General features: G+C 67.1%; 50 protein-coding genes (2 of these 50 running past the window's edge). 23 read left to right on the forward strand and 27 right to left on the reverse strand.

Features of this window, described 5'->3' with window-relative positions; all coding sequences use genetic code 11:
* The 6 genes from ACFPOB_RS28195 to ACFPOB_RS28220 form a co-directional block, all read right to left on the reverse strand.
* Nucleotides 1–780, reverse strand: the 5' portion of a protein-coding gene (locus ACFPOB_RS28195; protein ID WP_291673793.1) for a branched-chain amino acid ABC transporter permease. It extends 99 nt beyond the left edge of the window; only the first 780 of its 879 coding nucleotides appear in the window; its start codon is at nucleotides 778–780; its stop codon lies off the left edge, out of view.
* Between the two features lie 111 nt (nucleotides 781–891).
* Complete coding sequence (locus ACFPOB_RS28200; protein WP_377801577.1) at nucleotides 892–2,028, reverse strand: ABC transporter substrate-binding protein; 1,137 nt, start codon at nucleotides 2,026–2,028, stop codon at nucleotides 892–894.
* A gap of 64 nt (nucleotides 2,029–2,092) precedes the next feature.
* Nucleotides 2,093–2,977: a shikimate dehydrogenase gene (locus tag ACFPOB_RS28205; RefSeq protein WP_377801578.1), complete on the reverse strand. Its 885-nt coding sequence runs from the start codon at nucleotides 2,975–2,977 to the stop codon at nucleotides 2,093–2,095.
* Nucleotides 2,978–3,093: 116 nt separating this feature from the next.
* Nucleotides 3,094–4,008, reverse strand: a complete 915-nt coding sequence (locus ACFPOB_RS28210) for a LysR family transcriptional regulator (protein ID WP_377801579.1) — start codon at nucleotides 4,006–4,008, stop codon at nucleotides 3,094–3,096.
* Nucleotides 4,009–4,083: 75 nt separating this feature from the next.
* A complete protein-coding gene (locus ACFPOB_RS28215; RefSeq protein WP_377801580.1) occupies nucleotides 4,084–5,067 on the reverse strand; it encodes a zinc-dependent alcohol dehydrogenase family protein in 984 nt (327 codons plus the stop codon).
* Nucleotides 5,068–5,267: 200 nt separating this feature from the next.
* On the reverse strand, nucleotides 5,268–5,570 hold the full coding sequence (locus tag ACFPOB_RS28220; protein WP_377801581.1) for an ArsR/SmtB family transcription factor: 303 nt from the start codon (nucleotides 5,568–5,570) through the stop codon (nucleotides 5,268–5,270).
* 135 nt (nucleotides 5,571–5,705) lie between these two features.
* Here ACFPOB_RS28220 and ACFPOB_RS28225 point away from each other — a divergent pair, with 135 nt between their 5' ends.
* Both ACFPOB_RS28225 and ACFPOB_RS28230 read left to right on the forward strand, forming a co-directional pair.
* On the forward strand, nucleotides 5,706–6,161 hold the full coding sequence (locus tag ACFPOB_RS28225) for a hypothetical protein (RefSeq protein ID WP_377801582.1): 456 nt from the start codon (nucleotides 5,706–5,708) through the stop codon (nucleotides 6,159–6,161).
* Nucleotides 6,162–6,171: 10 nt separating this feature from the next.
* Nucleotides 6,172–7,404, forward strand: coding sequence for an HlyD family secretion protein (locus ACFPOB_RS28230; RefSeq protein WP_377801583.1), 1,233 nt, complete (start codon nucleotides 6,172–6,174; stop codon nucleotides 7,402–7,404).
* Here ACFPOB_RS28230 and ACFPOB_RS28235 read toward each other — a convergent pair.
* The 4 genes from ACFPOB_RS28235 to ACFPOB_RS28250 all read right to left on the reverse strand — a co-directional run bounded on the left by ACFPOB_RS28235 (nucleotide 7,391) and on the right by ACFPOB_RS28250 (nucleotide 11,918).
* Nucleotides 7,391–7,675, reverse strand: coding sequence for a hypothetical protein (locus ACFPOB_RS28235; protein WP_377801584.1), 285 nt, complete (start codon nucleotides 7,673–7,675; stop codon nucleotides 7,391–7,393). The two genes, ACFPOB_RS28230 and ACFPOB_RS28235, sit on opposite strands and share 14 nt — an antisense overlap.
* A 53-nt stretch (nucleotides 7,676–7,728) precedes the next feature.
* Entirely contained in the window at nucleotides 7,729–9,321 is a 1,593-nt protein-coding gene (locus ACFPOB_RS28240) for a bifunctional aspartate transaminase/aspartate 4-decarboxylase (protein WP_377801585.1), read from the reverse strand.
* Between the two features lie 17 nt (nucleotides 9,322–9,338).
* On the reverse strand, nucleotides 9,339–11,024 hold the full coding sequence (gene aspT / locus ACFPOB_RS28245) for an aspartate-alanine antiporter (protein WP_377801586.1): 1,686 nt from the start codon (nucleotides 11,022–11,024) through the stop codon (nucleotides 9,339–9,341).
* Nucleotides 11,025–11,231: 207 nt separating this feature from the next.
* A complete protein-coding gene (locus ACFPOB_RS28250; RefSeq protein WP_377801587.1) occupies nucleotides 11,232–11,918 on the reverse strand; it encodes a GntR family transcriptional regulator in 687 nt (228 codons plus the stop codon).
* Between the two features lie 243 nt (nucleotides 11,919–12,161).
* On the opposite strand from ACFPOB_RS28250, the gene ACFPOB_RS28255 reads away from it, so the two are divergent.
* The 5 genes from ACFPOB_RS28255 (at nucleotide 12,162) to ACFPOB_RS28275 (ending at nucleotide 17,436) form a co-directional block, all read left to right on the forward strand.
* Nucleotides 12,162–13,196, forward strand: a complete 1,035-nt coding sequence (locus tag ACFPOB_RS28255; protein ID WP_377801588.1) for a 4-hydroxythreonine-4-phosphate dehydrogenase PdxA — start codon at nucleotides 12,162–12,164, stop codon at nucleotides 13,194–13,196.
* Nucleotides 13,197–13,265: 69 nt separating this feature from the next.
* A complete protein-coding gene (locus tag ACFPOB_RS28260) occupies nucleotides 13,266–14,261 on the forward strand; it encodes a Bug family tripartite tricarboxylate transporter substrate binding protein (protein ID WP_377801589.1) in 996 nt (331 codons plus the stop codon).
* 147 nt (nucleotides 14,262–14,408) lie between these two features.
* A complete protein-coding gene (locus tag ACFPOB_RS28265; protein WP_377801590.1) occupies nucleotides 14,409–14,897 on the forward strand; it encodes a tripartite tricarboxylate transporter TctB family protein in 489 nt (162 codons plus the stop codon).
* Nucleotides 14,898–14,919: 22 nt separating this feature from the next.
* Nucleotides 14,920–16,437, forward strand: coding sequence for a tripartite tricarboxylate transporter permease (locus ACFPOB_RS28270; protein ID WP_377801591.1), 1,518 nt, complete (start codon nucleotides 14,920–14,922; stop codon nucleotides 16,435–16,437).
* Nucleotides 16,438–16,518: 81 nt separating this feature from the next.
* On the forward strand, nucleotides 16,519–17,436 hold the full coding sequence (locus ACFPOB_RS28275) for a dihydrodipicolinate synthase family protein (protein ID WP_377801592.1): 918 nt from the start codon (nucleotides 16,519–16,521) through the stop codon (nucleotides 17,434–17,436).
* Nucleotides 17,437–17,481: 45 nt separating this feature from the next.
* On the opposite strand, the gene ACFPOB_RS28280 is transcribed toward ACFPOB_RS28275, so the two are convergent.
* Nucleotides 17,482–17,616, reverse strand: coding sequence for a hypothetical protein (locus tag ACFPOB_RS28280; RefSeq protein ID WP_377801593.1), 135 nt, complete (start codon nucleotides 17,614–17,616; stop codon nucleotides 17,482–17,484).
* 185 nt (nucleotides 17,617–17,801) lie between these two features.
* Here ACFPOB_RS28280 and ACFPOB_RS28285 point away from each other — a divergent pair, with 185 nt between their 5' ends.
* Nucleotides 17,802–19,037 carry an MFS transporter gene (locus ACFPOB_RS28285; protein WP_377801594.1) on the forward strand — a complete coding sequence of 412 codons (1,236 nt, stop codon included), beginning with the start codon at nucleotides 17,802–17,804 and terminating at the stop codon, nucleotides 19,035–19,037.
* An 87-nt stretch (nucleotides 19,038–19,124) separates the two neighbouring features.
* Nucleotides 19,125–20,111, forward strand: coding sequence for an acrylyl-CoA reductase (NADPH) (gene acuI, locus ACFPOB_RS28290; protein ID WP_377801595.1), 987 nt, complete (start codon nucleotides 19,125–19,127; stop codon nucleotides 20,109–20,111).
* A 3-nt stretch (nucleotides 20,112–20,114) separates the two neighbouring features.
* Here the strand turns inward: acuI and ACFPOB_RS28295 are convergent, their stop codons facing one another.
* Nucleotides 20,115–21,023, reverse strand: a complete 909-nt coding sequence (locus tag ACFPOB_RS28295; RefSeq protein WP_377801596.1) for a LysR family transcriptional regulator — start codon at nucleotides 21,021–21,023, stop codon at nucleotides 20,115–20,117.
* 81 nt (nucleotides 21,024–21,104) lie between these two features.
* The gene (locus ACFPOB_RS28300; RefSeq protein ID WP_377801597.1) at nucleotides 21,105–22,079 is read right to left on the reverse strand and encodes an L-threonylcarbamoyladenylate synthase; all 975 of its coding nucleotides are present in this window, start codon (nucleotides 22,077–22,079) and stop codon (nucleotides 21,105–21,107) included.
* Nucleotides 22,080–22,246: 167 nt separating this feature from the next.
* Between ACFPOB_RS28300 and ACFPOB_RS28305 the strand changes: the two genes are divergently transcribed.
* The 3 genes from ACFPOB_RS28305 to ACFPOB_RS28315 are packed head-to-tail and all read left to right on the forward strand — an operon-like array spanning nucleotide 22,247 to nucleotide 25,745.
* Nucleotides 22,247–24,022 (forward strand): acyl-CoA dehydrogenase, encoded by a 1,776-nt coding sequence (locus tag ACFPOB_RS28305; RefSeq protein ID WP_377801598.1) that lies wholly within the window; start codon nucleotides 22,247–22,249, stop codon nucleotides 24,020–24,022.
* Nucleotides 24,019–24,870, forward strand: coding sequence for an SDR family NAD(P)-dependent oxidoreductase (locus ACFPOB_RS28310; protein ID WP_377801599.1), 852 nt, complete (start codon nucleotides 24,019–24,021; stop codon nucleotides 24,868–24,870). The genes ACFPOB_RS28305 and ACFPOB_RS28310 overlap by 4 nt, the downstream gene beginning before the upstream one ends.
* Before the next feature lie 14 nt (nucleotides 24,871–24,884).
* Nucleotides 24,885–25,745, forward strand: coding sequence for an SDR family oxidoreductase (locus tag ACFPOB_RS28315; protein ID WP_377801600.1), 861 nt, complete (start codon nucleotides 24,885–24,887; stop codon nucleotides 25,743–25,745).
* Between the two features lie 114 nt (nucleotides 25,746–25,859).
* Here the strand turns inward: ACFPOB_RS28315 and ACFPOB_RS28320 are convergent, their stop codons facing one another.
* The gene (locus ACFPOB_RS28320; protein WP_377801601.1) at nucleotides 25,860–28,355 is read right to left on the reverse strand and encodes a methyl-accepting chemotaxis protein; all 2,496 of its coding nucleotides are present in this window, start codon (nucleotides 28,353–28,355) and stop codon (nucleotides 25,860–25,862) included.
* A 218-nt stretch (nucleotides 28,356–28,573) separates the two neighbouring features.
* On the opposite strand from ACFPOB_RS28320, the gene ACFPOB_RS28325 reads away from it, so the two are divergent.
* The 3 genes from ACFPOB_RS28325 (at nucleotide 28,574) to ACFPOB_RS28335 (ending at nucleotide 32,936) form a co-directional block, all read left to right on the forward strand.
* On the forward strand, nucleotides 28,574–29,563 hold the full coding sequence (locus ACFPOB_RS28325; protein WP_377801602.1) for a magnesium transporter CorA family protein: 990 nt from the start codon (nucleotides 28,574–28,576) through the stop codon (nucleotides 29,561–29,563).
* Nucleotides 29,564–29,601: 38 nt separating this feature from the next.
* Nucleotides 29,602–31,380, forward strand: coding sequence for an SLC13 family permease (locus tag ACFPOB_RS28330; RefSeq protein ID WP_377801603.1), 1,779 nt, complete (start codon nucleotides 29,602–29,604; stop codon nucleotides 31,378–31,380).
* Nucleotides 31,381–31,568: 188 nt separating this feature from the next.
* Nucleotides 31,569–32,936 carry a dicarboxylate/amino acid:cation symporter gene (locus tag ACFPOB_RS28335; RefSeq protein WP_377801604.1) on the forward strand — a complete coding sequence of 456 codons (1,368 nt, stop codon included), beginning with the start codon at nucleotides 31,569–31,571 and terminating at the stop codon, nucleotides 32,934–32,936.
* A gap of 10 nt (nucleotides 32,937–32,946) precedes the next feature.
* Here the strand turns inward: ACFPOB_RS28335 and ACFPOB_RS28340 are convergent, their stop codons facing one another.
* Nucleotides 32,947–33,351, reverse strand: coding sequence for an MOSC domain-containing protein (locus ACFPOB_RS28340; RefSeq protein ID WP_377801605.1), 405 nt, complete (start codon nucleotides 33,349–33,351; stop codon nucleotides 32,947–32,949).
* A 107-nt stretch (nucleotides 33,352–33,458) separates the two neighbouring features.
* Nucleotides 33,459–34,502 carry a cysteine synthase A gene (locus ACFPOB_RS28345; protein WP_377801606.1) on the reverse strand — a complete coding sequence of 348 codons (1,044 nt, stop codon included), beginning with the start codon at nucleotides 34,500–34,502 and terminating at the stop codon, nucleotides 33,459–33,461.
* Between the two features lie 79 nt (nucleotides 34,503–34,581).
* Between ACFPOB_RS28345 and ACFPOB_RS28350 the strand changes: the two genes are divergently transcribed.
* Both ACFPOB_RS28350 and ACFPOB_RS28355 read left to right on the forward strand, forming a co-directional pair.
* Nucleotides 34,582–35,838, forward strand: coding sequence for a class I SAM-dependent RNA methyltransferase (locus ACFPOB_RS28350; RefSeq protein ID WP_377801607.1), 1,257 nt, complete (start codon nucleotides 34,582–34,584; stop codon nucleotides 35,836–35,838).
* Nucleotides 35,839–35,856: 18 nt separating this feature from the next.
* Entirely contained in the window at nucleotides 35,857–37,263 is a 1,407-nt protein-coding gene (locus ACFPOB_RS28355; protein WP_377801608.1) for an FAD-binding oxidoreductase, read from the forward strand.
* Here ACFPOB_RS28355 and ACFPOB_RS28360 read toward each other — a convergent pair.
* The 3 genes from ACFPOB_RS28360 to ACFPOB_RS28370 form a co-directional block, all read right to left on the reverse strand.
* Nucleotides 37,241–38,422: an AGE family epimerase/isomerase gene (locus ACFPOB_RS28360; RefSeq protein ID WP_377801609.1), complete on the reverse strand. Its 1,182-nt coding sequence runs from the start codon at nucleotides 38,420–38,422 to the stop codon at nucleotides 37,241–37,243. The genes ACFPOB_RS28355 and ACFPOB_RS28360 overlap by 23 nt on opposite strands.
* A gap of 52 nt (nucleotides 38,423–38,474) precedes the next feature.
* On the reverse strand, nucleotides 38,475–40,082 hold the full coding sequence (locus tag ACFPOB_RS28365; protein ID WP_377801610.1) for a gamma-glutamyltransferase family protein: 1,608 nt from the start codon (nucleotides 40,080–40,082) through the stop codon (nucleotides 38,475–38,477).
* A 62-nt stretch (nucleotides 40,083–40,144) separates the two neighbouring features.
* A complete protein-coding gene (locus ACFPOB_RS28370; RefSeq protein WP_377801611.1) occupies nucleotides 40,145–40,903 on the reverse strand; it encodes an SOS response-associated peptidase in 759 nt (252 codons plus the stop codon).
* Between the two features lie 88 nt (nucleotides 40,904–40,991).
* On the opposite strand from ACFPOB_RS28370, the gene ACFPOB_RS28375 reads away from it, so the two are divergent.
* On the forward strand, nucleotides 40,992–41,477 hold the full coding sequence (locus tag ACFPOB_RS28375) for a hypothetical protein (protein ID WP_377801612.1): 486 nt from the start codon (nucleotides 40,992–40,994) through the stop codon (nucleotides 41,475–41,477).
* On the opposite strand, the gene ACFPOB_RS28380 is transcribed toward ACFPOB_RS28375, so the two are convergent.
* Nucleotides 41,474–42,220, reverse strand: a complete 747-nt coding sequence (locus ACFPOB_RS28380) for a TlyA family RNA methyltransferase (RefSeq protein WP_377801613.1) — start codon at nucleotides 42,218–42,220, stop codon at nucleotides 41,474–41,476. The two genes, ACFPOB_RS28375 and ACFPOB_RS28380, sit on opposite strands and share 4 nt — an antisense overlap.
* Before the next feature lie 199 nt (nucleotides 42,221–42,419).
* On the reverse strand, nucleotides 42,420–44,330 hold the full coding sequence (gene dxs, locus ACFPOB_RS28385; protein WP_377801614.1) for a 1-deoxy-D-xylulose-5-phosphate synthase: 1,911 nt from the start codon (nucleotides 44,328–44,330) through the stop codon (nucleotides 42,420–42,422).
* Nucleotides 44,331–44,513: 183 nt separating this feature from the next.
* Between dxs and ACFPOB_RS28390 the strand changes: the two genes are divergently transcribed.
* The gene (locus ACFPOB_RS28390) at nucleotides 44,514–45,743 is read left to right on the forward strand and encodes an MFS transporter (RefSeq protein ID WP_377801615.1); all 1,230 of its coding nucleotides are present in this window, start codon (nucleotides 44,514–44,516) and stop codon (nucleotides 45,741–45,743) included.
* 10 nt (nucleotides 45,744–45,753) lie between these two features.
* On the opposite strand, the gene ACFPOB_RS28395 is transcribed toward ACFPOB_RS28390, so the two are convergent.
* Both ACFPOB_RS28395 and ACFPOB_RS28400 read right to left on the reverse strand, forming a co-directional pair.
* A complete protein-coding gene (locus ACFPOB_RS28395; protein WP_377801616.1) occupies nucleotides 45,754–46,698 on the reverse strand; it encodes a DMT family transporter in 945 nt (314 codons plus the stop codon).
* Nucleotides 46,699–46,708: 10 nt separating this feature from the next.
* Nucleotides 46,709–47,629, reverse strand: a complete 921-nt coding sequence (locus tag ACFPOB_RS28400; protein ID WP_152017135.1) for a pirin family protein — start codon at nucleotides 47,627–47,629, stop codon at nucleotides 46,709–46,711.
* Nucleotides 47,630–47,740: 111 nt separating this feature from the next.
* Between ACFPOB_RS28400 and ACFPOB_RS28405 the strand changes: the two genes are divergently transcribed.
* Both ACFPOB_RS28405 and ACFPOB_RS28410 read left to right on the forward strand, forming a co-directional pair.
* On the forward strand, nucleotides 47,741–48,409 hold the full coding sequence (locus ACFPOB_RS28405; RefSeq protein WP_377801617.1) for a GntR family transcriptional regulator: 669 nt from the start codon (nucleotides 47,741–47,743) through the stop codon (nucleotides 48,407–48,409).
* A gap of 164 nt (nucleotides 48,410–48,573) precedes the next feature.
* A complete protein-coding gene (locus ACFPOB_RS28410; RefSeq protein WP_377801618.1) occupies nucleotides 48,574–49,164 on the forward strand; it encodes a biotin transporter BioY in 591 nt (196 codons plus the stop codon).
* Between the two features lie 154 nt (nucleotides 49,165–49,318).
* Here ACFPOB_RS28410 and ACFPOB_RS28415 read toward each other — a convergent pair whose 3' ends face one another.
* A complete protein-coding gene (locus tag ACFPOB_RS28415) occupies nucleotides 49,319–49,576 on the reverse strand; it encodes an exodeoxyribonuclease VII small subunit (protein ID WP_377801619.1) in 258 nt (85 codons plus the stop codon).
* Between the two features lie 221 nt (nucleotides 49,577–49,797).
* Entirely contained in the window at nucleotides 49,798–50,262 is a 465-nt protein-coding gene (locus ACFPOB_RS28420) for an Lrp/AsnC family transcriptional regulator (protein ID WP_171019692.1), read from the reverse strand.
* A 281-nt stretch (nucleotides 50,263–50,543) separates the two neighbouring features.
* Between ACFPOB_RS28420 and ACFPOB_RS28425 the strand changes: the two genes are divergently transcribed.
* Entirely contained in the window at nucleotides 50,544–51,104 is a 561-nt protein-coding gene (locus ACFPOB_RS28425; protein ID WP_377801620.1) for a thioesterase family protein, read from the forward strand.
* A gap of 120 nt (nucleotides 51,105–51,224) precedes the next feature.
* Here the strand turns inward: ACFPOB_RS28425 and ACFPOB_RS28430 are convergent, their stop codons facing one another.
* Together ACFPOB_RS28430 and ACFPOB_RS28435 are read right to left on the reverse strand one after the other, a co-directional pair.
* Nucleotides 51,225–54,803: a PAS domain-containing hybrid sensor histidine kinase/response regulator gene (locus ACFPOB_RS28430; RefSeq protein ID WP_377801621.1), complete on the reverse strand. Its 3,579-nt coding sequence runs from the start codon at nucleotides 54,801–54,803 to the stop codon at nucleotides 51,225–51,227.
* Nucleotides 54,804–54,881: 78 nt separating this feature from the next.
* A complete protein-coding gene (locus ACFPOB_RS28435; protein WP_377801622.1) occupies nucleotides 54,882–55,238 on the reverse strand; it encodes a winged helix-turn-helix transcriptional regulator in 357 nt (118 codons plus the stop codon).
* Between the two features lie 96 nt (nucleotides 55,239–55,334).
* Between ACFPOB_RS28435 and ACFPOB_RS28440 the strand changes: the two genes are divergently transcribed.
* Nucleotides 55,335–55,507 carry the 5' portion of a zinc-binding alcohol dehydrogenase family protein gene (locus ACFPOB_RS28440; protein WP_377801623.1) on the forward strand. It continues 841 nt past the right edge of the window, so 173 of the gene's 1,014 nt are visible here — the first part of the coding sequence; its start codon is at nucleotides 55,335–55,337; its stop codon lies off the right edge, out of view.

Consider the following 55,507-nt stretch of genomic DNA (forward strand, 5'->3'; position numbering starts at 1 on the left):
CGAGATGTAGGCGGCGGCCATGCTGTCGACGATGCCGACGATCAGCCCGCCGACGAGGGCGCCGCGGACCTGGTTGAAGCCGCCGACGATCGCCGCGATGAAGGCGAACAGGCCGATCACCTCGCCATTGGAGAACTTCGCCAGGTAGATCGGCGAGATCAGCACCGAGGCGACGACGGCGAGCGCCGCATTGATCACGAAGGTGAGCAGCACCATGCGCTCGACCGGGATGCCGAGGATGCGCGCCACCGTCGGGTTCTGCGCGGTCGCCTGCATCTGCCGGCCGAGGCGGGTGCCGCCGACGAACCATTGCAGCAGCCCGATCACGGCAAAAGCGACGGCGATGATCGCGACATGCTGCAGCGAGATCGCCGCGCCGAAGACCGAGATCGTCTCGGTCGGCACGAAGGATGGGAATTTCTGCGCCTCGGCCGAGAAGCCGTCCTTGGCGCCCTCCTTCATGATGATGGACAGCGCCATGGTGGCGATGGCGAGTGGCAATACGCCATGCCGGATCATCGGATCGACCACCGCGAGCTTGAAGCCGACGCCGAAGATCAGGATGAAGGCGGCGATGCCGATCAGGGCGCCCAGCCAGACCGGCGCGCCGAACAGCTTGATCGCGAGCAGCACCAGCACCGCCGGCAGCATGACGAACTCGCCCTGGGCGAAGTTGATCGTCTGCGAGGTCTGCCAGACCAAAGTGAAGCCGATCGCGGCGAGGGCATAGATCGCGCCCGTGGCGATGCCGGCGATGAGATAGGCGAGGAATTCGGCCATGGCGCTGTCTCGCTCGGTTCGGTGAGCGTCATGGTCGGGCCTGACCCGACCATCTCTGGACGATGAGATTCTCGGGTCGGCGCATTGCGCCGCCCGAGAATGACGCGCCTGTTACGGGTTGATCTTCGGCAGCGTTGCCGTGATCACCTGCTTGCCGTCCTTGACCTCGGCGAGGAAGCTCTCGCGGTCGAGGTCGCCGTTCTTCTCGATCGTGGTCTCGATCAGGATGCCCGGCTCGTCAGAGGTCTTGATCGTCGCGCCGCGCAGCGTATCGGCGACGCCCTTCTTGTCGAACTTCTTCTGCTTCTCGGTCGCCCACTTCACCATATGGACGGCCATGTAGCCCTTCAGGCCGTTATGGTCGGAGGCGTAGTTGTACTTGGCTTGGAACTTCTTGCCGAATTCCTGGAAGGCCGGGATCGGCGCGTCGATCGAGAGGCCGACATGGCCCTTGACGCCGTTGGCGGCATCGCCCGCGAGCTCGATCACCTTGGCGCCGAGCAGGGTGGTCTCTCCGACCATCGGCTTGGTGATGCCCTGCTGCTTGGCGGCGCGCAGGAAACGGGCGCTCTCCTCCTCGTTCAGGTACACGAAGATCGCGTCGGCATTGGCGTTCTTCACCTTGATCGCGTCGGCGGCGAAGTCGGCCTGGCCCTGCTCGGTCGAGACGTCGACCGCGAGCTTGATGCCAGCCTTCTCCAGCTCGGGGATGATCGCGTCGCGGCCGCCCTTGCCGAAGTCGTTGTTGACCCAGACCACGGCGACGGAGCCGGCCTTGATCGTGTCCTTCAGGTACTTGGCGATCTTCGGCATCGCCGCGCTCTGGCTGAGCGAGGTCCGGAACAAGTACTGGTTGCCCTGCTTGGTCAGGCCGGCCGCCTCGCCGCCGACGAGCTGCGCGATCTCGGCGCGCTGGGCGATCTGCATGGACGCACCGATCGGGCCGGAGAAGACCGGGCCGAGCACGGCATAGGTGCCCTCGTCGATGGCGCGCTGTACGGCGGCGCGGGTGTTCCCGGGGTTGGTCTGGGTGTCGTAGTGGACGATCTCGATCTGCTTGCCGAGGATGCCGCCCTTGGCGTTGATGTCGGCGACGGCGAGGTCGATGCCGTTCTTCCAGTTGGTGCCGGCGGTCGCGCCCGCGCCCGAGAGTTCGACGACGTCGACCAGCTTGACCTTGTCCTGCGCCAGGGCCGGCAGGCTGGCGGCCATGCCGAGCGCGGCAGCGATGATCCAGTGCTTCTTCATCTTCGTTTCCTCCACTCGTCCTCAGTTTCTTGATCCCCGCCCGGTGCTGTCCGGGTCGTCTTGCTCAGGCGGCGTGCCCGGCTTTTTCGCGCGCCGCCAGCACAGCGTCGAAGGCTGCACCTATCACTGTTTCCGAAGCCTCGAGCCCGGTGAACAGCCGAAAGGCGTCGACGCCCTGATGGATCGCGAGCTCGCGCCCGGTCATAACCGTCGCACCGGCCTTCTGCGCCGCTTTCAGCAGCGGCGTATAGAGCGGGTGATAGACCGCGTCCGCTACCCATTGCGACGCTTTGATCGCCCCCGCTTCGATCGGGATGCCGCGATCCGGCAGCATGCCGATCGGGGTGCCGTTGACGATGCCGGCAGCGCCTTCGGCAGCCGCTTCGGCGCTGGCAGCGATCGTGGTCTCGGCGCGCGCATCCAACGCTGCGGCAAGGGCTTCGGCCTTGTTGCGATCCGTGTCGTAAAGTCTGAGCCGGGTGACGCCGCAGCCGGCGAGCGCGAAGGCGATCGCCTTGCCGACGCCGCCGGCGCCGATGATTGCGACCGGCTTATCGTCATCCTGCCGGCCGAGCCGGCGATAGGCCGTGGCGAAGCCCGAGGCATCGGTGTTGTGGCCGATCAGCCTGCCATCGTTGACGACGACAGTGTTGACAGCACCCATCGCCGCCGCCTGCTCGGACAGCCCGTCGAGCAGCGGCACGACCGCTTCCTTGTAGGGGAAGGTGACATTGATGCCGGAGAAGCCGAGCCGGCGGATACCGTCGAGCATGGCGGCGAGATCGTCGCGGCCGGCGCCGGCGACCTCGATCAGATGGTAGTGCGCCTCGATACCGGCTGCCCGCGCCGCCGCTTCCTGTGCCGCCGGCGTCGCCGAATGTGCGATCGGCGAGCCGATCAGCCCGAGCAGCACCCGCTTGCTTTTTCTGGCGGTGACGACGATCGACATTCCGGTCCCTTCGGGCGCCCGTCTTGGCAGGCTTCCTCAATCGCTCCGACATAAACCGATTTGAACTGCTAACGCGATAACCAATTTGTCGCGAATACCTAACCCGATGTTATCTTTCAGGGCGAACTTGCCAGCCTTGGTTCGACCACTGCGTTCATTTCCTCGCGGAGCAGCTTCACGAAGGTCTCGGCATAAAGCGAGAGTGCCTTGTCGTTCTTCATCGCGACATAGGTCTGGAAATGGGTCGGCTCCTCGATCGGGATCGTGGCGATGCCTTGCATCGAGCCGTGCGCGACAGTGAACTGGTCGATGATGGCGATGCCGAGCCCGGCCCGGACCAGCGAGCAGACGGTGGTGCCGAAGCGCGCCTTGATCGCCATGTCGTAGCGCAGGTTCTGGCGCTGGAAGATCTCGCTCATGATCCGGCCATAGGGGTCGTTCGGATCGATGCCGATCAGCGGATGCTGGACGATCTCGCGGGCCGAGATGCTGCTATAGCCGGCGAGCGGATGGCCTTGCGGGACGATGCAGAGCAGCTCGCCGATGGCCAATGGCATGAAATCCAACCCGGGATGGTCGAGCTTGTAGCTCATCGCCACGATCTCGCCCTTGCCGAGCAGGAGATAGTCGAGCGCCTCCTCGATCTTGAGGATGTTGATGTCGATGCGCAGGTCGGGATGCTTGCGCCTGAGGCGTTCGATCGCGCGCGGCACCATGACATGGCAGATGCTCGGCACCGAGCCGAGCTTGAACTCCACATCGCCGCCGCGCTCGATCCGCGCCAGCATCGCGTGGAGGTCGTCGACTTTGCGGTAGACCCCGTTGATCTGCTCGAAAATGTCCTTGGCCTCTGGCGTCGGGACGTAGCGGCCGTGCCGGCGCTCGAACAGCTTGAGCCGGAGCGACCGCTCGGTGTGCTTCATCAGGCGGCTGATACCCGGCGCCGAGACGTTGAGCAGCTTGGCCGCGCCGGCGATCGTGCCGGTGATCATGATCGCCCGGATCACCTCGATCTGGCGCAGCGTCAGCATGGATGGCGTTTCCCCGCTCCGCTTGTCCGACAATAAGCGGAAGCGAGGTCGACGGGACTGTCAAGCCGCCGCTTGTTAGGCTAGCCCGGCAATGTCGATGACGACCTTGCCCCGCAGGCCGCGAGCAGAACCGTTTTCCAGTAGCTCATGTGCTTGCGTGATCTGGTCGAACGGCAGCGTTGCCCCGACCACAGCCTTGATCAGCCCGCGCTCGACCAGGGCTTTCATCCCATCGAGCTTGGCGCGGTCCTGGCGGGTGAACAGGAAATGATAGCTCGCATTGCGGCCCCAGGCTTCGAGCAGGTTCTGCGGCCGGGCGATGTCGACGATCGAGACGACGCGACCTTGCGGGGCCAGTGCGAACGGAGCGCGGGACAGGGCATCGCCGCCGATCGTATCGAGCAGCACGTCGACGCCCCGCCCGTCGGTCAGGCTCAGGGCCGCATCGACATAGTCCTCCTGCGTATGGTCGATCGCAGCGTCGGCGCCGAGCGCCGAGACGAAGGCATGATGGCGGGCCCGCGCCGTGGTCAGTACTCTCGCACCGATCGCTTTCGCCAGCTGAATGGCAACCGAACCGACGCCGCCTGCGCCGGCATGGATTAGGACGGTCTCGCCGACGAGAAGCCGGGCACGCGTGACGAAGGCCTCCCAGACCGTACCGCCCGCGAGGGTGAGGCTTGCCGCCTCGTGATGGCTGAGATTGGCCGGCTTGCGGCCGATGATCTCGGCATCTGCCACGTGATAATCGGCGTAGGATCCTTGTCCGCCGAAGATCTTCGGCGTGTACCAGACCTCGTCGCCGGGCTTGAATTCATCGACTTCGGCGCCCGTCGCATCGACGATTCCTGAGACGTCATGACCGATGATCGCAGGCAAGGGCAGCAGGGCGGCATAGTCGCCGCGCCGCATCTGAAGGTCGAGCGGGTTCAGCGCCGTGGCGTGGATGCGCACGCGCACTTGCCGGGCGCCAGGCTGGGGCAGCGGCACGTCCCTCATCTCGAAAACATCCGGTCCGCCGAAGCGCGGCAGGACAGCGGCCTTCATCGTTTGCGTCATGATCTTTCCTTTCGAGAAATCGCGAAATTCCGATTTATGAGCGGAGTTTGATTGCAGGGCATGGCCCGGAAGATGGCTCTTCCTGCGATCCGGCGGCGGCTGCGGCGGCGGCCCGGTCTCACGATCAACGGTGGCCTGCTTTCGCGACAGCGCAATTGAATCGAGAAACCGCGATATTCAGATTTCCGTGGGCAAATGAACTAGAGCTTGGTCCGCATCGTCTCCGCCAGCTTGCTGATCCCGTCTTCATCGCGCTTGTAGTAGGTCCATTGGCCGCGCCGTTTCATCGTGACCAGCCCGGCCTTGTGCAGGATTCCGAGATAGTCCGAGGTGGTCGACTGCGACAGGCCTATGCCTTCCTGAATACTGCTGACGCAGACCCCGTCGAGTTCGATGTCGCCTTCATCCTGCGGCGGAAAATGCCTGGCGGGTTCTTTGAGGCCCGTTAGAATTCTCAGCCGTACCGGGTTGGCAAGTGCCTTGAAGGCGATCAGCGGATCCATGATTTAGAAATATCGCGGTTTTCCGATTTGTCAAGTCTGGCGGATCGGATGTTGTGCCGTCCCTCGACGTCATTGACTCCCGTATGGTTTGTCAGTCACCTGACCCAGTGTCGCTGATCGATCCGGGGGGATGGCATGGCGGAACAACTTCATCCCGCGGCGCCGCATCATCTGCCGCCATTCATAACCGATCCGGGTGGCACGGACTATCTGATGGTCGCCACCGCGATCATCCTGCTCGGCGCCGTGCTCGGCGTCGGCCTTCTCTTCCTGCGCCTGCACACCTTGCCTGAACGAATCGCGCACAAGTCTCACAAGCTCCAGTTCGAGATCGTCGCCGTGCTCGGGCTGCTCGCCCTGTTCACCCATGTGCATCTCTTCTGGGTCATCGGCCTGTTCCTAGCCCTCATCGACGTCCCCGATTTCTCCGGCATGTTCAGCCGCATGGCCGGCTCGCTCGAGAAGATCGCCGGCATCGCGCCCGGCCGTGGCGGTGATGCGGCCTCCGACGTCGAGCATGGAATTGCGCCGCCGGCGGAAGAACCCGCGCCCAGGCCGGCCGCAGCAGCCGTGCCGACCGGCCAGCACTGAGGGGTAAGCGATGCTCGAACTTCTCGTCTGCGCGCTTTTCACCATCGTCCCGGACTACCTCTACCGCCGCTACGGTCAGGGCAGGCGACTGGGCAAGGAGATCACGCTCTATTCGGTCTGGTTCGAACTGCGCTGGGGCATCGTCACCTGCGTGATGCTGACGGTTGGGCTGATCACGGTGATCTTCTACAACCACCCATCGACGACATCGGCCACGGTGTTCTTCCGCAGCGTCCCGATCATCTCCGAGATCAACGGCCGGGTCGCGCAGGTCCATGTCGGCGTCAGCGGCAAGGTCGCGCAGGGGGAGCCGATCTTCACGCTCGACAGCACCAGCCAGCAAGCGGCGGTCGAAACGGCGCGACGCAAGCTCGCTGAGGTCGAGGCCGCATTGGTGGTCGCGAAGGCCGATATCCTGTCCTTCGATGGCAAGATCCAGGAGGCCAGGAGCTCGCTGCAGCAGGCATTGGACGAACTGCAGACCAAGCGCGAATTGAGGCGGCGCAACGACGACATCGTCGCCCTTCGTGAGATCGAGAAGCTCGAGAACCTGACCGCGGGGCGCGAGGCAGCACTTGCGGCCACCACGGCATCGCAGGCGGCGGCCCAGACGAAGATCTCGACCTTGCTGCCGGCCGAGCGCGCCAGTGCCGCGGCCGCGATCGCGCAGGCCGAGGTCGAACTCGCCAAGACCGTGGTCCGGGCCGGCTTCAACGGCCATATCGAGCAGTTCACGTTGCGGCCCGGCGACATCGTCAATCCGTTCATGCGCCCGGCTGGCGTGCTCATCCCGGAGGAAGCCGGCCGTGGGCGGCTGCAGGCCGGCTTCGGCCAGATCGAGGCGCAGGTGATGAAGGTCGGCATGGTCGCCGAGGTCACCTGCATCTCGAAGCCGTGGACGGTCATCCCGATGGTGGTGACCGGCGTGCAGGACTTCATTGCCGCTGGCCAGGTCCGCAGTGGCGACCAGCTGATCGATGCCCAGCAGGTGGTGCGACCGGGCACGATCCTGACCTATATGGAGCCGCTCTACTCGGGCGGGCTCGACGGCGTCACGCCGGGCTCGAGCTGCATCGCCAACGCCTACAGCAACAACCACGACATCATCGCCGACAAAAACACCGGCACGCTGCGACGCATCGCGCTGCACGCGGTCGACGCGACCGGAGTGGTCCATGCCATGCTGTTGCGCATCCAGGCGCTGGTGCTGCCGATCAGGACGCTGGTCTTCAGCGGCCACTGAGGCTGGCCGGCCGCTTCCTTAGCCCGGTTCGAGGCTGCTCCTGCCGGGTCGCCGCCATACCCATTTCCCGGTACGCCTCGACATTCGCTGCGCCGCTGCGCATGGCCGCACCCATGCGGCCGTCATGCATCATGCCGTAGTTCTCGAGCTGTGCGTCGTGGATGCAGCCGTCCATCCGGTTGCAGGCGGCCGCCGGGCTGGCCGGCAGGCTCGCTGACAAGGCAATGATGGCCGACGCGCCGAGCGCGCCAGCGGTGATCCGAGGGATCATCGGCGTTCTCCATGGTCGTCGGGCGGGGCCTGTGCGAGGCGCGTCGGACCGCCTTACTTCTTGCCCTTCTTGTATTGGGCGTAGAACTGGTCGGCCATGCTGCGCAGGGCCCGGCCGATATTGGCGTACTCGTACTCGTTGAGGTTGGCGAGCGAGGCGCGGCCGGCCGGCTGCTTGGTGCCGAAGCCGCGCCCCGGCAGCAGCACGATGCCGGTCTCGTCGGCGATCCGGAACAGGAAGTCGCCGGCGGCCGAGCGCTTGAGCACCCAGGCGGCGAACTCCTCGCCATAGAGCTTGCGCGCGATCTCCTCGAGATCGAGCAGGGTGTAGTAGTCGACGGCGTTCGGGTCGCTGTCCTGCTCGATTCCGAGCTCGCGATAGAGCGCGGCCTCGCGCCGGCGGATCAGCTTCTTCAATTCGCTCTTGTAGCTGTCGCTTTCGTCCATCAGCGCGAACAGCGAGAACAGCACCATCTGGACCTGCTGCGGCGTCGAGAGGCCGGCGGTGTGGTTGAGCGCCACCGCCCGGCTGTCGGCAACGATGCGGTCGATGAAACGCAGCGACCTGACATCCGGCAGCAGCGAGCCATAGCGATGGTCGAGGCCCTTCTTGGCCTTCTCGGGCAGGGCGTCTAGGGCGTTGTCGAAGACGTTCTGCTTGTGCGTGGCGATGACGCCGAGGCGCCAGCCGGTCGCCCCGAAATATTTCGAGAACGAGTAGACCAGCATCGTGTTCTGCGGGCAGGTCGCGAACAGCGAGCGGAACTCGTCGGCGAAGGTGCCGTAGACGTCGTCGGTCAGGATGAACAGGTCCGGCCGGTGCTCCCTGACGATCGCGGCGACGCGGTCGAGGCTGCGATCGTCCATCTTGACCGAGGGCGGATTGCTCGGATTGACGCAGAAGAAGATCTTGATCGCCGGGTCCTTGAGCTTGTCGAGCTCTTCGTCCGGGAACTGCCAGCCTTTCGCCGGATCGGCGTTGATCGCGACCTCTTCGAGTCCGTATTCGTCGAGCTCGGGGATCTCGATATAGGGCGTGAACACCGGCAGGCCGATCGCGACCTTGTCGCCGCGATTGAGCAGGCCGTTCTGCTTCATCGTGTTGAAGATGTAGGCCATCGCCGCAGTGCCGCCTTCGACAGCGAAGAGGTCGATGCTGCCTGCTGGCAGGAAGCCACCGATCATCTCCTTGACGATGTACTGTTTGACGATCTCCTCGCTGATCCTGAGCATCCGCGGCGGCACCGGATAATTGCTGCCGAGGATGCCCTCGACCATCTCGTGCAGGAAATCCGACGGGGGCAAGCCGAGCTGGTCGCGGACATAGCTCAGCGCCCGGCCGAGGAAGACGACGCCCGGCTGGTCGCGATGCTCGGCGGTGAAGCGCTCGAACCTGCCCTCGATGCCCTCGATCTTCGGGAGGCCGCCAACGCCGTTCTCCATATAGGAATAGGAGAGCTCGGCCTCGGCCACGGCGAAGAGGCCGAGACGGAAGAAGGCACGGCGCGGCAGGGTGGCGAGGAAGTTCGGATTGCCCCGACCGGCATTGAGCATCAGCCGGTTCGCCTTGCCGGAGGCCAGCTTGATCAGTTCGTCCTTGAGTTCGAACGGGCTGAGCTTGGCGTACTTCGAATAATCGGTGGCCATGGCAAACTCCGATCGGTTCAGGCGAAGGCGACGACGAGCGGTCCGAGCAGGGTCAGGAAGACGTTGGCGAGGGCGTAGGTGATGGCGAAGGGGGTGGTCGGGATCGAATTTCCGGCCTTGTCGAGCACTTCGCCGAAAGCCGGGTTGGCGCTACGCGAGCCCGACAGCGCGCCGGCGAAGACGGCGGTGTTGTCGTAGCGCAGGACATAGCGGCCGAAGACCATGGTGATCAGAAGCGGCAGCAGCGTCACCACGACCCCGATCAGGAAGATCGACAGGCCCTTGTCGGCGATCGTGCTGACGGCCTGGAGGCCCGATTGCAGGCCGACCACGGCGACGAAGCCGGCGAGGCCGAGATCACGCAGCAGTGTCGAGGCCGCCGTCGGCATGTTGCCGAGCGTCATGTTGCGGCTGCGATACCAGCCGAAGGCGAGGCCCGAGAGCAGGGCACCACCGCCGCTGCCCAGTGTCAGCGGGATGTCGCCGAGCCGGACCACGACGAGGCCGATCAGGAGGCCGACGACCAGGCCGAAGCCGTGGAAGACGAAATCGGTCTTGTCGCTCGGGATGATGACGCTGCCGACCTGCCGTGCCACCCGCTGCACGTCCTCGGCGGTGCCGTAGAGCGTGGCGACATCGCCAGGCTCGATCACCGTCGCATCTTCGAGCGGCAGCGCGCTGCCGGCCCGCTTGACCGCGATCACATAGACGCCGTGGCGCAGATCGGCGGCGGTCGAGGCGCGGATCTCGGCAACGCTGCGCTTGACGAAGTCGGCCGCCGTGACCGCGACATCACGCGTCATGACGACGACATCCATGCCTTCCGACGATTCGAGTTCCGGGCCGAGCTGCTGCGAGAGCCCGACCACGCCGGAACGGCGCCCGACCAGGAGGATGATGTCGCCGGCCTGGAGCTTGAGCGACGGCTCGGTCCCGATCAGCGCACCGCCGCGCTTGATGCGTTCGATGCTGATCGGCCGGGCGCTGGCGCCCTCGATCTCGGCGACGCTGCGGCCGGCCGCGGCCTCGATGCGGTAGATGCGCCCGACCAGATCAGGCGCTGCCGCGTACTCGCCGACGCCGTAGCTGCGCGCCCCTGCGAGCATTTCTGCCTCGGCCTTGATCGCATCGTCGCGGATGCTGCGCCGCATGAACCAGGGCAGGATGTTGACGCAGACGATGATCGCGCCGAACGAGCCGAAGATGTAGGTCACCGCATAGCCGATCGCGACATTGGCCTGCAGGCGCTGGGTCTCGTCGGCGGCGAGGCCGAGCTTGCCGATCGCGGCGCCGGCCGTGCCGATGATCGCCGACTGGGTCAGCCCGCCCGCTGCGATCCCGGCGGCGAGTCCCTTGTCGAGCCCGAACATGCGCGCCAGCACGACGACGGTGATGAGACCGCTGACCGCCAGGACCGTCGCCATCGCGATTTCGCGCAGCGATTGGCGCCCGAGAGAGCGGAAGAATTGCGGGCCGCTCTCATAGCCGACAGCATAGATGAACAGCGCGAAGAGGACGGATTTGATGCCGTTGTCGATGGAGACGCCGACCTGGCTGATGATCACCGCAACCAGCAGCGAACCGGCGACGCCGCCGAGCTGGAACTTGCCGAACTGGAATTTGCCGATCCAGTAGCCGATGGCCAGCGACAGGAAGAGGGCGATCTCCGGCGATTGGGCAAATAGAGTGTGCAGCCAGGACATGTGGGATTCCCCGACATCGAAGTCTTCGGAAACCAACTCATCTGCTTGCTGTTATTGACTTAAATTATAATCGTTTTGATTGCGCTGAGATATATTAAGCAACTATCGCGGGCGGTGTCCAGAGCGCTTATCTCTGGCCCGGGCGCACAAGGCTGCAGCAGGTGCGCGCTCCGGCCGATCGGTCCGGTGTTTCGCAAGCCGACCGGTTCAGAGCACGTCGCGCACGCGCACCAGCGTCGAATCCATGTGCTTGCCGATGATGGCCGCCAGCGCCTCGCCGTCGCGCTTCAGCAGCGCCACGATCATCTCCTCGTGCTCGGCCACGGCGCCGGCCCATTTCTCCGGGCCCTCATTGCCGATGAAGCGCAGCCGCTTGATCCTGGCCTGCAAGGTGCCGTGCATCTCGACCAGCACGCCGTTGCCTGAGGCGGCGACGATCGCGCTGTGGATCGCCTGGTTGAGCTTGAAGTAGTCGAGCCGGTTGCGGATCCGGTAGAGCTCCATCATCTCGTCATGCATCGCCCTGATCGCGGCGATCGCCTCGTCGCTCGCCTGCGCGCAGGTCATCCGGCCGCCGAGCTGCTCCAGCGTCTTCAGCACTTCGAGGATCTGCAGCAGATCTTGCGCCGAGAACTTGCGGACGATTGCGCCCTTGGCCGGCTGGATCTCGACCAGCCCCTCGCTCGCCAGCGTCTTGATCGCCTCGCGCAAGGGAGTACGCGAGACGCCGAGTTGCGCGCCGACCGCACCTTCGTTGATGCGCTGACCGGGGGTGAGCCGGCCTTCGATGATCATGTCGCGTAGCCGCTCCAGCACCTCTTCGTGCAAAGTGCGCCGCGTAATGCGCGGATAGAGTTCTTGCGCTTCGCTCGCCATGCCGGCCTCGTTCGTCATCGCGGCTCTCCTTTGTCTTTCTGTACGGCATGGCGCTTTCGCGCTGTCAACGCGAGTGGCCCCGCTCCGGCTGCGACCTCTCGAGCGGGTGCGGCTAGACCTGTGGACAGGCGAAGTCGGTAGAGGACTCACGGCAGGGTAGTGCAGTTCTGTTATGCTGCATACAGCATACTTGCCTTCGCGCCGGTGGCCATGATAGGCCAAAGCCAAGCAGCCGGCTGCGGCCGGTCCCGGGAGGACGACATGGACATCAAGGCGCAGGCTTCCCTGCCGGTGATCGCGGTTGCGATGGGCGATCCCTCCGGCATCAGCCCTGAACTCACCGCTCGTATCCTGGCCGAACCCGATCTGAGCAAGGCTGCCCGCTATATCGTCTTCGGCGATTATCGTCTGTTCCAGCTTGGCGCCGACGATGCCGGCCTCAGTCTCGATCTCCACGTCATTAGGGAGAGCGATGCGATTCCGGCCGATGCCGGTAAGCCGGTCTTCGTCGACCTGAAGAACCACGATCCGGCCGATCTCCAGCGCGGCAAGGCGACTCTCGCCGGCGGCAAGGCCGCGACCGACAATTTCCGCCGCGCGCTGCGCCTCGCCGCCTCTGGCCAGGCCGATGCGGTGTTCTTCACCCCCTTCAACAAGGCGGCGATGCGCTTCGCCTATCCCGGCTATGACGACGAGATCCGTTTCGTGCGCGACGCGATCGATTTCGAGGGGCCGGCCAGCGAATTCAACGTATTGGAGAAGCTCTGGAACGCCCGCGTCACCTCGCACATCCCGCTTTCCGAGGTGGCGCAGAACATCACGCAGGAGCGCATCCTGCGGGCGCTCGACCTCGCCGAGAAGAATCTGCGCGCCGCCGGTTTCAACCCGCCGCGCATAGCGGTGGCCGGCATCAATCCCCACGCCGGTGACGGCGGCAATTTCGGCCGCGACGAGATCGAGACGATCGAGCCGGCGGTGAAGGCGGCCAAGGCCAAGGGCTACGTGGTGGAGGGGCCGTTCCCGTCCGACACGGTGTTCCTGCGCGCCAAGAACGGCGATTTCGACGCCGTGCTGACCATGTATCACGACCAGGGCCAGATCGCGATGAAGCTGATGGGCTTCGATCGCGGCGTCACCCTGATCGGCGGCTTCCCATTCCCGATCTGCACCCCGGCTCATGGCACGGCATACGAGATCGCCGGCAAAGGCATCGCCAATCTCGGCGCCACCCGCGCGGCGCTGTCGCTCGCGATCAAGATGGCGAGCGAGGGCAAGGCGGCGCGCAAGGCCGCCTGACGCAGATTTCCCGGCGCAGCGGCCGAGAAGAGCCGCGCCAGTTCCAACGATCATCCAGGGAGAAACAGCATGAAACGTTTCTGTATTGCGGCCAGCGCCGCGCTCGCTTCCGTCATCGCCGCGGTGGTTCCGGCCGCGGCCTGGCAGCCGACCAAGCCGATCGAATTCGTGGTGACCTCGGGCCCCGGCGGCGGCACCGACAATTTCGCCCGCATCGTCCAGTCGATCATCACCAAGCACAAGCTGATCGAGCAGCCGGTCGTCGTGCTCAACAAGGGCGGCGGCAGCGGCGCCGAGGGCTACATTTACGGCAAGGGCGCCAAGGGTGATGCCCACAAGGTCGTCTTCGGCACCAACAACGCCTATCTGCTGCCCTATGTCGCCAAGCTCGGCTACAAGCTCTCCGACCTGACGCCGGTCTCGGCGCTGGCGCTCGACGAGTTCCTGATCTGGGTCAAGGGCGATGCGCCCTATGCCGACGCCAAGGCCTATATCGAGGCGGCCAAGGCCAAGCCCGGCAGCCTCAAGATGGCCGGCAGCCAGTCCAAGGACACCGACCAGACCCTGACTGCGATGATCCAGGAGGCGACCGGCGCCAAGTGGATTTACGTTCCCTTCCAGGGCGGCGGCGCGGCTGCGACCCAGCTTGCCGGCGGCCATGTCGATTCCAACACCAACAACCCGAACGAGAACATCGGACAGTGGAAGGCCGGTCAGGTGAAGCCGCTCTGCGTCTTCTCGCCGGTGCGCCTTGCCAAGAGCGAGCCGATCCATGACGGCAAGGGCTGGGGCGACATCCCGACCTGCAAGGAGGCCGGCCTGCCGCTCGAATCCTTCCAGATGCCGCGCACCGTCTGGCTGCCGGCCGAGGTCCCGGCCGACGCCGTCGCCTTCTATGCCGACGTGATGGAGAAGGTCAGCAAGACGCCGGAATGGGCCGAGTTCATCGCGCGCACCGCGCAGACCGCCCGGTTTATGAAGGGCAAGGAGTTCACCGACTTCGTCGCCAAGGACGAGGCCGCCAACGCCAAGGTCTTCAAGAACGAAGGCTGGGTCGTCCAGTAACCGCAGAGTCATCCCGGACAAGCCGCGTCAGCGGCGCCGATCCGGGACCCATTCCTGAACCGTTCCGGAATGGGTCCCGGGTCTCCCTTCGGTCGCCCGGGACGACTTCGTCAGGTTGGGCGGCTGACGTTTGCAGGAGGAAAGCCGATGATCAGCCGTTTCCAGGCCGAGATCGCGACAGCTTTGGCGACGCTCGCCTTCGGCCTCGTCATCGTGGGCGGCGCCCGCGAGTTCGGCATCGGCTGGGACTCCTCCGGCCCGCAGCCCGGCGCGTTCCCGTTCTATTGCGGCCTGCTGATCGCGCTCGCCAGCGCCGGCACGATAGCAACCACGGTCGGCCGGCGCATGGGCGGCTCGGCGGCGCTCGCTGGCATCTTCCTCGACAGGGAGCAGGGCAAGCGCGTCCTCTCCTTCTTCCTGCCGATGCTCGCATTCGTCATCCTGACCGTCACGCTCGGCATGTACGTCGCGATGCTGCTCTACCTCGTCTTCGCGATGCGCTTCCAGGGCCGCTTTGGCTGGCTGCCCTCGCTTGCGACGGCTTTCGGCACCGCCGCCTTCTTCTATCTCGGCCTCGAGAAATTCGCCCAGGTCGGCCTGCTCAAAGGGCCGATCGAGGCGATGCTCGGTCTCTGAATCCGCGAGCCGGACGGTTTCCATGGAAAACTTCGCCTCGCTTCTCCACGGCTTCCAGGTCGCGCTGACGACCCATCACGTCGCATTGATGATGGCCGGCGTGCTGCTCGGCATCTTGGTCGGCGTGCTGCCGGGCCTGGGCGCGCCCAACGGCGTCTCGCTGATGCTGCCGCTGACCTTCTCGATGGACCCGGTCTCGGCGATCATCCTCCTGACCTCGCTTTATTGGGGCGCGCTCTTCGGCGGCTCGACCACTTCGATCCTCTTCAATATCCCCGGCGAACCATCCTCGGTGGCCACCACCTTCGACGGCCACCCGATGGCCAAGCAGGGCAGGGCGACCGAAGCGCTCTCATTCGCCTTCCTCTCGGCCGGCATCGGCGCCATGGCAGGCGTCATCCTGATCACGCTGCTCTCGGGCTGGGTCGCGCGCTTTGCGCTGAAATTCTCTTCGCCGGAGTATTTCGCGGTCTACTTCATGACCTTCGCCAGCTTTGTCGGCCTTGGCGGCGCCTCGCCGCTGAAGACGATCGTCTCGATGGCGATGGGCTTCGCCTTCGCCTCGATCGGCATGGACTCGGTCTCGGGCAATATCCGCCTGACCTATGAGTTCGACGTGTTGCTCGCCGGCGTCAGCTTCCTGATCGCGGTGATCGGGCTGTTCGGCCTCGGCGAACTGCTGCAGACCATGGAGGAGGGGCTGCGCTTCGAGGGCGTCAAGGCCAAGGTCAGCCCACGCGACGTGCTCGCCACTGCGCTGAAGCTGCCGCGCTACTGGCTGGCGCTCCTGCGCTCCAGCATCATCGGCATCTGGATGGGCATCACGCCTGGCGGCCCGACCGCGGCCTCCTTCATGAGCTATGCGATGGCCAAGCGCTCCTCGCGCAATCCGGAGAAGTTCGGCAAGGGCGAGCCCGAGGGCGTGATCTCGCCCGAGACCGCCGACCATGCCGCCGGCTCCTCGGCGATGCTGCCGATGCTGGCGCTCGGCATTCCCGGCTCCGCGACCGCCGCGGTGATGATGGGCGGCCTGATGATCTGGGGGCTCAATCCCGGCCCGATGCTCTTCGTCGAGCGGCCCGATTTCGTCTGGGGCCTGATCGCCTCGATGTATCTCGGCAACGTCGTCGCCGTCATCGTCGTGCTCGCGACCGTGCCGCTCTTCGCCTCGATCCTGCGCATCCCCTTCTCGATCATCGGCCCGGTGATCGTCGTGGTCTGCTTCATCGGCGCCTACACTGTCGGCAACAAGCAGTTTGACATCTGGCTGGCGCTCGCTTTCGGCATCGTCGGCTATCTCTTCAAGAAGCTCGACTATCCGATCGCGCCGCTCGTGCTCGCCATGGTCATCGGCGACAAGGCGGAGGACGCCTTCCGCCAGTCGATGATCTTCAGCCAGGGCTCGCTCTCGATCTTCTGGTCGAACCCGCTGGTCGCGAGCCTGATGGCGATCGCTCTTGCGCTCCTGCTCTTCCCGCTGATCGGCTCGACAAGGCGCGGCATCCGCAAGCTGGTGACGGCGCGCGCGGCCAAGGCATAGTCTCTATGAGGGCGCCGCCGATCTCGAATCGTGACCACTGCCGGCTTGGCCGGTTTCCAGAAAGCAGCGAGAAAGCAAGCCATGAGCGAACCCTATAAGGGCATCATCCCGATCGCGCCGACGATCTTTCATGAGAACGGCGACGTCGATCATGAGGGCAATCGCCGGGTGATGGACCTGATGGTCGACCAGGGCGTCGACGGCATCTGCATCCTCGCCAATTTCTCCGAGCAGTTCCTTTTGACCGACGCCGAGCGCGACGAGGTCATGCGGCTCTCGATCGAGCAGGTCGCCGGCCGGGTGCCGGTCTGCGTCACCACCTCGCATTTCTCGACCCGCATCGCTGCGCAGCGCGCCAAGGCCGCGGCCGATGCCGGCGCCAAGATGCTGATGATGATGCCGCCCTATCATGGCGCACTGCTCAAGGCCGACGAGCAGGGCATGATCGAGCATTTCAAGATCGTGGCGGATACAGCGGGAATCCCGATCATCCTCCAGGACGCGCCGCTTTCGGGCGTGACCATGACCGTGCCCTTCATGATCAGGCTCAACAAGGCGGTGCCGCTCGTTCGCTATTTCAAGATCGAGGTTCCCGGCACGGCGGGCAAGCTGCGAGCGCTGATCGAGGCGGGTGGCGACGCCATCGTCGGCCCGTTCGACGGCGAGGAGGCGATCACGCTAATGGCCGATCTCGACGCGGGCGCCACCGGCACGATGACCTCGGCGATGATCCCCGATCTGATCAAGCCGATCCTCGCCGCCCATGCCGCCGGTGACCGCAAGCAGGCGGCGGCGCTCTATGCCCGCGTGCTGCCGATCATCAACTATGAGAACCGGCAATGCGGCCTGCGCTCGGCCAAAGCGGTGATGAAGGCTGGCGGCGTGATCAAGTCGGACGCCGTCCGCCATCCGCTGACGCCGCTGCATCCGCAGACGCGTGAAGGTCTGCTCGAGCTCGCGCGCGAACTCGATCCACTGGCGCTGCGCTGGGGCAAGTAAGCCCAGCGGCTCGCGCTGCCCGCGGTCAAAAGCGGGCAGCGATCGTCAATAGGCGCCGATGCCGCCGGAGGGCGGCGGCATGTTGCCTCTGCGATCCTTGGTGATGAACTCGGGCGTCACCAGCAGCATCCGGGCGAGCCAGGAGGAGTAGGCGGACAGCAACTGCACGACGGCACGCATAGCTAGCCTCCACATTTGCGAAGGCGATCCTAGCAGAAAAACACCTTGTTTGCCGGCGACATCCGATGAATTTGGTGCGTGGCGATCATGCAATCCTGTGATGCGCCAAGTAACGAAATCGCGTTGGCATGCTCGGGCTGCACGCCCTATCGTGCAGACACACGTTTGTCGCTCCGGAGCCCGTCATGACCGCAACCGCTCGGCGCGGCTACGCGCCGGAGATCATCGTCGCCGCCGGCTGCCTGATCGCGCTGATCAGCTTCGGGCCGCGCGCCAGCGCCGGCCTGTTCCAGATCCCGATGACCTCCCAGTTCGGCTGGGGCCGCGACATCTTCAGCCTCGCGCTGGCGATCCAGAACCTGCTCTGGGGCTTGGGCGCGCCTTTCGCCGGCGCCCTCGCCGACCGGTTCGGCATGGTGCGGGTGCTCTGCATCGGCGCGCTGCTCTATGCCGCCGGCCTCGTGATGATGGCCTATGCCTCGACGCCGATGCAGCTGCATCTCGGCGCCGGCGTGCTGATCGGCTTCGGGCTCTCGGCCTGCTCCTTCAACCTGATCCTCGCCGCCTTCGGCAAGCTGCTGCCCGAGCAATGGCGCCCGCTCGCCTTCGGCGCCGGCACCGCCGCCGGTTCCTTCGGCCAGTTCCTGTTCCCGCCGATCGGCAACATCCTGATCGAGACGCTCGGCTGGCAGCAGGCGCTGATCGTCTTCGCCTTCACCTTGCTGCCGGTGATACCGCTCTCGGTGATGCTGGCGACGCGCGGCACCAGCCAGCCGGCGGCTGCGCCCGGCGCGGTCGCGGCGCCGAACCAGAGCATCTCGCAGGCTCTGGCCGAGGCCTTCAGGCACCGCTCCTATGTCCTGCTCGTGCTGGGGTTCTTCACCTGCGGCTTCCAGCTCGCCTTCATCACCGTGCATATGCCGGCCTATCTCAAGGATACCGGCCTGCCGGCCTGGGTCGGCGGCTGGACGCTGGCCGCGATCGGCCTCGCCAATGCGGTCGGCTCTCTCGGCTCGGGCTGGCTGACGGCGCGCATGCCCAAGCGCCATCTGCTCGCCTGGATCTATTTCGGTCGCGCCGTCGCCATCGCCGCCTTCATCATGCTGCCGCCGAGCCCGACGACCGCGATCGCCTTCGGCATCGTCATCGGCGTGTTCTGGCTCTCGACCGTGCCGCCGACCTCGGCGCTGGTCATGCTGATGTTCGGCACCAAGTACATGGCGATGCTATACGGCTTCGCCTTCTTCTCGCATCAGGTCGGCGGCTTCCTCGGCGTGCTGCTCGGCGGCATCCTCTATGAGCAGTTCGGCTCCTACACCATCGTCTGGTGGCTCTCGGTCGCGCTCGGCGTCGCCTCGGCGCTGATCAACCTGCCGATCGTCGAGAAGCCGGTGGCGCGCGCCGTGCCGCAACCCGCCTGACCAAAGATGCACGGTCGCCGCGCTTGCGGGCCGCGGCCGGGCAGGTCACTCCTAGGGAAAGTTCGATAGCTTCCCGGGAGTGAGTTCATGTCGACCTTCAAGGCCCTCATCGCCAACAAGGGCGAAGCCGGCACCAGCGTCGCCTTCGGCGAGTTCGCCGAAGCCGACCTGATGGAAGGCGACGTCATCGTCCGCGTCACCCATTCGACGCTGAACTACAAGGATGGCCTCGCCATCACCGGCCGCGCCCCGGTGGTGCGGCGCTGGCCGATGATCCCCGGCATCGACTTTGCCGGCCGGGTCGAGTCTTCCGAGCATCCCGAGTTCAAGCCCGGCGACCTCGTCATCCTAAACGGCTGGGGCACCGGCGAGACGCATCTCGGCGCCTATGCTCAGAAGAGCCGGGTCAAGGGCGATTGGCTGGTCCCGCTGCCCGACGGAATGACGCCGGCCGAGGCCATGGCGATCGGCACCGCCGGCTACACCGCCATGCTCAGCCTGCTCGCGCTGGAGCGTTACGGCGTAAAGCCCGCCGATGGCCCGGTGGTCGTCACCGGGGCGGCCGGCGGCGTCGGCTCGGTCGCGACCGCGCTGCTCGCCAAGGCCGGCTGGCACGTCATCGCCTCGACCGGCCGGCCGGAGGAAGCTGATTACCTCAAGGGCCTCGGCGCGGCCGAGATCATCGACCGCAATGAGCTCTCCGGCCCCGGCCGGCCGCTCGGCAAGGAGCGCTGGATCGCCGGCGTCGATGCGGTCGGTTCGCACACGCTCGCCAATGTCCTGTCGATGACCAAGTATGGCGGCGCCGTCGCTGCCTGCGGCTTGGCGCAGGGCATGGACCTGCCGGCCTCCGTCGCGCCCTTCATCCTGCGCGGCGTCGCGCTGCTCGGCATCGATTCGGTGATGTGCCCGAAGCCGCGCCGGCTCGAAGCGTGGCAGCGTCTCGCGCGCGATCTCGACCGTGAGAAGCTGGCGGCGATGACGACGACGATCCCGCTCGAGGATGTCGTCGAGACCGGCCGTGCGCTGCTCGACGGCAAGGTGCGAGGCCGGGTCGTCGTCGAGATCGGATGAGGCTCAGCCGGCGCCTTCAAGCAGCGCTTTGCGCTTCGCCAGCTCGCCGCCGACGAAATCCATGAAGGCGCGCACGCGCGGCGCGTGCCTGATGTCGGGGTGGGTCAGGATCCACAGCCCGGTGGAGAAGTCCGGGTCCGGTGGCAGCAGGCGCACGAGCCCGGGCCGCTGGTCGGCAATGAAGCAGGGCAGGGGGCCGATGCCCATCCCCTGCTCGACGGCTTCCGTCAGCCCCAGCACGGCCGAGGAGCGCAGCGCGATCCGCTCGGCCGGGACATGGTCGCGGACATAGCGGGCAGCCTTGACGTAGCCGAGCGGGTCGCCGAGCGCGACCCAGTCGCGTTTGAACAGCAGCTTCGGCTCATGCGCCTCGGCCTCGGTGGCCGGTGCGTCGGCACGGGCGTAGACGGCCCAGTTGAGATTGGCGAGGCGGCGCCCGACCAGTGTCTCGCCTGGTGAATCGCTGGCGCGAATGGCAACGTCGGCATCGCGGCGCGAGAGGTTCAGTGTCTGGCTGGCGATGACGACGTCGAGCCGGATCAGCGGATGCGTCGCCCGGAACGCGGCGAAGATCGGCAAGAGCACATGCAAATAGAGCGTGTCGGTCGTGGTAATGCGCAAGTCGCCGGAGGGCGCGAGATCGCGCCCCGCGAGCCTGCGCCCGAAAGCGGTGACGTCGTCGTCGATGCGCGAGGCCAGCGTGGTCATTTCCTCGCCGGCCGAGGTTGCGACATAGCCTGTCTTCCGCCGCTCGAAGAGGGCGTGGCCGAGCTGCTCCTCGATCTGGCCGAGCCGGCGGAACACCGTCGAATGATTGACGTTGAGGGCGGCTGCCGCGCCTGTCAGCCCGCCTGCATCGGCGATCGCCTTGATCAGGCGGAAATCATCCCAGGCGAGCTTCGACGTCGACAATGGCCACTCTCCGGCAAACCCGCGCGCAGCATTGCCAGATCTTGCGGATTTGCAAGCGTATGCTTGGCCAGGCTGCCTGGTTCAGCGCGGGGCGGCGGCGCGGCGCAAGCGGTCGTTGATCGCTTCGCCGAGGCCATGCATGGGGATCGGCGCGACAGCGATCGTCGCCGGGCGTTGATCGTCAAGATGGCGCATCGCGGCGAAGAGATTGGCAGCCGCCTCGGTCAGGTCGCCTGACGGACTCAGGTTGAAGGCGAGCGCGGGCAGGGCGCCATCCGGCTCCGGACCGAAGCCGAGCCAGGCTTCGCCCGGTCGCGGCGCCTCCGCATCCAGCCTGACCGCGGCCTGCGGCGCGTAGTGCGAGGCGAGTAGGCCTGGCGCGAGCGGGGCCGTACCGCCTTCCTCGACGATGACGAGGGCCTGCCCAATCGCAGCCTCCAGCGCCGCACGCGGCACGCCGCCCGGACGCAGCAGGCGCGGCGCCCCGCCGAGGCAGGCGACGATGCTGGATTCGACCCCGACCGCCGTCGGCCCGGCATCGAGCACGGCGTCGATGCGCCTGTCGAGATCGGCGAAGACATGCTCGGCCTGCGTCGGGCTGACCCGGCCCGAGCGATTTGCCGAGGGCGCGGCGATCGGCCGGCCCGCTGCCTGCAGGACAGCGCGCGCCACCGGATGCGACGGTACCCGCAGCGCAACGCTGTCGAGCCCGGCGCGGGCGAGGCTGCAGACTGTGCACGAGCTCGAAGCCGGCACGACCAAAGTCAGTGGGCCCGGCCAGAACGCCTTCGCCAGCGCCAGCGCTGGGGCATCGAACAGGCCCTGCCGGCGGGCCGCCTCCACATCCGGCAGGTGCGAGATCAGCGGGTTGAAGCTCGGCCGTTCCTTGGCGGCATAGATCGAGGCGACGGCGCGGTCGTCGCTGGCATCGGCGGCGAGCCCGTAGACCGTCTCTGTCGGCAGCGCGACCAGCTTGCCGGCGCGCAGCAGCTCCGCGGCGGCGGCGATGCCGGCCTCGTCGGCGATCAGGCGCTGGGTCTGGCGAGGCCCTGTCACGGTCGCTCTTGAAAGTTCATATGTAAACTATAACAATGCCGACGCGGCATGCGCGAAGCTGCGCGAGCTTGCACGTGGCGGCGGGCATAGTTCGTCGCTAACATCGCCGTCAAATGCAACGAGCAGAATGCCCGCCTCGAATGCGCGGGCGCCGAGGGAGGTAAGCGATGTCGTACCGTGCTCCGGTCGAGGATATCCTGGCGACGATGCGCCATGTCGCCGGGCTCGACGCCCTGATCTCCGAGGGGCTCGCACCGGAACTCGCGGATGGCGTCACCGAGGCCGTGTTGGAGGAGGCCGCGAAGTTCGCCGGCGATGTCCTCGCGCCCTTGAATGTTATTGGCGACCGCGTCGGCTCCAAGCTCAAGGATGGCACTGTGGTCACGCCGCCGGGCTGGAAGGAAGCCTATCACGCCTGGGCACAGGGCGGCTGGAACGCGCTGCCGGGGCCAGAGGCCTATGGCGGCCAGGCCCTGCCAACCTTGGTGCAGTCGGCCTGCACCGAGATGTGGAACTCGGCCGCCTTCGCCTTCGCGCTCGGCCCGTTGCTGACGGTCGGCGCGATCGAGGCGCTGCATGCCCATGGCTCCGACTATCTGAAGGAGACCTATCTCGCCAAGCTCGTCTCCGGCGAGTGGATGGGCACGATGAACCTGACCGAGCCGCAGGCCGGCTCGGACCTCAACGCGCTGCGCTCCAAGGCCGAGCGCGCCGGCGACGGCACCTACCGCATCAGCGGCCAGAAGATATTCATCACCTATGGCGATCACGAGATGACGGACAATATCGTCCATCTCGTCCTCGCCCGCCTGCCCGACGCGCCTCCCGGCACGCGCGGCATCTCGCTCTTCCTCGTGCCGAAATTCCTGGTCAATGCCGACGGCTCGCTGGGGGCGCGTAACGATGTCCGCTGCACCGGCGTCGAGCACAAGCTCGGCATCCATGCCTCGCCGACTTGCGCCATGAGCTATGGCGACGAGGGCGGCGCGATCGGCTGGCTGATCGGCGAGGAGAATCGCGGCCTCGCCTGCATGTTCACGATGATGAACAATGCCCGCCTCAACGTCGCGGTGCAGGGCGTCGCCATCGCCGAACGCGCCTATCAGCAGGCGCTCGCCTTCGCGCAGGAGCGCAAGCAGGGCACCGCGCTCGATGCGCCCAAGGGCGCCCCGATGAGCCCGATCATCGTCCATCCCGACATCCGCCGCATGCTGATGGAGATGCGCGCCAAGACGCAGGCTGCGCGCACGCTTTCGCTGCTGCTGGCCGCGAACCTCGACCGCTCGCATCGCGAGCCGGACGAGGCCAGGCGTAAGGCCGCCGCCGAGCGGGCAGCGATCATCACGCCGGTCGCCAAGGCCTATGCCACCGATATCGGCGTCGAGGTCGCCTCGACCGGCGTCCAGATCCATGGCGGCATGGGCTATGTCGAGGAGACCGGCGCTGCCCAGCATCTGCGCGATGCCCGCATCGCCACGATCTACGAGGGCACCAACGGCATCCAGGCGATCGACCTCGTCCTGCGCAAGCTGCCGCTCTCCAATGGCGATGCGGTCAAGGCGTTGATCGGCGAGATGCGCGGCGTCGTTGCGCAGGTGCGCGAGGCAAATACGCCCGGCTTCGGCCACAGCGCGGCGCGGCTCGGCGCTGCCGTCGACTCGCTCGAGCGCGCGACCGAGTGGATGCTGGCGACCATGGGTATCGACCAGGCGAGCGCGCTCGCGGGCGCGACGCCTTATCTCAAGCTGTTCGCGCTCGCCCAGGGCGGCACCAGCCTGGCGAAGAAGGCACTGGCGCTGCAAGGCGAGGATCAGGGCGCCGCGGCGCTCGCCACCGCTCGCTTCTATGCCGAGCACCATGTCGGCGAGGCCACGGCGCTGGAACTGGCGGTGACCGAGGGCGCCGGCGCGGTCGAGGATTCGGCTGCGGTCTTCGCGGCGTGAGCAGCGGGCCCGCGCTCGCCGGCAAGGTCTGTCTCGTCGCCGGCGCCTCGCGCGGGCTCGGGCGCGGCATCGCCCGGGCGCTCGGCCAGGCCGGCGCCACTGTGATCGTCACCGGCCGCTCCAGCGAGGCGGGCCCACGCACCGACCAGCGCTCGGAGACCTTCGAGGACACGGCCCGCGAGGTCGAGGCTTCAGGCGGGCGCGGCGAGCCCTATCGCTGCGACCACACCAATGAGCGCGAGGTCGATCAGCTCGTCGCCTGGTCGCTTCGGCGCTTCGGCCGGCTCGACTGCGTCGTCGACGCCGTCTGGGGCGGCAATGAGGGCTATGACGGCGAGCGCTATCCTGATGGCTCGGCCTTCGGCGCGCCGTTCTGGCGCCGCCCGGTGGCGCGACTCGGCGAGAGTCTCGAGAGTGGCGTCTACGCGCAATTGCTGCTGGCGCGTGCCGTCGCGCCCGCCATGGTCCAGATGCGGCAGGGGCTGATTGTCACGGTGAGCTTCGACACCGCCGGGGGCTATCTCGGCGATGTCTTCTACGACCTGTCCAAGGCGGCGATGAACCGGCTGACGCTGGCGATGGCGCAGGAGCTGAAGCCCTATGGCGTGACCGCGCTAGGCTTGTCGCCCGGCCATGTCCTGACCGAGCGGGTCCGCGACGCTGGCATGGCCGCAGAGACCACGGAAACGCCGCTCTATGCTGGCCGGGCGGTCGCGGCGTTGGTCGCCGATCCCGATGTTGCCCGCCATGCCGGGCAGGTGCTGCACGTCGCCGATCTGGCGCGCGCTTATGGCTTCACCGATGCGGACGGCAGCCAGCCGGACCGGTTCATCTTGCGGAATCAATAAGGGAGGAGACCTGCATGTCGCTTAAGGGCAAGACGCTCTTCATCACCGGCGGATCGCGCGGCATCGGCCTCGCCATAGCGATCAGAGCGGCGCGCGACGGCGCCAATGTCACCATCGCCGCCAAGACGGCCGAGCCGCACCCCAAGCTGGAAGGCACGATCTACACCGCTGCCGCCGAGATCGAGGCGGCCGGCGGCAAGTGCCTGCCGCTGATGGTCGACGTCCGCGACGAGCAGAGCGTGGCCGAGGCGATCGCCAAAACGGCCGAGACCTTCGGCGGCCTCGACATCGTCGTGAACAATGCCAGCGCGATCTCGCTGACCAATACCCAGATGACCGACATGAAGCGCTTCGATCTGATGCACCAGATCAACACGCGCGGCACCTTCATGGTCTCGAAATACGCGATTCCGCATCTGGAGAAGGCGGAGAACCCGCACATCCTGATGCTGTCGCCGCCGCTCGACATGAAGACGCGCTGGTTTGCGCCGCACCTGGCCTACACCATGGCGAAGTATGGGATGAGCCTGTGTGTGCTTGGCCTTGCCGGCGAGCTGGCGCCGAAGGGCATCGCCGTCAACGCGCTTTGGCCGCGCACCACGGTCGCGACCGCGGCGGTGAAAAACCTCCTCGGCGGCGACAAGATGGTGCAGGCGAGCCGGACGCCCGAGATGCTGGCCGACGCCGCCTACATGGTCTTCAACAAGCCCTCGCGCAGCTTCTCGGGCAATTTCCTGATCGACGACAACTTCATGGCCGGCGAGGGCGTCACCGACTTCACGCCCTACCGGGTCGATCCGTCGGTGCCGCTGATGCCTGACTTCTTCGTGCCTGAGGAGATCAAGCCGCCGGAGGGGGTTAAGGGCGGCGTCTGAGCCTGCCAGAGCATTTTTGAGCGAAGTGGGTGCCGGTTCGCGTGAGGAAATGCGATAAAATAAAGAGCTGGAGCATTTCTGCGGTTCGGAGAAACGCGGAAATGCTCCAGAGACTCAGAACTCTTCCCACTCGCGGTCCCGCGCTCCGCCGTTCGCGACCTTGCGGGCGGGCATCGCAGCTGCGGGGGCGGGCTGTGCCTTCCGCGCTGGAGCGCGCGGCGCCGAGCGGGCTTCCGACATCGCCGCGGCGGCGAGATTGCGCAGGCGCTCCGGCTCGCTGGTCGCACGCGCCTTGCCACCGGCAATGCGGAAGGCCGCGACCAGCTGATCCAGGCTGTGGATCTGGTCGGCGAGCGACGCCGCCGAGGCAGCGCTCTCTTCGGCCAGCGCCGCGTTCGCCTGGGTCATCTCGTCCATATGGGCGACGGTCTGGCTCATCTCGTCGATGCCGTTGGCCTGCTCGCCCGCCGCAGCCGAAATCTCGACGACGGTCGCGGCGACCTGCCGGGAGGCTGAGACGATCTGGTCGAGGACGGCGCCGGCCGAGCGGACGAGCTTGACGCCTTCCTCGATCTCGCTGGTCGAGGACTGGATCAGGGTGGTGATGTCCTTCGAGGCCTCGCCCGAGCGCTGGGCGAGCGTGCGGACCTCGGAGGCGACCACGGCAAAACCCTTGCCGGCATCGCCGGCGCGGGCGGCTTCCACGGCGGCGTTCAGCGCCAAGAGGTTGGTCTGGAACGCGATGCCGTCGATCACCGAGGTGATGTCGGTGATCTTGCGCGAGGCGGCCTCGATCCGTTCCATCGCCGCGACCGCGTCCTGCACGATCATGCCGCCGCGCTGGGCGACGCTCATCGCTTCGTCGGAGGCCAAGGCCGCAGATTGCGACGAGCCGGCGCTCGCCTTGACCGAGGCGGCGAGCTCTTCGGTCGTCGCGGCAGTTTCCTCCAGCGAGGCGGCCTGCTCCTCGGTCCGCTTGGCGAGATCGTCGGCGCCCGCCTTGATCTCGCGGGCGGAGGCCGAGACCTGCGAGGTCGTCGCCTGGATGCCGCCGATCGTCTCGGAGAGGCGCTCGACCGTCTCGTTCACGGAGTGCTTAAGCTCGGCGAAGCGGCCCTGATAGCTGGTCGCGACGCGGCGGGTCAGGTCACCCTGCGAGACCGATGCGAGGATGTCGGCGAACTCGGTGGTCGCGCCGTCGACCACGGCGTTGATCTGGTTGATGCCGTCGACCAGCAGCTGCATTTGCGCATCGGCGCTTTCCAGGCGCAGGCGCGCGCTGAAATCGCCGGCCGCCGCCGCCGCGACGACCGTGCCGACATCGCTGACCACGGCGACCAGGGCTTCGGTCCGCGCCGCCCGCTCGGCCGCGGCGGCGCGCTCCTGCGCCTCCAGCGCCTGGACACGCAAACCGTTCTCCTTGAACACCCGGACGGCGGCGGCCATGCCGCCGATCTCGTCATTACGGCCGCTGTCGATGACCTCGGCGGTGAAGTCGCCCTGCGCCAGCTGCTTCATCGAGGCGGTCAGCGCGGTGATCGGGCGCGTCACGCGGCGCTGCACCAGCCAGAGCCCGATGAGCGCGAGCGCCAGCGCGGCCAGCAGGAGGAGGCCGTAGACGATGAGCGAGCGCATTGCCGCACCGGCCTTAGCGTCCGCCACATCCGAGACGACGTCAATGGCGCGGCTTGCCACGGCGCCGACGGTCTCGGAGGCGGCGACGATTTGGTTACGCCATTGATCGGGATTGATCGCAGGCTTGCGCCCGCCCGTCACGTTGGCGACGAGATCGGCCCGCGTCGCCTTGAAGGTGCCGCCGAAATAGGTATTCTCGGCGGTGGTGAGCGCGTCCTTGAGCGCCTGCGGGGTGCTGGCCTGGCCGATGAGCTGCCTCACCACGCCCCAGGCGAACTCCATGCGCGCATCGTTGACGAGGACGGCATTGCTCTCCTTGGCGTCCAGCGGCCGGTCCTGGGCGACGGCGTTGTTGAGGACGATCGTCGACGATCCGCTGAGCGAGCGTGCGGCCCAGGCCATCGAGCGGACGGAGGTCAGGTTGGCGAAGCTGGCGTCAAGCGCGAGGATGCGTTCCTCCAGCGTCGCCGAGGCAGCCTCGAGCGCGCTCAGGAACTTGGCGGTCTGGGCCATGCTGGCCCCCGCCAGTTCCTTATCCCGCGACTCAAGCGGCAGCTTCCAGTTGCCGTCGACTTTCGCGCGCAAGGGCTTCAGTGCCGCAACATGGCCGTCAATCTCGGTCGAGACGGACTTGGCAACCTCATAGCCGTTGTCCCGGACGATTCCCTGGGCCGTGGCGATGGCGTCGTCCAGACGCTTCCGGCGCATCAGCACGTCCTCGATCATCCCGCCGTTTTTCTCGGTCGGCATGCTCAGCGCGCTCGCGCCGTTGCCGCGCTCGTAGCGCAGGTTCTGCAGCGCCGTGAAATAGGCTTTGTTCAGATCGGCGAGAGCGGACACCTCGACGGCCCTGTCATGGCGTGTCCAAGCCTGCCAGAGCGCTTGCGACGAGAGCGTGACGATCGCTGCGCTGGCAAGGCCGAGGACGGTCAGGAGCATGGCCTTGATGCTGAGGTTCTTCGCGGCGTTGAGCATGGCAAACTCGGAGGGATGACTGATTGGTTCAGTTTCCCATGCGGCGATTGATTTTATGCTAACCATGCCACCGCGCCGGGATTGGCGAGGACGAGGTGCCATCCTGGTCTCGTTCGGCGACTGCCTCAGGGCACGTCATCGGTTTGACACTGCGGGGCGTTTGGAGTTGGTGCAGTGCAAATTCGCGCCTTGCCGCGCCTGATTCCGGATGACCGGCCATGCTCCTGATCCACGGCATCTGCCAGACGAGCGGCGACAAGCTCGCCCATCGGACCCTCGCCGTCGAGGAGGAGATCCCGCCCGGCTCGATCTGGATCGACCTGCTCAATCCGACGGCTCCCGAGGATTCCAAGGTCGAACAGCATCTCGGCATCTCGATCCCGACCAAGGAGGAGATGCACGATCTCGAACCGTCCGAGATCATCTATGCCGAGGACGGGGCGCACTACATGACGGCCCGGGTCATCTGCCAGTCCGAGACGAATGTTCCCAAACTCGCGGACATCACCTTCATCCTGACGGAGAAGGCGCTGGTGACGGTACGCTACGACGAGCCGGGCGCCTTCAACATCTTCTTGAACCGTGTCACCAAGCCGGGCGGCTGCGAGCTCGAACCGGCTGGCGTGATCGAAGGGCTGATCGAAGCGATCGTCGATCGCGCGGCCGAGGTCCTGCGCGGCGTCGGCGACCGCATCGACCTGCGCTCGCGCCAGATCTTCGATGGCGACAGCGCCCATGTCGAGCATGGCCGCGCCTACCAGGCGGTGGTGCGCAAGATCGGCCAGTACGAGCACATCATCTCGAATGTGCGCGAGAGCATGGTCTCGGTCGAGCGCGTGCTGCTCTACCTCTCGGCCAATTTCAAGCGCACCAAGAAGGCGGCTGGCGGCTTTAACCCGGAGTGGCGTTCCGCGCTGCGAGACGTCCAGGCGATCGAGGAGCACGCCACCTCCCTGTCGAACAAGCTCCAGTTCATGCTCGACGCGACGCTCGGCCTGGTCAGCATCGAGCAGAACAAGATCATCAAGCTGTTCTCGGTCGTCTCGGTGGCGCTGATGCCGCCGACGCTGATCGCCTCGATCTACGGCATGAACTTCAAGACGATGCCGGAGTTGGAATGGCAGCTCGGCTACCCGATGGCGGTCGGCATGATGATTCTCTTCGCCGTGCTGCCCTACATGTTCTTCCGCTGGAAAAAGTGGCTTTGACCGTGCCGGCGCAGCCCGCCTTTGGATAGCCTGCCCGGATGACGCTGCCTCAGATTCTGTCCTGCTCCCTGGTCGTCGCGATGATGGCGGCCTTCGTCTGGGGCAAATTCCGCTACGACGTGATCGCGCTGCTGGCGCTGCTCGCCGGCGTCGCGCTCGGTGTCGTGCCGGCCAAGGATGCCTTCAAGGGCTTTTCCGACGACATCGTCATCATCGTCGCCAGCGCCCTGATCGTCAGCGCCGCCGTGGCGCGTTCCGGGCTGGTCGAGACCGCGCTTGCCCGCATATCCCCCTCACTGCGCTCGACGCAGGCGCAGGTCGCGGTCCTCGTCTTCGTCGTCGCCGCCATGTCGGCGATCATCAAGAACATCGGCGCGCTCGCGATGATGCTGCCGATCGCCTATCAGCTCGCGCGCAAGGACGGGAAATCGCCCTCGGTCTTCCTGATGCCGATGGCCTTCGCCTCCCTGCTCGGCGGCATCGTCACGCTGGTTGGCACCTCGCCCAACGTCATCGTCGCACGCGTGCGACAGGAGCTCGGCGGCGAGCCCTTCGCCATGTTCGATTTCACGCCGGTCGGCATCGGCATCGCGCTCGCCGGCTGCGCCTTCCTGAGTGTCGCCTACAGGCTGCTGCCGAAGGATCGCCAGGGCTCGCGTTCGCTCGACCAGGCCCTCGACATCAAGGACTACGTCACCGAGGCGCGCCTGCCCGAGAAGGCTTCGCTCGTCGGCCAGACCATCGCCGATCTCAGGAAGCCGGGCGATGGCGAGGTGGAGGTCGTCGCCATCCTGCGCGATGGCGAGCGCCGCCGCGCCCCGCTGCCCGATGCCAGCCTGCGCGCCGGCGACATCCTGCTGCTGCGCGGCGAGCCCAAGGCCCTGGAGCGCGTCGTCGCTGCGAGCGAACTCGAACTCGTCGGCCAGCATCGCTCGACGCAGAAGGAAGGCTCGCTCGATCCGGCCCGCACCGGCGAGGCGATCATCACGCAGGGCTCGCTGCTCGAAGGTGTCAGCGCCGCCGAAATCGACCTGCATGCGCGCTTCCACATCAACCTGCTCGGCATCAGCCGCGCCGGCGAGCGCTTCACCGAGCGCTTGCGCGACATCCGCCTGCGCGCCGGCGACGTCGTGCTGCTGCAGGGCGACGAGGACCTCCTGCCCGAGCGCCTGCGCGAGCTCGGACTGCTGCCGCTGGCGGCGCGCAGCCTTCAGCTCGGCAGCACGCGCCGCCGCCTCGTCACCGGCACGATCGTCGCCACGACGGTCTTCGTCGTCGCGCTCGGCCTGCTGCCGGTGGCGATCGCCTTCTTTGCCGCCGCGGTGCTCCTGCTGGTGACCCGCGCCCTGACACTGCGCGACGCCTATGACTCGGTCGAGGCGCCGATCCTGGTGATGCTGGCGGCGCTGATCCCGGTCAGCGACAGCCTGCGCGTGACGGGCGCGACCGATGTCTTCGCCGGCTTGCTGGCGCAGCTCGGCGCCGGCCTGCCCGGCTGGGGCGCCGTCGGGCTGATGTTGGTCGCCGCCATGGCGGTGACGCCCTTCCTCAACAACGCCGCGACCGTATTGGTGATGGCGCCGATCGGCGCGGGCTTCGCCAAGACGCTCGGCTACAACCCCGACGCCTTCCTGATGGCGGTGGCGATCGGCGCGGCCTGCGACTTCCTCACCCCGATCGGCCACCAGTGCAATACGCTGGTGATGGGCCCGGGCGGCTACCGCTTCGGCGACTATGCGCGGCTCGGCGCGCCCTTGTCGCTGCTGGTCATCCTGCTCGCCGTGCCGCTGATCCTCTTCGTCTGGCCACTGCGCTGAACGGAGGCATTTGCGGACATCGAAACGGATCTGGAGAAAATTATTCTCCGCGGATCCGTTTCATGGAGAACGGTCCTGCTGCGATGTCGGTGCAATATGGACGTGTTTGGCTTCCCGCAGTTTGGCGCGGTGCTTATATAAGCGGCAGACATGTTCAGCCGCGCTGCGGCGATTGACGAGTTTCCATCATGACCACAGTGACGCCCCGAGCCGGCGCGGCGACCGCCGGCCCCAAGCCATTTTACGCGAATTTCGGCTTCCAGGTTCTGGCCGCCATGGTCGTCGGCCTAGCGCTCGGCTGGATCGCGCGCAATATCGGCCCCGATGCGGCCGGCCAGCCGAACTGGCTGACTGTCACACTCCAGACGACCGGCTCGATCTTCGTGCAGCTCTTGCAGGCCTTGGTGCCGCCGTTGATCTTCACCGCGATCGTCGCCTCGATCAGCAATCTGAGGCAGCTCTCCAATGCCGCCGCGCTGGTCTGGCAGACGCTGCTCTGGTTCGCGCTCACCGCCTTCATCGCCGTGCTGATCGGCATTGCGCTCGGCCTGATCATCCAGCCCGGCATCAATTCCGGCGCGATCGCCGCCAGCGCCAAGGCGCCGGGTACGGTCGGCTCCTGGCTCGACTTCCTGAAGGGGCTGGTGCCCGCCAACATGCTCGGCCTGCAGGCCTCGACCCGGATCGATGGTGGCGCAGCGACGACCCGCCTCGGCTTCAACGTGCTGCAGCTGCTGGTGATCTCGATCGTCGTCGGCGTCGCGGCCCTCAAGGTCGGCGAGCGCGCCAACAGCTTCCTCGCCTTCAACGAGTCGCTGCTGGCGATCGTCCGCAAGATCCTGTGGTGGGTGATCCGGCTGACGCCGATCGGCACCATCGGCCTGCTCGGCAATGCCGTTGCGCAATATGGCTGGCAGACGCTGCAGCAGCTCTCCTGGTACGCCTTCGCGATCTATCTCGGCCTCGCCATCGTGCTGCTGATCGTCTACCCGGCGCTGCTCGTCCTGCACGGGCTTTCGCCGCTGCGCTTCTTCGCCGGAGCCTGGCCGGCGATCCAGCTCGCCTTCGTCTCGCGCTCCTCGGTCGGCACCTTGCCGGTGACCGAAGCCGTGACCGAGAAGAGTCTCGGCGTGCCCCGCGAATACGCCGCCTTCGCCGTACCGCTGGGCGCCACCACCAAGATGGATGGCTGCGCCGCGATCTACCCGGCGATCTCGGCGATCTTCGTCGCGCAGTTCTACGGCGTCCCGCTCGGCCTGCAGGAGTATGTGCTGATCGCCTTCGTCTCGGTGATCGGCTCGGCCGCGACCGCGGGCCTGACCGGCGCGACAGTGATGCTGACCCTGACCTTGTCGACCCTCGGCCTGCCGCTCGCCGGTGTCGGCCTGCTGCTGGCGATCGACCCCATCCTCGACATGGGCCGTACCGCCGTGAACGTCGCCGGCCAGGCCCTGGTGCCGACCATCGTCGCCAAGCGCCAGGGCATGCTCGACCAGGCGCAGTACGACCGCGCCGGTGATATCGAGGCGATCGACGCCGGCGCGCAGACGGCTTGACGCCGCCCAGTTACAGGCTGGTTGCGGGAAGCCGCTCCAGCCTGTCGCCGATCGCGATCGCTCCGCTTTCGATCACCCGCGCCGTGATGCCGCCATGGCCGCGCACGGCGTTGTAGCCGCCAGAGCCGAATGTCTCTTCCATCCGCGAGCAGGGATGGCATTCGCCGGTCCAGGCGAGGACGGCCGTGCCGATCCGGAAGTGATGGTCCTTTAAGGCCGTGAGATTGAGGCCTTCGACGACGATGTTGCGGCGCAGCTGCTCAGGCGCGACGTGATCCAGCCCGAGATGGCTGGCGATCGCTGCGAGATGTTCTCGCTGGATCAGCGTGACCTGCCGCGAGCCGCTCCGGCCGCTATAGCGATCGCCGACAAGGCCTTCCGCCGCACTCGCCGTGGCCGTCTCGACGTTGGTCATCGCCGCGCGCCGTGCCGGTCGCAATCCGATCCAGACGACCCGACCTTGACGGATCGGCGCGTTCAGCAGCGCGGAGAGAAGTGATCCGGTCGGCGGGCGCACGGCGTTTAGGCCATTACCTTCGTCAGCACATCCTTCAGCCCGCCATCGCGCTCCAGCCAGCCCGGCACCGGCAGGTTCTTCGAGCGCAGGAACTCCGGGTTGAACAGCTTCGACTGATAGCGCGTGCCGTAGTCGCAGAGGATGGTCACGATGGTGTGGCCGGGCCCCATCTCCTTCGCCAGCCGGATCGCGCCGGCGACATTGATGCCGGAGGAGCCGCCAAGGCACAGGCCCTCTTCCTCTAGCAGCTGGAAGCAGAGCGGGATCGCCTCCTCGTCCGGGATCTGGAAGGCGACGTCGATCGGGGCGTCCTTGAGATTCGCCGTGATCCGGCCCTGGCCGATGCCCTCGGTGATCGAGGAGCCCTCGGCCTTGAGTTCGCCGGTGGTGTAGTAGGCGTAGAGCGCCGCGCCCATCGGGTCGGCGAGCGCGATCCTGATCTTCGGGTTGAAGCCCTTCAGCGCGATGGCGACACCGGCGAGCGTCCCGCCGGTGCCGACGGCGCTGACGAAGCCGTCGACCTTGCCCTGCGTCTGCTGCCAGATCTCCGGGCCGGTGGTCTCGATATGGCCCTGGCGGTTGGCGACATTGTCGAACTGGTTGGCCCAGATCGCGCCGTTGGGCTCGGTTCTGGCCAGTTCCTCGGCGAGGCGGCCGGAGACCTTCACGTAGTTGTTCGGGTTGACGTAGCCGACCGCCGGGACCTCGACCAGCGTCGCGCCGGCGAGCCGCAGCATGTCCTTCTTTTCCTGGCTCTGCGTCTCCGGGATGACGATCACCGAGCGGTAGCCGAGCGCATTGCCGACGAGCGCGAGGCCGATGCCGGTATTGCCGGCCGTGCCCTCGACGATGACGCCGCCGGGCCGGAGCGCACCGCTCTTCTCGGCGTCGCGGATGATGGCGAGCGCGGCGCGATCCTTGACCGACTGGCCAGGGTTCATGAACTCGGCCTTGCCGAGGATCTCGCAGCCGGTTTCCTGTGAGGCGCGCTTCAGTTTGATCAGGGGTGTGTTGCCGATCGCTTCGACGACGCCGTTGCGGATAGTCATGTCAGGCAACTCCAGCCATTTCCCTGTCGCTCGGCACCTGATAGGCCAAACCCGCAATCACGTCACGATCTGGAAACACATGTCTGCCCTCGCCATGAATGAAACGCTCACGATCGCGCGGCTCGGCCAGCGCGGCGACGGCGTCGCCGAGACGGTGCAGGGCCAGGTCTTCGTGCCCTTCGCCCTGCCCGGCGAGAGCGTGCGGGCCGTACGCGATGGCGATCGCGCGCAGGTCGTCGAGATCCTGACACCATCCGCCTCGCGCATCGCCGCGATCTGCCCGCTCTTCACGCGCTGCGGTGGCTGCGCCGCCCAGCATATGGGCGAGGGGCTCTATGCCGAATGGAAGCGCCAGCAGGTGGTGACGGCGCTCTCCCGCGCCGGGCTGGAGACAGAGGTGCTTCCTGTCGTCGATGCCCATGGCGTTGGCCGCAGACGCGTCACCTTCCATGCCCGCCGCGAGGATGATGGGATGCGCGTGGGCTTCATGGTGGCAGGTACACACGACCTGATCGAAGTCCAGGCCTGCCCGGTGCTGGCGCCGGGGCTGGAGCGGGCACCGATCGTGGCGCAGCATCTCGCGAACCGCCTGCGCGCCTCGAACAAGCCGCTCGACATCCAATTGACCGCTTCTGAAGCAGGCCTGGACGTCGATATCCGCGGTCATGGTCCGGCGGGCGATGCCTTACGCCGTCAACTCACCGAAGCGGCCGAGCGGCTCGATCTCGCCCGGCTCGCCATGCATGGCGAGATCATCGTCGAGCGGCGCGCGCCCTTCCAGCTGATGGGCAAGGCGGCGGTGACGCCGGCGCCCGGCGGCTTCCTGCAGGCGACGTCGGAGGGCGAGGCGATGCTGTCGCGCCTCGTACTCGATGCGATCCCGAAAGCGAAGCGCGTCGCCGATCTCTTCGCCGGCTGCGGCCCGTTCAGCGTCCGGCTCGCTGAGAAAGCGCAGGTTTCGGCTTTCGAGAGCGACAAGGCCGCGATTCAGGCACTGAGCCGGGCCGCCAACCATACGCAAGGCCTGAAGCCGGTTGCTGCGGAGGCGCGCGACCTCTTCCGCCGCCCCTTGCTGGAGCACGAGCTCAACGTATTCGATGCCGTCGTGCTCGATCCGCCGCGCGCCGGGGCGGAAGCGCAGGTGAAGCGGCTCGCCGCCTCGAAGGTGCCCTTGGTGGCCTATGTTTCCTGCGATGTCGGCAGCTTTGCCCGCGACGCGGCGCTTTTGGTCGCAGGCGGCTATGCGCTTGAGCGCGTGACGCCGGTCGACCAGTTCCGCTATTCCGCCCACATCGAACTCGTCGGCGTCTTCCGCAAGACCGCCGGCCGCAAGTGATCAGGTTCCGGAGGCACGATGAGCGCGCCCGTTTTCGAAGCTCTGGCCGGCATCGTCGGCGGCAAGAACGTGATCACCGATGCCGATGCGATGGTGCCCTATCTGAGGGAATGGCGTGATCTCTTCCGTGGCAAGGCGCAGGCCGTCGTCCGGCCGGGCTCGGTCGCCGAGGTGTCGGCGGTGATGAAGTGGGCGAGCCTCACCGGCGCGACGATCGTGCCGCAGGGCGGCAATACCGGCCTCGTCGGCGGGCAGATCCCGATCGCCGAGGGCCGGGAGATCATCCTCTCGCTGCAGCGGCTCGATAAGGTGCGCTCGGTCGATCCCGCGGGCGACACCATGACCGTCGAAGCCGGCGTGTCCTTGCAGGAGGCGCAGGAGGCGGCCGAGGCCGCCGGCCGGCTGTTCCCGCTCTCGCTCGCCTCGGAGGGCTCCTGCACGATCGGCGGCAACCTCTCGACGAACGCCGGCGGCACGGCGGTGATCGCCTACGGCAATGCCCGCGAGCTTTGCCTCGGCCTTGAGGTTGTGCTGGCCGATGGCCGCGTCTGGAACGGCCTGCGCCAGCTCCGCAAGGACAACACCGGCTACGACCTCAAGAACCTCTTCATCGGCTCGGAGGGTACGCTCGGCATCATCACCGCCGCCGTGCTGAAACTCTTCCCGCTGCCGGCGGCGCGCGCCACCGCCTTCCTCGCCGTGCCTGATCCGGATGCGGCGCTCGCGCTCCTGAACAAGGCAAAGGCCAGCGCCGGCGGCACGCTCACCACTTTCGAGCTCATGCCGCGCATCGGCCTCGACTTCGTCGTCCGCCACGCCAGCGGCGCCCGCGACCCGCTGTCGGGGCCCTCGCCCTGGTATGTGCTGATGGAGGTCAGCGCCCAAGCCGAAACCGGGCTCACCGACGCCGTCGAGGCGTTCCTCGGCGGGGCGCTCGAGGAGGGGCTCGTCACCGACGCCGTGCTCGCCGGCTCGCTCGGCCAGCGCGCCGATCTCTGGAAGCTGCGCGAGATGCTCTCGGAGGTGCAGACCCATGAGGGCGGCTCGATCAAGCACGACGTCTCCGTGCCGCTGCATGCGACGCCGGAGTTCCTGAAGCGAGCGATCGCCAAGGTCGAGGAAATGGTGCCGGGCTGCCGGCCGGTGCCCTTCGGCCATCTCGGCGACGGCAACATCCATTTCAACGTCAGCCAGCCGATCGGCGCCGACAAGGCCGCCTATCTCGCCGGCTGGGGCGCGATGAACGAGGCGGTGCATGCCATCGTCACCGAGCTCAAGGGCTCGATCTCGGCCGAGCATGGCATCGGCCGCCTCAAGCGCTCACTCCTGCCCGGCGTCAAGGACCCGGTCGAGCTCGACCTGATGCGGACGGTGAAGGCGGCGCTCGATCCCAAGGGCCTGCTCAATCCGGGTTCGGTGCTGTAGCGGGCGAGGGTCGTTGGAAGGCCGCGTCGCCCTTGGTGACGCGGCAGACCTCGGCGAGCGCCAGCACGAGATGGTAGAGCACCCGGACCGGGACCCGCTCGCTGATCGGCCGCCCCCGGTCGTCGAGCTGGTTGACCCAAACCCCGCTCTTGGCGTCGACGAAGTGCCGGAACATCAGGCGCAGATGCTGGTCGAGCCGTGCTGCGGCATCGGCGTCGCCCTCGAATTCGATGCGTGCGACGAGCGCCTTCAGGTATTCGGTCTGCGGCCAGAGCAGCGCAGCGCCGTTCAGCACACGCCCTGCCGGGTCCACCTCGTTCACGACGAGCCGCAACGAACTGGCGGTAGCGTCGACCTGACGCTGCCCAAACGCATGGAGCTTGCGCGCCGTCTCGCGAGCTTCGGCCGACCCGGTCAATCGCTCGTGGTGATGAAGCAGCCACGTCCACTCGAAATGATGACCGGGCTCGCGGATCAGTCCGCGCGAGCCGGGGAAGGCCGCCCAGTCCTCGCTGAAAAACTCGCCAAGCGTGCCATTGCCGTCCAGCATCCGCTCCCGCATCAGCTGCACGAGCCTGTCGGCCGTCGTCAGCCAGCGCGGGTGGTGCGACACCGCCGCGAGGGCGTGGCAGGCCTCGAGCAGATGCATATGCGGGTTCTGCCGCCGCGGCTGCGTACCCAGCGTGTCCTCGCGAAAGCCCCCGGCGGGGTCGGCCAGCTCGCCATCAAGGAAGTCCATCACCTCGCCGGCGATTGCCAGCACGTCCGTCTCGCCGGTCGCCTTCGCGAACCAGCCGAGCGCGAAAAGCACGAAGGCGAGGTCGTAGAAGTCGGTCTTGCCGTCGACGATTTCGCCACGCTCAGTGCAGGAATGGACGAATCGCCCATCGGCGCCCCGGCAGGCGCCGGTCAGAAAAGTGAAGCCGTGGCGTGCCGCAGCGAGCGCGCCGGGTACGCCGAGCAGATGGGCATGGCTGAAGACATAGGTCAGACGCGCCGTGACCAGGGTCGTGCGCAGGTCGCTGATCTCGGGCGTGCCATCCGGCCCGAGATATTCGACGAAACCGGGCCGCGCCGGATCGAAGGCGCGGGCGATCCAGCCGGGCAACAAGGTCGCTGTCAGCCAGGACCGCAGATCGTCGGGGGCAGGGCTCGACATGCTTCAGGTTCTCTAAGGCCGTGCGAGGTGCTCGATCCAGCGCAGACGCCGCTCAGGGCGTCGCGACATAGCCGTCGCGGCGCGGGTCGCAGGCGCCGGTGAGACGCCCGGTCGCCGGATCGCGCGACACCGCCTGCATGCCGCCGACCCGCATCGTCCAGCCACCGTCATTGGCGAAGATGCCGTGTCCGCGCTCGGCGAGTGCGGCGATGGTTTCTGCGGGAATGCGGTTCTCGACTTCGACCTCACGGCCGTCCCAGAGGCGGGCGCGCGGCGCCTCGATCGCATCCTGCAGGGGCAGGCCGAAATCGACATGCTGGACCATGGCCTGCACCTGCGTCTGCAGGATGCCGTAGCTGCCGGGCGTGCCGAGCGCGAGCACTGGCGCGCCGTCTTGGGTCGATAGGGTCGGCGACATGCACATCGGCAGTTCCGAGCCGGGCAGCGAGCGGTTGGGGCTGCCGGGCTGGACGTCGGCCCAGTACAGGAAGTTGTTGAGGGTGATCCCGGTGCCCGGGACCACGACGCCGCTGCCGAACGGGCTGCCGATGCTCTGCGTCACGCAGATCAGGTTGCCCTCGCGATCGGCGATCGAGAAGGAGGTGGTGTGGCCGGGGTCTTCGCCCGCTGGCGCCTGCGGCATCCATTGCTCGGTCGGGCCCTCGATCGGCTTGCCGTCGCGCACCCGTGCCCGCAGCTTTTCGACGAAGGCGTCTGACAGGATCTCGGCGAGCTTCTCGGGCTTGGGATTGTTGTTATTGATCCGGACTCCGGCAGCGAGGCGGATGGCGCGATAGACGATATCGAGATGCTCGGTGCCGTTGCGTTCGAGCTTGCCGAGGTCGAAGCCGTCGAGGATGCGCAGGGTCAAGAGGAACTGGAAGCCCTCGCAGGCGGGCGGCGGCACATGCACCTGCCGGCCGCGATAGTCGGCGGCGAGCGGCTCGCGCCATTGCGGAGCGACCCTGGCGAGATCGGCCATGGTCAGCGTGCCGCCCTGCGCCTTGAGATGGGCTGTGATCGTCTCGCCGAGCGCGCCCCGATAGAGATGATCGGGGCCCTTGGCGGCGATGTCGCGCAGGGTTGCGGCCAGCTCGGGCTGGCGCAGGATCTGCCCGAGCGTGACGCTCGTCCCGCCGTCGCGCAGATAGTTTCGCGCCCAGTTCTCGTAGAGATCGGGCCGTTCGCGCAGCAGCGGCACCTGCTCGTTGAATTCGATCACGCCGAACTCCGCGATCGGGAAGCCGTCCTGTGCGAGCGCGATCGCCGGCGCGAATATCTGCTCCAGCGACAGCCGTCCATAGCTGCGGTTGAGCTCGCACCAGCCGGCGAGGTTGCCGGGCGGAGCGACGGCGAGCGCCCCGCGCTCGAGCTCGGAGCGTTGCGTGAAGCGTTCGAGCGGGAAGCTCTCCGGCACGGGCGGCACGAAATCGAGCACGCGGACGCGTTTCTCGGCAGCGACCCACATGATCGCCGAGCCCATGCCGGCAAGGCTCGACATGAACGGCTCGACCACGTTGAGCGCGGACGCAACCGCGCCGACAGCATCGAACACGTTGCCGCCCTGGCCGAGGATGCGCGCGCCGGCCTGCGCTGCCAGCGGGTGGGCAGCGGCGACGATGCCGTGCAGGGAGCTCATCGTCGGGCGGCGGCCATCCATCTCGTGCGTTCCCACTGTTGGTCTCGTTTGGGACCAGAGTAAGCGGGCCGCTGCGGTCGGCGCTAGAACAGGCTGCCCTGTGCATCGTCGGGGCCGCCCCGACGGGAACGCATGGCAGGCTTGGGAGCAGATGCCGGTTCTGAAGCAGGGTCGAACGGCTCCTGTACCTCCGGGCCGTCATTGGCGACCTTGTTCACGCCTGCGCCGAGCCGAAGCATCTCGAAGAAATCGTCGGGCGGCGGGCGCATCAGGCCCTGCAGGGTCGCAGGCTCTGCCGCAGGATCGAGCCAGGCGTCGAAGGCCTCGGGCGGCACGACGACCGGCGAGCGGTGATGGATCGCCGCAATCTGCCCGTTCGCCGGCCCCGTGACGATCGCGACCGTGTCGATCTCTGAGCCATCGGGGCTGTGCCAAGTCTCCCACAGCGCCGCGAGCGCGAAGAAGCCGCGATCCGGCTTCCGGAAGAGATAAGGCCGGTTCTCCTGCTGGCGGCCCTCGCCGAGGCGGTGCCATTCATAGAAGCCGTCGGCCGGCATCAGGCAGCGCCGGCGGGCGAGGGCGGCGCGGAAGGACGGTTTTTCGCTGGCGCTCTCGCTGCGGACATTGATGACCAAAGGGTAGTCCTTGGGATCCTTGACCCAGCCCGGGATGAAGCCCCAGCGCATCAGGATGAACTGGCGCCGGCCCTCGTCGAGACGCACCACCGGCACCGGCTGCGTCGGCGCGATATTGTAGCGCGGCGGGAAATTCGGCTGCTCGCGATAAGCGAAGGCCTCGCGCATCGCCTCCGGCGGCAAGGTAACGGCATAGCGACCACACATATAAGGATCACTTCCGCCTTATCGTGACCGGAGCAAGACTTTGTTTGCGGTTGGCACAGCATAATCGGGCTGCTTCCGGGGCCCCTTCATGTCTGCTGCCGCCACCGAGACATCACTGACAGCGGTGGGCGGAGCCGCTCCGCAACTCTCGACCGACTATCTCAATCGGCACAGCGAGGCGCTGATGCTGCTGGAGATGGTGCCGATCGACCGCGAGATCGTCGGCGATCTCAAGGCCTGGCGCGCCGTCAGCTATGTCGAGCATTTCGCGGCATCGCCGCTGCGTTGTGCGGGCGAGGCGATGGCGGCCTATCATTCGCTCGGCCGGCGCGAGGCGGAAAGCTTCGAGACGCTCTGCGCCGCGATGGAACGCCTGATCTACACGGTGACGGCGCTACTCGAGGAGATGCCCGAGGAGGAGGACCCGGCGCTGATCGTCGACGTAGCCAGCTTGTCGCTGCGTCGCCTGATCGGGCGCGCCAACGCCTTCATCAATGCCAACGGCCGGGGCGAGGCCGCCTATATCGATCCCTGCGCTGTCCAGGCCGATGTCGATGCGCTGATGGCGAGCTAAACCGACCGCTGGCCGCCTAGCAGGAATTCGCGATTGCCGTCGCCGCCCTCGATCGGAGAGGGGATCAGCCCGCTGACGGCAAAGCCGAGACCGGCGGCGACCTCCGCCATCTCCATGCAGATCTGCTGCTGCAGCGCCTCGTCGCGCAGAACGCCTTTCTTCAGCGCCGAGCGCTTTGTCTCGAATTGCGGCTTCACCAGAGCGACCAGCCGCGCCTGCGGCGTGAGCAGCGTCGCCACCGCCGGCAGCACGAGCTTCAGCGAGATGAAGCTGACGTCGATCACCGCGAGCGTCGGCGGCTCGGCGAATAGGCCGGGGCCGAGTGTGCGGATGTCCTGGCTCTCCAGGCTGGTCAGCCGTGGATTCCCTTGCAGGCTCTCATGCAATTGCGCCTGGCCGACATCGACGGCGTAGACATGCGCCGCCCCACGCCGGAGCAGCACGTCGCTGAAGCCGCCGGTCGAGGCGCCGACATCGAGGCAGCTCAGCCCATTCGGGTCAAAGCCGAAGGCGTCGAGCGCCGCGGCGAGCTTCACCCCGCCGCGCGAGACATAAGGATGAGCCGCCTGCGCTTCGATCGCCGCGGTGTCAGGCACGGTCTCAGACGCCTTGCGCAGCACGACGCCGTCGGCACGGACGAGGCCAGCGGCGATCGCCGCCTGCGCCCGTGCCCGGCTCTCGAACAGGCCGCGCTCGAGCAATAGCAGGTCGGCGCGCACCCGCCGCGGCAGGCCGGCGGTCATGTTACGGGGACGCTTGTCGGCCGGGCAGAGAACCGCGCCGTCATTCCGGGGCAGGCCGACAGGCCTGAGCCCGGAACCCATGACCACGACATCAGCAGATGGGGCTGGGCGGCTGGAGCCTCTTCAGGGAAACGCGTGGTCATGGGTTCCGGGCTCGCCGCTGCGCGGCGCCCCGGAATGACGGGCGCGCAGCACGGCATCAGGCGCGGCGGATGGCGTTGGCCGGGCCGAGCGCCTTCTCGACGGTGCGCACGATCCCGGCGGCGTCGAGCCCAGCCTCGGCATACATCGCTTCGGGCTTGTTGTGGTCCTGGAAGATGTCGGGCAGCACCAGGCTGCGGATCTTCAGCCCGCGATCGAGCACGCCCTCGCGCGCCAGCAATTGCAGGACATGGCTGCCGAAGCCGCCGACCGAGCCTTCCTCGACCGTGACCAGCACCTCGTGCTCCCTGGCGAGGCGCAGGATAAGCTCCTCGTCGAGCGGCTTGGCGAAGCGGGCATCGGCGACGGTGGTCGAGAGCCCGCGTTGGCCGAGCTGCTCGGCGGCCGAGATGCACTCAGCAAGGCGGGTGCCGAGCGAAAGCAGCGCGACCTGCGTACCCTGCCTGACGATCCGGCCCTTGCCGATCTCAAGCGGCACGCCGTGCTGCGGCAGCTCGATGCCGACGCCCTCGCCGCGCGGATAGCGGAAGGCGATCGGGCCGGCATCATAGGCGGCTGCGGTTGCGACCATATGGGTGAGCTCTGCCTCGTCCGCCGCCGCCATCACCACCATGTCGGGCAGGCAGGCGAGGTAGGCGACGTCGAAGGCGCCCGCATGGGTCGCGCCATCGGCGCCGACCAGCCCGGCCCGGTCGAGCGCGAAGCGCACCGGCAGCTTCTGGATGGCGACGTCGTGCACGACCTGGTCGTAGGCGCGCTGCAGGAAGGTCGAGTAGATCGCGCAAAACGGCTTGAAGCCCTCGGTGGCAAGGCCCGCGGCGAAGGTCACCGCATGCTGCTCGGCGATGCCGACATCGAAGGTGCGGCCCGGGAATTCCTTGCCGAAGGCGTCGAGCCCCGTGCCGGATGGCATGGCGGCGGTGACCGCGACGATCTTCTCGTCCTCGCGCGCCGCCTTGATCAGGGCGTTGGCGAAGACATTGGTGTAGCTCGGCGCATTCGCTGGCACCTTGGCCTGCTGGCCGGTGACCGGGTCGAACTTGACGACGCCATGGTATTTGTCGGCGCTGGCCTCGGCCGGGGCGTAGCCCTTGCCCTTCTGCGTCACGACATGGACCAGGATCGGCCCCGTCTCGGCGTCGCGCACATTGCGCAGCACCGGCAGCAGATGGTCGAGATTGTGCCCGTCGATCGGACCGACATAGTAGAAGCCGAGCTCCTCGAAGAGGGTGCCGCCGGTCCAGAAGCCGCGGGCATATTCCTCTGTGCGCTTCGCCTTCTCATGGAAGAAGCGCGGCAGCCTCTCGGCCAGGTACTTGGCGATCTCGCGCAGCGAGCGGTATGTTCGGCCCGAGACGAGGCGAGCAAGATAAGCCGACATCGCCCCGACCGGCGGCGCGATCGACATATCGTTGTCGTTGAGGATGACGATCAGGCGCGAGCCGGTCGCACCGGCATTGTTCATGGCTTCATAGGCCATGCCGGCCGACATGGCGCCGTCGCCGATCACGGCGATGACGTTGTTCTTCCCGCCGGCGAGGTCGCGGCCGACGGCCATGCCGAGACCGGCCGAGATCGAGGTCGAGGAATGGGCGGCGCCGAACGGGTCGTATTCGCTCTCGGCGCGCCGAGTGAAGCCCGAGAGGCCGCCGGGCTGGCGCAGCGTGCGGATCTCGGAGCGGCGGCCGGTCAGGATCTTGTGCGGATAGGCCTGGTGACCGACATCCCAGATCAGCCGGTCGCGCGGCGTGTCGAAGACATGGTGCAGGGCGACGGTGAGTTCGACCACGCCGAGGCCGGCGCCGAGATGGCCGCCGGTGACCGAGACGGCATCGATCGTCTCGGCCCGGAGCTCGTCGGCGAGCTGGCGCAATTGCGCGTCGTCGAGTCGGCGCAACGCCGCCGGATCGGGCACCTGGTCGAGGAGAGGTGTATTGGGGCGAGGCACGAGGCGGTCGGATCCTTCGCTGGGATGATCTGGAAATAGAGCCTGAGTGGCGCGCTGGCAAACCGGAGTTGGAAATCCGGCCCGTCATAAGCGCGAGCGCCCTGCCTTCCCACGAAACGGGTGGCTCCCATGCCGGCAAGGCTTTTTGGTGTCCTCACAACCGCTTCCGAGGACACTAACGTCATGCAATCGGCCGACATTACCCCCTTGCCGACGGCATTTCGCCGCATCGGCTGGTCCAATCTCTTTGCCCAGTTCTCGGAGCAGATCGCCTTGGCCGCAGCACCGCTGGCCGCGGTTCTTCTGCTGGCGGCGGGGCCGGCCGAGACCGGCTGGCTGCAGACGGCGCAGACCTTGCCCTTTCTCCTGCTCTCGATCCCCGCGGGCCTGATGGTCGACCGCGCCTCGCGGCGGCGGCTCATGGTCGGCACGGAAGTGCTGCGCGCGGCGTCGCTGCTGGCGATCCCGCTGCTGCTCGCTTTGGGCAGTCTCAACCTGACCTGGCTGGGCGTCCTCGGCGCGCTCGGCGCCGTCGGCACCGTCTGCTACAGCGTCGCCGCCCCGGCCTTCGTGCCATCGGTGGTGCCACGCGCACGGCTCGCCGACGCCAATCGCTGGCTGGAACTGGCGCGCAGCGCCGCCTATGCCGGCGGGCCGGCGCTCGGCGGCGCGCTCGTCGGCTGGATCGGCATCTCGACCGCCTATGGCTTGGCGGCCGGGCTCTCGATCTTCGCCGCGCTGCTGCTGGCCGGCCTGCCGAGGGACGAGGCACCGTCCGGTCCACGGCGCGACCTGCTGCATGATCTCAAGGAGGGTGCGCGTTTCGTCGCCGGTCACGATTTGCTCAGGCCGATCCTCATGACGGCGGTCTTCTTCAACATCTCTTGGTTTATCTTCCAGGCGGTCTATGTCGCCTATGCCGTCCAGAATCTCGGCCTCAGCGCGACTGCCGTCGGTATCTCCCTGGGCATCTATGGCGCCGGGATGATCGTCGGCGCCGCATGCGCCTCCCATGTCGCCCGCCGGATCTCCTTCGGGACATTGATCCTGCTTGGGCCGTTCGCCGGCCTCTGTGCAGCCGGCGTGATGCTCGCGACGCTTTGGTTTCCCTCCATCTATTTGGTCGCGGCGAGCTTCTTCCTGTTCGGCGTCGGGCCGATCATCTGGTCGATCTCGACGATGACCTTGCGCCAGGCGGTCACGCCCAATGCGATGCTCGGCCGCGTCTCTGCCCTGATCATGACGGCGACATTCGGCGCGCGCCCGGTCGGCGCCGCGATCGGCGCTACCGTGGCAACGCATCTCGGCATCGCCGCGTGCCTGCAGCTCGCGACCGCAGGCTTCCTGATCCAGTTGCTCCTCATCGGCTTTTCACGGGTGCCCCGCTTGCGCGATATCTCAGAGCTCGCATGAGAAGGCGGGCTCAACCTCGGCCAGATGCTGGCGTCGGCCGCGTCGCCAGCAGGACGCCGGCGACGATGAATGCGATCGAAATCCCTTCCGCCATTGTCGGAACCTCGCCGAGGACAACGATGGCGAGCAGCGAGGCGATGACCGGCACCAGCGCGATCATGGCCGCGGCGGCCGCTGCGCCGAGCAGCGTCACGGCGCGGTTGAAGCTGATCAGCGCGACGATGCTCATCAGCACGCCCTGATAGAAGCCCTGGACTGCGATCTCGGCTGTCGGCGCATGCCCGAGATGGCCGATGCCGAGGACGAGATAAAGCGGAACGAAGATCAGGCCCGACCAGAAGCAGATCAGCGCCGCTGACTGCATCGGGTCGAGGCCGCTGCCACGCAGCAGCAGCGTGTAGCCGGCCCACATCGCCGCGGCGAGTGCCAGGAAGCCGAGGCCGAGCAGGCTCGGCGCAGCCCCGCCGCTGGAAGCGGTGGCGATCAGGCCGCAGAGACCGGCGGCGATGGCGGCATATCCGAGGAACCGGATTTTGCCAGGCGGCTGGCGCAGCAGCAGCCAGCCGAGCATGCCGGCGAAGACTGGCATCAGGGTCGGCGTCACCGAGGCCGCGCGTCCGGCCGAGGTCATCTGCACGCCGAGCGCGACCAGGGCCGCGAAGGGTGCGCCCCAAAGCACCGAGAAGATGAAGCCGCTGCGCCAGGCCTTTGGCGGCAGATCGCGCAGCAGAACCGGCGCCAGCAGGATCGCGCCGATGCCGTAGCGCAGCGCGGTCAGGTCCCAGACGTTCAGGCTGCGGGTCACGCTGAAACGCGTGACCACGAACCAGCCGGCGAAGATCGAGACCGTCAGCACCGCCCAGAGAAAGCCGATAAGCCGCTTGCGTGAGGAACGCGCGCCATCCACCGCATCCGGCGCGCCGCTCGGAGAGCGATCGGGAGATTCGGCAGGCATGTCGGTGCGCTCAGCGCTCCGGCAGCGGGATGAACTCCTCCTCGTCGCCGGGCACGGTGTCGAAGCGGCCGGTCTTCCATTCCTGCTTGGCCTGGTCGATCCGCTCTTTCGAAGATGACACGAAATTCCACCAGATATGGCGCGGGCCGTCCATCGGCTCGCCGCCGATCAGCATCAGCCGGCTCTGGTCGACGGCGAGGATGGAGATCCGGTCGCCCGGCTTGAAGATCAGGAGCTGGCCGGCGCCGAACTCGTCGCCGGCGATGTCGATCTTGCCGGTGACGATGTAGACGGCACGCTCGTGATAGTCGGGATCGAGCGGCAGGATCGCGCCCGGCGCCAGCACGGCCTCGGCATAGAGCGTGTCCCAGGGGAACTTAACCGGCGAGGTCTCGCCGAACGCCGAACCCATGATCAGGCTGACGCGCTTGCCCTCGCCGACGATGCGCGGCAGCTCCGGCGCGGCGTGGTGGATGAACTCGGGCGCGACCTCCTCATGCGTCTTCGGCAGAGCGAGCCAGGTCTGAATGCCGTAGAGCTTGGGCGCCTTCAGCCGCTCTTCCGGAGCGGTGCGCTCGGAATGGACGATGCCGCGCCCCGCCGTCATCAGGTTGACCGCGCCCGGCCGGATCGGCAGCGCCGTGCCGAGCGAATCGCGATGCATGATCTCGCCGTCGAAGAGATAGGTGACGGTGGAGAGCCCGATATGCGGATGCGGGCGCACGTCGATGCCTTCGCCGAGGAGGAATTCGGCCGGGCCCATCTGGTCGAAGAAGATGAAGGGGCCGACCATCTTGCGCCCGATCGAGGGCAGGGCGCGGCGAACCGAGAAGCCGCCAAGATCATGCGCGCGCGGCACGATGACCTGTTCGAGCGCCTCGCAGGAGCGGGTATCGCCCGCGACCGGGTCATGATCGGGCAGCTGCGACATGGCGATGTCCTCCTGTGAGCAGGGGAGACTGGCCCCGGACGCGGCGCGCGGCAAGGGTACAACCGGCCGCACGGGCTCGACGTGGGGGCTCGGAGAAATTATCGATAATTCATGGCTGCCGAGAAATCCGAGACCCTTCCCGTCCGCATCAGCCGCGTCCTCGCCGAGCGGATCATTTCCGGGCAGATCGAGCCGGGCGCGCGGCTGCGGCAGGACCATGTCGCGGCCGAGTTCGGCGCCAGCCATGTCCCGGTGCGCGAGGCCTTCCAGCGGCTGGAGGCGCAGGGGCTCGCCGTCAGCGAACCGCGCCGTGGCGTGCGTGTCGCCGCCTTCGACCTGCGTGAGGTCCGCGAGGTCGCCGAGATGCGCGCTGCGCTGGAGGTGCTGGCGCTGCGCCATGCCGGCCCGCATCTGACGCGCGCCATGCTCGACGAGGCCGAGGAAGCGACCCGCGCCGGCGACAATTCGCCCGATGTCCGCGCCTGGGAGGAGGCGAATCGCCGTTTCCATCGCCTGATCGTCACGCCCTGCGCCATGCCGCGTTTGCTGGCGGCGATCGACGACCTCCATGCCGCCAGCGCCCGTTTCCTGTTCTCGGCCTGGCGCTCGGACTGGGAGGCGCGCACCGACCACGACCACCGTGCCATCCTGGCGGCGCTCCGGGCCGGACAGGTCGAGGAGGCCGCGGCGATCCTCGCCCGTCATGTCCAGTGGATCGGCTCCAAGCCGGTGCGCACCGCCGCTGGCGGAACGCGGGACGTCTTCGCGATCCAGGGCTGAGGCCGGCTCATCTGTCGGCGGGCAGGATCGCAGCGGGAGCTGTGCAGCGATGCGCTCACGGATGAGCGCGCCGGACGCGCTTGCATTCCTGGCGCGGCTGTGGACTCTACGATAGATCAAGTTACAAAATTATCTATAATTATGGAATCGATGGAGACGATCTCGTGAGCGACCTTAGCTACGTTCCGCCTGTCCGCTTCAGCCCGCTCGGCTTGCAGACGCGTCCGGTCCATATCAAGGCCGCCGCTGTCGTGCTCGGCACGCTGGTCCTGGCGATCGCCTCGCAGATCAGCGTGCCGATGCTGCCGGTGCCGATGACCATGCAGACGCTGGCGGTGATCCTGATCGGCGCTCTCTATGGCTGGCGGCTCGGCGTGCTCACCATTCTCGCCTGGCTCGGCGAGGCGGCGGTCGGCCTGCCCGTGCTTGCCAATGGCAGCGGCGGCCTCGCCCCCTTCATGGGCCCGACCGCGGGCTATCTCGCCTCCTTCCCGCTCGTCGCGGCGCTGGTCGGCTGGCTGGCCGAGCGCGGCTGGAACGGCGATCGGCCGGCTTTCGCCTTCGCTTCGATGCTGCTCGGCCACGCCGTTTGCTTGGCACTCGGCGGCTTCTGGCTCGCCACGCTGATCGGCACGGAGAAGGCGATGATCGCCGGCGTCGTGCCTTTCCTGCTCGGCTCGCTGGTCAAGTCGGGGCTGGGTGCAGCGATCCTGATGGCGGTCTGGCGTCGCAAGGACAACCCTTCGCAGGCTTGAATCGGACCAGGCCGGCGCGTTTGCACCGGCCTGTTCATGAGCATGCCGTCAATCCGGCACTCGGCGACGTTTTCGCAGAAGCGCCGTTGCTGCGGCTTGTCCGCGCCGGGAAAACCCTGGATCGAACCGCTTCGTCCGGCTGCCGGCTTTGCTTCTAGTTCCCGACGTCGAGCGGCTGGGTGCCGGCCGGCTTGCCGTCGGAGCCGAGCGTGATCTTCTCGATCCGCGCCTCGGCCTGCTTCAGCAGCGCGTCGCAGCGCGCCTTCAGCGCCTCGCCGCGGGTGTAGATGTCGATCGATTCCTCGAGCGCCACGTCGCCGCGTTCGAGCCTGGCGACGATGCCTTCCAGCTCCTTCAGGGCCGCCTCGAAGGGCAGGCCGGCGACATCGGCATTGGTCTTGACGTCGGTCACGGGCGCGAATCCTGTTGGGTGGCCGTTATCGGCTCTGAGGCCGGCTCTCGCAAGCCTGTCGGGACAGCAATCGCCGCAGCCATCATCCTGAGGAGCCGCGTCAGCGGCGTCTCGAAGGATGGTCCAGAGGCCTCCGGAACCAGCTGGAGCATCCTTCGAGACGCGCTCTGTGAGCGCTCCTCAGGATGAGGGCTGGAGGGGTGAGAGCAAAAGGCTTCGCCTCACATCGGCAGCGACGAGGTCTTCTTGATCGTGCGCAACGTCAGGGTCGACTGCACCCGGGTGACGCCCGGCAATTGCGTGATGATGTCGGTGTGGATGCGCTCGAAATCGGCGCTGTCGCGATAGATCACCCGCATCAGATAATCATGCGCGCCGGCGAGCAGGTGGCATTCGAGGATCTCGGGCAGGTCCTGCACCGCCTTCTCGAAGCTCTCCAGCGAGGCGCGGCCCTGCTGGTCGAGCGTGACGAAGACGAAGGCGGTGCCGGGGAAGCCGGCGATGCGCTCGTCGAGCATCATCACATAGCCGCGGATCAGCCCGCTCTCCTCGAGCTGGCGCACGCGGCGCAGGCAGGCCGAGGGCGAGAGATGCACCTTCTCGGCTAGGTCCGAATTGGTGATCCGGCCATCCTTCTGGAGGATGCGCAGGATCGTCCTGTCGCGGGAATCGAGTTCGATCTGCATCGCTGGGGCATCGTCCCATGGGCCGGCGGCGGCTGACGCTATCGCCGGAAAGCGCCGATGTTTCTGCGCAAAAAGCGCGCTTGGCAAGCATGATCTTGCGTGCGAGCGCGCATTAGCCGCATGGCGGCGCTGTCGCAGCGGCCTGCGCCGCAGGATCGTGCAGCGCAGCATTCGCGTGTTTTCCAATCACCGTCTGGCGAAGAGGGATTCGAAGCCGTCAGGCGGTATCGCCGTTGGCGCAAAATGTTTACAACTAAACCATTCCATTTGGGACGCTTCCGATGAATCTCTGGTTTCGCCTGATCTGGTTGCTGCTGACGCGGCCCTTCCAGCCAAAGTTGATGCCGCCTTTCGAGGCCTCGATCCTGCCCTTCCGGGTCTGGCTCCACGATCTCGACACCAGCCTTCACATGAACAATGCCCGCTATTGGGGGCTGATGGACCTCGGCCGCGCCGACCTGATGCTGCGCAGCGGCCTCTGGCGGGCGATCCTGCGCCATGGCTGGGTGCCGGTGGTCAATTGCGGCACGATCCGCTTCCGCCGCGAGGTCCGCCTGTTCCGGGCGCTCAGGCTGGAGACGCGACTGCTCTGCTGGAGCGAGGGCTGGGTGGTGATCCAGCACCGGATTCTGGCGGACGGACGGGAAGGACAGGAGATCGTCGCCGCGGTCGCGCTGGTTCGGGCAGCACTCTATGACCGCAAGGGCCGGGCCTATGTGCCGGCAGCGCGCCTCTTCGCCGAGATGGGTGTGGCGGCGGAAAGTCCGGAGCCGAGCCCGGAGGTCGCGGCCTTCCTCGCAGCCGAGGAGGCGTTGCGGCAGGCTGGGGCGGCGGGGGCGTAGTGCGTCGTCATTCTCGGGCGGAGCGAAGCGCAGACCCGAGAATCTCCTGATGAGAGGGCGCTGGCCGGAGCCTCCTCCGGCCCGAGATGCTCGGGTCAAGCCCGAGCATGACGCTTTCTCTTACTCCGCTGCCAACCTCGTCGCGCGCCATTGCGCCAGCAGTGCCCGTAGCGCGCCCGGCTTCAGCGGCTTGTTCAAGACATGGATGTCGAGCGCCGCCGCTTCCTCCCGAACCTCTGGCGAGCGGTCGGCGGTCAAGAGGATTGCCGGCAGGCCGCCGACGCTCTGCCGCAGCGCCGAGATCAGCGCGATGCCGTTCTCGCCATGGTCGAGATGGTAGTCGGCGATCAGGACATCCGGCGCGCCGCCTGCGGTGATGATGGCGGAAGCTTCGTCGAGATCGCGCGCAGTCGCGACCTTACAGCCCCAGCCCCCGAGCAGCAGGCGCATCCCGTCGAGGATCACCGGTTCGTTGTCGATGGCGAGCAGTTTCAGGCCCGCGAGTTGGCTGCTGGACGGGGCGCCGCGCGCAGCCGATGCCGTCGCCATCGCCGGCAGGGGCGCGGCCCGCGGCACCAGGATCGAAAAGCGCGTGCCGCGGCCCGGTGTCGAGGTGAGTGCGAGCTTGTGGTCGAGCGTGCGGGCGATCCGCTCGACGATCGAGAGCCCGAGGCCGAGCCCGCGCGCCACCTTGGCGCCCTGATCGAGCCGCTGGAACTCGCGGAACACGGTCTTCTGCTTGCTCACGGGAATGCCGAGCCCGGTGTCGAGCACCTCGATCGCGACTTGGCCCTCGCGCCGGCGACAGCCGACCAGCACCTTGCCGTTCGGCGTGTATTTGATCGCGTTCGAGACCAGGTTCTGCAGCAGGCGGCGCAGCAGGCGCCGGTCGGAGCGGACCGTCGCCGCGGTCGTCACGAAGATGAGCTGGAGCCCCTTTTCCTGGGCGCTCGGCTCGAACTCGCGCTGGAGCTGTCGCATCAACTCGTCGAGCCGGAAGGCGCTGATCTCCGGCTTGAGCGCGCCGCCGTCGAGCCTCGAGATTTCGAGCAGCGCGGTCAGGATCTCCTCGACCGCGTCGAGCGAGGCGTCGATGTTCTCGGCGAGGTCGGGCTGGGCGCTGGCGCGGTCGCGCTCGACCAGCGCGGAGGCATAAAGCCGGGCTGCGTTCAGAGGTTGAAGAATGTCGTGGCTGGCGGCGGCGAGGAAGCGCGTCTTCGAGGCGTTGGCCTCATCGGCTTCGGCCTTGGCGCGCTGCAATTCGGTGTTGACGTGCCGGATCTCCTCGGTGCGCTCGGCGACGCGCTTCTCCAGCGTTTCGTTGGTCCGCTCGAGCTCCTCCTCGGCCGCGACCGCATCGGTGATGTCGGTATAGGTGGTGACGATGCCGCCATCGGGGAGCGGGTTCGAGCGGATCTCGATGACGTTCTTCGAGGGGTAGAGCCTGAGCCGGACCGGCTCGCGGTCATTGATGAAGCTCTCCAGCCGCGCCGCCATCAATTCGTCCTGCGGGCCCGCGCCATAGGCGCCGCGCTGGGCGTTGTAGCGCACGATCTCATCGAGCCCGGTGCCGAAGCGGACCAGCGAGGGCGGCAAATCGTAGAGCTGGATGAAGGCCTTGTTCCAGGCAAGCAGGCGCAAATCCCGGTCAAGCACGGTGATGCCCTGGCCGGCATGGTCGAGGCCGTTCTGAAGGATGTCGCGATTGTATTGCAGGGCTGCCGAAGCGTCGTCGAGCAGCTTGAAGGCCGCCTCGGTCGAGAGGTTGCGCCGCTTCAACAGCAATGACAGCACGAGTCGCGAGGAGGCGGCGCCGATCGCCGAGGAGAGCAGATGCTCGCCGAAGCGCAGCATGTGGATGTCGGCCTCGCGCGTGCCGTTCAGCACCTCGCCGCGCGAATGGGCGAAGCCCTCGAAGGCGCGCTGCGTCCGCTCCTGGCCGAGATAGCGGCCGATCGTCGATTGCAGCTCTGCCTCGGTGACGCTGGAGCGCCAGAGCGAGAAGGACTGGGCCATGGTTGCCCGGTCCGATTCGACGAAGGCATTGGCCTGCAGTCGCTCCATCGCGCTCGCCGGGCGAACCAGCGAGAAGCCGATATAGCAGGCGAGGTTGATGCCGAGGCTCCAGAGCACGCCATGCGGCAGAGCCGGTAGAGACAGGCCGAACAGCGCCTCCGGCCGCAGGGCGGTGATGCCGAGCGGCCCGTGCGCGACGATGTCCGCCCAGTAGCCGCCGGGCAAGGCGAGGCTCGGCATCAGCAGGGTGTAGAGCCAGGTCAGCAGGCCGGCCGACAGCCCGGCGGCGGCGCCGAGCGCGGTGCCGCGCCGCCAGATCAGCCCGCCGAAGAAGGCCGGCGCGATCTGCGCGGTGGCGGCGAAGGAGAGCAGGCCGATCGAGACCAGCGCGGCTTCGCCCGCGGCCCGGTAATAGGCGTAGCCGAGCAGGATCACCGCGACGATGGCGAGCCGCCTGATATGCACCACCTGCAAGCCGAGATCGCCACCGGTCGAGCTGTTGCGCTGGCGCCCGCCGCCCTCGAGCAGCGCAGCCGCCTGCTCGGGATCGACGCTGACGCCGCGCCCGCGCAGCAGGAGCGGCGTGACGAGGTGGTTCGAGATCATGATCGCCAAGGCAACAGAGGCAACGATCACCATCGCGGTCCCGGCCGAGAGCCCGCCGATGAAGACCAAGAGGGCGATCAGGCCGGCCTGCTTCTCCAACGGTAGCAGCAGCACGGTCATGTCGCGGTCGACCGCCGTTCCCGGCAGCAGGACTTCGCCCGCCGCCGCCAGCGGCAGCACGAACAGGTTGATGAGCACGAGATAGAGCGGGAACATCCAGGCGGCGCGGCGCACGTCGCGGACGTCGCGATTTTCGACGATCGCCATGTGGAACTGGCGCGCCAGCAGAAGCGCGGCGCAGGAGGACAGTGCCGTCAGCGTCAGGAACATCGGCCAGCTCGATGTCCGCTCCCAGATCGGCGGCCTGTCGCCAGCCGCCCGCACCGCCTGGGCGAACAGGTCGCCTGCGCCGTCGAACAGGCCGTAGACGACGAAGACGCCGAGCGCCAGGAAGGCGACCAGCTTGATTAGCGACTCGACCGCGATCGCTAGCACCAGCCCATCCTGATGCTCGGTCGCGTCGATATGGCGGGTGCCGAAGGCGCAGGCGAAGCCGGCCAGAACCAGCGCGACCAGGAAGGCGAGGTCGCTCAGCACCGGCACGTCGGTCATCGGCGGCGGCCCGCCGGCCGCGGCGAAGAACACCGAGAGCGAGTTCGCGACCGCCTTCAATTGCAGGGCGATATAGGGCAGGGCGCCGATCACCGCGACGATGCAGACCAGCGCCGCGACGCGCTCGCTCTTGCCGTAGCGCGCGCCGACGAAGTCGGCGACCGAGGTGATGTTCTGTGATTTCGCGATGCTGACGATGCGGGCGACGAAGCGATGCCCGAGCCCGATCACCAGCGCTGGACCGACATAGATGCCGAGGAAGTCGAGACCGGCCCGGTTGGCGAAGCCGACCGAGCCGTAGAAGGTCCACGACGTGCAGTAGACGCCGAGCGCCAGCGCATAGATCGTGGTGCGCGCCCGCCCGCTCATCAGTCGGCGCCCGGCCGTGTCCGCGAGATGGGCGATCGCGAACAGAACGCAGAGATAGCCGAGTGCGCTCAGGACGACTGACCAGGCCGGGAGCATCCCACCTCCTCGCAACGGCGCTCGCCGGCAAATCTACCGTTGTGGCGCCGCCGCCGCCATCGGCCTTTCGACCTGTCCTCAGGCTGCTGCCTGGACCTGCGCCAGCCGCTCCAGACGTCGCTCGCCCCAGGCGTGCATGGCGCGCACGATCTCTTCGAGCGAGCGGCCTTCCTCGGTCAGGGCATAGTCGACCCGCGGCGGAACCTGCGCATAGACGGTGCGCAGGACGAGCCCGCACTCTTCCAGCTCGCGCAACTGCCGGGTGAGCATGCGCTGCGTCGCGCTCGGCAGCTTCCGGCGGATCTCGTTGAAGCGCAGCGTGCCCGAGAGCAGGTGATAGATGATCACGCCCTTCCACTTGCCGTCGATCAGGTCGAGCGTCGCCTCGACCGGGCAGCCGGCGGCGCAGTCGTAGCGCTTCTTGGTCTTCAGCATGGGACAGTATCCATTGTGATACTACTGGTCCGATTTGTGCGTATTGCAGCAAGTGAGCCTATCCGTATTTCTCTGCCTGCAACAGGAGATTTTCCGATGAAGGCCGTTGGCTACCGCGCATCCCATCCGATCGAGCACGCCGAGGCGCTGCTCGACCTCACGCTCGACAAGCCGGTCGCAGCCGGGCGCGACCTGCTGGTCAAGGTGGCGGCGGTCTCGGTCAACCCGGTCGACACCAAGATGCGCCTGCGCTCGCAGCCCGAGCCGGG

Source organism: Allobosea eneae (genome assembly GCF_042657265.1).
GTDB lineage: Bacteria > Pseudomonadota > Alphaproteobacteria > Rhizobiales > Beijerinckiaceae > Allobosea > Allobosea eneae.

Excerpts from the sequence above, each read along its gene's own strand:
- ACFPOB_RS28285 (WP_377801594.1), top strand. The coding sequence starts at position 17,802 with ATGACCGCAACCGCTCGGCGCGGCTACGCGCCGGAGATCATCGTCGCC.
- ACFPOB_RS28200 (WP_377801577.1), bottom strand. The coding sequence starts at position 2,028 with ATGAAGAAGCACTGGATCATCGCTGCCGCGCTCGGCATGGCCGCCAGC.
- ACFPOB_RS28345 (WP_377801606.1), bottom strand. The coding sequence starts at position 34,502 with ATGACTATCCGCAACGGCGTCGTCGAAGCGATCGGCAACACACCCCTG.
- ACFPOB_RS28330 (WP_377801603.1), top strand. The coding sequence starts at position 29,602 with ATGACGCTGCCTCAGATTCTGTCCTGCTCCCTGGTCGTCGCGATGATG.
- ACFPOB_RS28400 (WP_152017135.1), bottom strand. The coding sequence starts at position 47,629 with ATGTCGCAGCTGCCCGATCATGACCCGGTCGCGGGCGATACCCGCTCC.
- aspT (WP_377801586.1), bottom strand. The coding sequence starts at position 11,024 with ATGTCCTGGCTGCACACTCTATTTGCCCAATCGCCGGAGATCGCCCTC.
- ACFPOB_RS28375 (WP_377801612.1), top strand. The coding sequence starts at position 40,992 with ATGTCTGCTGCCGCCACCGAGACATCACTGACAGCGGTGGGCGGAGCC.
- ACFPOB_RS28315 (WP_377801600.1), top strand. The coding sequence starts at position 24,885 with ATGTCGCTTAAGGGCAAGACGCTCTTCATCACCGGCGGATCGCGCGGC.
- ACFPOB_RS28270 (WP_377801591.1), top strand. The coding sequence starts at position 14,920 with ATGGAAAACTTCGCCTCGCTTCTCCACGGCTTCCAGGTCGCGCTGACG.
- ACFPOB_RS28230 (WP_377801583.1), top strand. The coding sequence starts at position 6,172 with ATGCTCGAACTTCTCGTCTGCGCGCTTTTCACCATCGTCCCGGACTAC.
- ACFPOB_RS28390 (WP_377801615.1), top strand. The coding sequence starts at position 44,514 with ATGCAATCGGCCGACATTACCCCCTTGCCGACGGCATTTCGCCGCATC.
- ACFPOB_RS28275 (WP_377801592.1), top strand. The coding sequence starts at position 16,519 with ATGAGCGAACCCTATAAGGGCATCATCCCGATCGCGCCGACGATCTTT.
- ACFPOB_RS28420 (WP_171019692.1), bottom strand. The coding sequence starts at position 50,262 with ATGCAGATCGAACTCGATTCCCGCGACAGGACGATCCTGCGCATCCTC.
- ACFPOB_RS28335 (WP_377801604.1), top strand. The coding sequence starts at position 31,569 with ATGACCACAGTGACGCCCCGAGCCGGCGCGGCGACCGCCGGCCCCAAG.
- ACFPOB_RS28320 (WP_377801601.1), bottom strand. The coding sequence starts at position 28,355 with ATGCTCAACGCCGCGAAGAACCTCAGCATCAAGGCCATGCTCCTGACC.
- ACFPOB_RS28370 (WP_377801611.1), bottom strand. The coding sequence starts at position 40,903 with ATGTGTGGTCGCTATGCCGTTACCTTGCCGCCGGAGGCGATGCGCGAG.
- ACFPOB_RS28355 (WP_377801608.1), top strand. The coding sequence starts at position 35,857 with ATGAGCGCGCCCGTTTTCGAAGCTCTGGCCGGCATCGTCGGCGGCAAG.
- ACFPOB_RS28225 (WP_377801582.1), top strand. The coding sequence starts at position 5,706 with ATGGCGGAACAACTTCATCCCGCGGCGCCGCATCATCTGCCGCCATTC.
- ACFPOB_RS28265 (WP_377801590.1), top strand. The coding sequence starts at position 14,409 with ATGATCAGCCGTTTCCAGGCCGAGATCGCGACAGCTTTGGCGACGCTC.
- ACFPOB_RS28255 (WP_377801588.1), top strand. The coding sequence starts at position 12,162 with ATGGACATCAAGGCGCAGGCTTCCCTGCCGGTGATCGCGGTTGCGATG.
- ACFPOB_RS28215 (WP_377801580.1), bottom strand. The coding sequence starts at position 5,067 with ATGACGCAAACGATGAAGGCCGCTGTCCTGCCGCGCTTCGGCGGACCG.
- ACFPOB_RS28260 (WP_377801589.1), top strand. The coding sequence starts at position 13,266 with ATGAAACGTTTCTGTATTGCGGCCAGCGCCGCGCTCGCTTCCGTCATC.
- ACFPOB_RS28240 (WP_377801585.1), bottom strand. The coding sequence starts at position 9,321 with ATGGCCACCGATTATTCGAAGTACGCCAAGCTCAGCCCGTTCGAACTC.
- ACFPOB_RS28435 (WP_377801622.1), bottom strand. The coding sequence starts at position 55,238 with ATGCTGAAGACCAAGAAGCGCTACGACTGCGCCGCCGGCTGCCCGGTC.
- ACFPOB_RS28235 (WP_377801584.1), bottom strand. The coding sequence starts at position 7,675 with ATGATCCCTCGGATCACCGCTGGCGCGCTCGGCGCGTCGGCCATCATT.
- ACFPOB_RS28395 (WP_377801616.1), bottom strand. The coding sequence starts at position 46,698 with ATGCCTGCCGAATCTCCCGATCGCTCTCCGAGCGGCGCGCCGGATGCG.
- ACFPOB_RS28350 (WP_377801607.1), top strand. The coding sequence starts at position 34,582 with ATGTCTGCCCTCGCCATGAATGAAACGCTCACGATCGCGCGGCTCGGC.
- ACFPOB_RS28220 (WP_377801581.1), bottom strand. The coding sequence starts at position 5,570 with ATGGATCCGCTGATCGCCTTCAAGGCACTTGCCAACCCGGTACGGCTG.
- ACFPOB_RS28250 (WP_377801587.1), bottom strand. The coding sequence starts at position 11,918 with ATGACGAACGAGGCCGGCATGGCGAGCGAAGCGCAAGAACTCTATCCG.
- acuI (WP_377801595.1), top strand. The coding sequence starts at position 19,125 with ATGTCGACCTTCAAGGCCCTCATCGCCAACAAGGGCGAAGCCGGCACC.
- ACFPOB_RS28380 (WP_377801613.1), bottom strand. The coding sequence starts at position 42,220 with ATGACCGCCGGCCTGCCGCGGCGGGTGCGCGCCGACCTGCTATTGCTC.
- ACFPOB_RS28280 (WP_377801593.1), bottom strand. The coding sequence starts at position 17,616 with ATGCGTGCCGTCGTGCAGTTGCTGTCCGCCTACTCCTCCTGGCTCGCC.
- ACFPOB_RS28210 (WP_377801579.1), bottom strand. The coding sequence starts at position 4,008 with ATGCTGACGCTGCGCCAGATCGAGGTGATCCGGGCGATCATGATCACC.
- ACFPOB_RS28340 (WP_377801605.1), bottom strand. The coding sequence starts at position 33,351 with ATGACCAACGTCGAGACGGCCACGGCGAGTGCGGCGGAAGGCCTTGTC.
- ACFPOB_RS28205 (WP_377801578.1), bottom strand. The coding sequence starts at position 2,977 with ATGTCGATCGTCGTCACCGCCAGAAAAAGCAAGCGGGTGCTGCTCGGG.
- ACFPOB_RS28405 (WP_377801617.1), top strand. The coding sequence starts at position 47,741 with ATGGCTGCCGAGAAATCCGAGACCCTTCCCGTCCGCATCAGCCGCGTC.
- ACFPOB_RS28425 (WP_377801620.1), top strand. The coding sequence starts at position 50,544 with ATGAATCTCTGGTTTCGCCTGATCTGGTTGCTGCTGACGCGGCCCTTC.
- ACFPOB_RS28325 (WP_377801602.1), top strand. The coding sequence starts at position 28,574 with ATGCTCCTGATCCACGGCATCTGCCAGACGAGCGGCGACAAGCTCGCC.
- ACFPOB_RS28430 (WP_377801621.1), bottom strand. The coding sequence starts at position 54,803 with ATGCTCCCGGCCTGGTCAGTCGTCCTGAGCGCACTCGGCTATCTCTGC.
- ACFPOB_RS28305 (WP_377801598.1), top strand. The coding sequence starts at position 22,247 with ATGTCGTACCGTGCTCCGGTCGAGGATATCCTGGCGACGATGCGCCAT.
- ACFPOB_RS28365 (WP_377801610.1), bottom strand. The coding sequence starts at position 40,082 with ATGGATGGCCGCCGCCCGACGATGAGCTCCCTGCACGGCATCGTCGCC.
- ACFPOB_RS28360 (WP_377801609.1), bottom strand. The coding sequence starts at position 38,422 with ATGTCGAGCCCTGCCCCCGACGATCTGCGGTCCTGGCTGACAGCGACC.